Origin of the sequence: Sorangium sp. So ce321, from assembly GCF_051530195.1 — a bacterium.
GTDB lineage: Bacteria > Myxococcota_A > Polyangia > Polyangiales > Polyangiaceae > Sorangium.
Genome location: NZ_CP150329.1, coordinates 3,392,845 through 3,445,000, shown reverse-complemented (window position 1 = coordinate 3,445,000; position 52,156 = coordinate 3,392,845). Strand labels below are relative to the sequence as shown.

Annotated in this window: 36 protein-coding genes (1 of these 36 cut by a window edge); 22 read left to right on the top strand and 14 right to left on the bottom strand. The window is 70.8% G+C overall.

Features of this window, described 5'->3' with window-relative positions; all coding sequences use genetic code 11:
• Positions 1–314: 314 nt before the first annotated feature.
• Both WME89_RS13395 and WME89_RS13390 read right to left on the bottom strand, forming a co-directional pair.
• Positions 315–1,247, bottom strand: coding sequence for a hypothetical protein (locus WME89_RS13395; protein WP_438009568.1), 933 nt, complete (start codon positions 1,245–1,247; stop codon positions 315–317).
• Positions 1,248–1,395: 148 nt separating this feature from the next.
• Positions 1,396–2,553: a Dyp-type peroxidase gene (locus WME89_RS13390; protein ID WP_438009567.1), complete on the bottom strand. Its 1,158-nt coding sequence runs from the start codon at positions 2,551–2,553 to the stop codon at positions 1,396–1,398.
• Positions 2,554–2,847: 294 nt separating this feature from the next.
• Between WME89_RS13390 and WME89_RS13385 the strand changes: the two genes are divergently transcribed.
• The 4 genes from WME89_RS13385 to WME89_RS13370 all read left to right on the top strand — a co-directional run bounded on the left by WME89_RS13385 (position 2,848) and on the right by WME89_RS13370 (position 8,006).
• Complete coding sequence (locus WME89_RS13385; protein WP_438009566.1) at positions 2,848–3,399, top strand: hypothetical protein; 552 nt, start codon at positions 2,848–2,850, stop codon at positions 3,397–3,399.
• Between the two features lie 109 nt (positions 3,400–3,508).
• Positions 3,509–4,840: a Dyp-type peroxidase gene (locus WME89_RS13380; RefSeq protein WP_438009565.1), complete on the top strand. Its 1,332-nt coding sequence runs from the start codon at positions 3,509–3,511 to the stop codon at positions 4,838–4,840.
• 238 nt (positions 4,841–5,078) lie between these two features.
• Positions 5,079–6,326, top strand: a complete 1,248-nt coding sequence (locus WME89_RS13375; RefSeq protein ID WP_438009564.1) for a tetratricopeptide repeat protein — start codon at positions 5,079–5,081, stop codon at positions 6,324–6,326.
• A 99-nt stretch (positions 6,327–6,425) separates the two neighbouring features.
• Entirely contained in the window at positions 6,426–8,006 is a 1,581-nt protein-coding gene (locus tag WME89_RS13370; RefSeq protein WP_438009563.1) for a DUF4331 family protein, read from the top strand.
• Positions 8,007–8,299: 293 nt separating this feature from the next.
• Here the strand turns inward: WME89_RS13370 and WME89_RS13365 are convergent, their stop codons facing one another.
• The 4 genes from WME89_RS13365 to WME89_RS13350 all read right to left on the bottom strand — a co-directional run bounded on the left by WME89_RS13365 (position 8,300) and on the right by WME89_RS13350 (position 14,111).
• On the bottom strand, positions 8,300–9,208 hold the full coding sequence (locus WME89_RS13365; RefSeq protein WP_438009562.1) for a sterol desaturase family protein: 909 nt from the start codon (positions 9,206–9,208) through the stop codon (positions 8,300–8,302).
• Positions 9,190–10,344 carry a 2Fe-2S iron-sulfur cluster-binding protein gene (locus WME89_RS13360; protein ID WP_438009561.1) on the bottom strand — a complete coding sequence of 385 codons (1,155 nt, stop codon included), beginning with the start codon at positions 10,342–10,344 and terminating at the stop codon, positions 9,190–9,192. Before WME89_RS13360 ends, WME89_RS13365 begins: the two co-directional genes overlap by 19 nt.
• A gap of 236 nt (positions 10,345–10,580) precedes the next feature.
• Entirely contained in the window at positions 10,581–11,621 is a 1,041-nt protein-coding gene (locus WME89_RS13355) for a LysR family transcriptional regulator (RefSeq protein ID WP_438009560.1), read from the bottom strand.
• A 117-nt stretch (positions 11,622–11,738) separates the two neighbouring features.
• Complete coding sequence (locus WME89_RS13350) at positions 11,739–14,111, bottom strand: glycoside hydrolase family 9 protein (RefSeq protein ID WP_438009559.1); 2,373 nt, start codon at positions 14,109–14,111, stop codon at positions 11,739–11,741.
• Between the two features lie 428 nt (positions 14,112–14,539).
• Here WME89_RS13350 and WME89_RS13345 point away from each other — a divergent pair, with 428 nt between their 5' ends.
• The 4 genes from WME89_RS13345 (at position 14,540) to WME89_RS13330 (ending at position 20,722) form a co-directional block, all read left to right on the top strand.
• On the top strand, positions 14,540–14,806 hold the full coding sequence (locus WME89_RS13345) for a hypothetical protein (protein ID WP_437512607.1): 267 nt from the start codon (positions 14,540–14,542) through the stop codon (positions 14,804–14,806).
• Positions 14,807–15,265: 459 nt separating this feature from the next.
• Complete coding sequence (gene ptsP, locus WME89_RS13340; protein WP_438009558.1) at positions 15,266–17,791, top strand: phosphoenolpyruvate--protein phosphotransferase; 2,526 nt, start codon at positions 15,266–15,268, stop codon at positions 17,789–17,791.
• The gene (pfkB, locus tag WME89_RS13335; RefSeq protein WP_438009557.1) at positions 17,788–18,792 is read left to right on the top strand and encodes a 1-phosphofructokinase; all 1,005 of its coding nucleotides are present in this window, start codon (positions 17,788–17,790) and stop codon (positions 18,790–18,792) included. The genes ptsP and pfkB overlap by 4 nt, the downstream gene beginning before the upstream one ends.
• A 25-nt stretch (positions 18,793–18,817) precedes the next feature.
• Complete coding sequence (locus WME89_RS13330) at positions 18,818–20,722, top strand: PTS fructose-like transporter subunit IIB (RefSeq protein WP_438009556.1); 1,905 nt, start codon at positions 18,818–18,820, stop codon at positions 20,720–20,722.
• 84 nt (positions 20,723–20,806) lie between these two features.
• Here WME89_RS13330 and WME89_RS13325 read toward each other — a convergent pair whose 3' ends face one another.
• Together WME89_RS13325 and WME89_RS13320 are read right to left on the bottom strand one after the other, a co-directional pair.
• Positions 20,807–22,366, bottom strand: coding sequence for a hypothetical protein (locus WME89_RS13325; protein WP_438009555.1), 1,560 nt, complete (start codon positions 22,364–22,366; stop codon positions 20,807–20,809).
• A gap of 54 nt (positions 22,367–22,420) precedes the next feature.
• A complete protein-coding gene (locus WME89_RS13320; protein ID WP_438009554.1) occupies positions 22,421–23,635 on the bottom strand; it encodes a metallophosphoesterase in 1,215 nt (404 codons plus the stop codon).
• A gap of 307 nt (positions 23,636–23,942) precedes the next feature.
• Between WME89_RS13320 and WME89_RS13315 the strand changes: the two genes are divergently transcribed.
• From WME89_RS13315 to WME89_RS13290, 6 genes are all read left to right on the top strand, one after another.
• A complete protein-coding gene (locus tag WME89_RS13315) occupies positions 23,943–24,845 on the top strand; it encodes a bestrophin family protein (RefSeq protein WP_438009553.1) in 903 nt (300 codons plus the stop codon).
• 273 nt (positions 24,846–25,118) lie between these two features.
• Complete coding sequence (locus tag WME89_RS13310) at positions 25,119–26,162, top strand: hypothetical protein (protein ID WP_438009552.1); 1,044 nt, start codon at positions 25,119–25,121, stop codon at positions 26,160–26,162.
• A gap of 413 nt (positions 26,163–26,575) precedes the next feature.
• Positions 26,576–27,058 (top strand): hypothetical protein, encoded by a 483-nt coding sequence (locus tag WME89_RS13305; RefSeq protein ID WP_438009551.1) that lies wholly within the window; start codon positions 26,576–26,578, stop codon positions 27,056–27,058.
• 665 nt (positions 27,059–27,723) lie between these two features.
• Positions 27,724–28,857: a sugar ABC transporter substrate-binding protein gene (locus WME89_RS13300; RefSeq protein ID WP_438009550.1), complete on the top strand. Its 1,134-nt coding sequence runs from the start codon at positions 27,724–27,726 to the stop codon at positions 28,855–28,857.
• Positions 28,858–29,349: 492 nt separating this feature from the next.
• Positions 29,350–29,670 carry an ArsR/SmtB family transcription factor gene (locus WME89_RS13295; protein WP_438009549.1) on the top strand — a complete coding sequence of 107 codons (321 nt, stop codon included), beginning with the start codon at positions 29,350–29,352 and terminating at the stop codon, positions 29,668–29,670.
• Positions 29,667–30,461 (top strand): SRPBCC domain-containing protein, encoded by a 795-nt coding sequence (locus WME89_RS13290; RefSeq protein WP_438009548.1) that lies wholly within the window; start codon positions 29,667–29,669, stop codon positions 30,459–30,461. Before WME89_RS13295 ends, WME89_RS13290 begins: the two co-directional genes overlap by 4 nt.
• Positions 30,462–30,543: 82 nt before the next feature.
• On the opposite strand, the gene WME89_RS13285 is transcribed toward WME89_RS13290, so the two are convergent.
• Positions 30,544–33,075: a DUF3656 domain-containing U32 family peptidase gene (locus tag WME89_RS13285; RefSeq protein WP_438009547.1), complete on the bottom strand. Its 2,532-nt coding sequence runs from the start codon at positions 33,073–33,075 to the stop codon at positions 30,544–30,546.
• Positions 33,076–33,639: 564 nt separating this feature from the next.
• Here WME89_RS13285 and WME89_RS13280 point away from each other — a divergent pair.
• The 3 genes from WME89_RS13280 to WME89_RS13270 all read left to right on the top strand — a co-directional run bounded on the left by WME89_RS13280 (position 33,640) and on the right by WME89_RS13270 (position 41,403).
• Entirely contained in the window at positions 33,640–36,408 is a 2,769-nt protein-coding gene (locus WME89_RS13280) for an MXAN_6577-like cysteine-rich protein (RefSeq protein ID WP_438009546.1), read from the top strand.
• A complete protein-coding gene (locus tag WME89_RS13275; RefSeq protein WP_438009545.1) occupies positions 36,405–39,923 on the top strand; it encodes a DNA methyltransferase in 3,519 nt (1,172 codons plus the stop codon). The genes WME89_RS13280 and WME89_RS13275 overlap by 4 nt, the downstream gene beginning before the upstream one ends.
• A 343-nt stretch (positions 39,924–40,266) precedes the next feature.
• Positions 40,267–41,403 (top strand): PAS domain-containing protein, encoded by a 1,137-nt coding sequence (locus WME89_RS13270; protein WP_438009544.1) that lies wholly within the window; start codon positions 40,267–40,269, stop codon positions 41,401–41,403.
• A 33-nt stretch (positions 41,404–41,436) separates the two neighbouring features.
• Here the strand turns inward: WME89_RS13270 and WME89_RS13265 are convergent, their stop codons facing one another.
• Together WME89_RS13265 and WME89_RS13260 are read right to left on the bottom strand one after the other, a co-directional pair.
• Positions 41,437–42,258: a hypothetical protein gene (locus WME89_RS13265; protein WP_438009543.1), complete on the bottom strand. Its 822-nt coding sequence runs from the start codon at positions 42,256–42,258 to the stop codon at positions 41,437–41,439.
• A gap of 109 nt (positions 42,259–42,367) precedes the next feature.
• Positions 42,368–42,895: an MGMT family protein gene (locus tag WME89_RS13260; protein ID WP_438009542.1), complete on the bottom strand. Its 528-nt coding sequence runs from the start codon at positions 42,893–42,895 to the stop codon at positions 42,368–42,370.
• A 296-nt stretch (positions 42,896–43,191) separates the two neighbouring features.
• Here WME89_RS13260 and WME89_RS13255 point away from each other — a divergent pair, with 296 nt between their 5' ends.
• The 3 genes from WME89_RS13255 (at position 43,192) to WME89_RS13245 (ending at position 47,244) form a co-directional block, all read left to right on the top strand.
• Positions 43,192–43,899, top strand: coding sequence for a glutathione S-transferase N-terminal domain-containing protein (locus WME89_RS13255; RefSeq protein WP_438009541.1), 708 nt, complete (start codon positions 43,192–43,194; stop codon positions 43,897–43,899).
• Between the two features lie 511 nt (positions 43,900–44,410).
• Positions 44,411–45,298 (top strand): glycoside hydrolase family 11 protein, encoded by an 888-nt coding sequence (locus tag WME89_RS13250; protein WP_438009540.1) that lies wholly within the window; start codon positions 44,411–44,413, stop codon positions 45,296–45,298.
• 551 nt (positions 45,299–45,849) lie between these two features.
• Positions 45,850–47,244 carry a hypothetical protein gene (locus tag WME89_RS13245; protein ID WP_438009539.1) on the top strand — a complete coding sequence of 465 codons (1,395 nt, stop codon included), beginning with the start codon at positions 45,850–45,852 and terminating at the stop codon, positions 47,242–47,244.
• 135 nt (positions 47,245–47,379) lie between these two features.
• Here the strand turns inward: WME89_RS13245 and WME89_RS13240 are convergent, their stop codons facing one another.
• Positions 47,380–47,772: a hypothetical protein gene (locus WME89_RS13240; protein ID WP_438009538.1), complete on the bottom strand. Its 393-nt coding sequence runs from the start codon at positions 47,770–47,772 to the stop codon at positions 47,380–47,382.
• Positions 47,773–48,365: 593 nt separating this feature from the next.
• Here WME89_RS13240 and WME89_RS13235 point away from each other — a divergent pair.
• Entirely contained in the window at positions 48,366–49,709 is a 1,344-nt protein-coding gene (locus tag WME89_RS13235) for a S1 family peptidase (RefSeq protein WP_438009537.1), read from the top strand.
• A gap of 64 nt (positions 49,710–49,773) precedes the next feature.
• Here the strand turns inward: WME89_RS13235 and rnk are convergent, their stop codons facing one another.
• Positions 49,774–50,196 carry a nucleoside diphosphate kinase regulator gene (rnk, locus tag WME89_RS13230; RefSeq protein ID WP_438009536.1) on the bottom strand — a complete coding sequence of 141 codons (423 nt, stop codon included), beginning with the start codon at positions 50,194–50,196 and terminating at the stop codon, positions 49,774–49,776.
• Between the two features lie 863 nt (positions 50,197–51,059).
• Here rnk and WME89_RS13225 point away from each other — a divergent pair.
• Positions 51,060–51,419 (top strand): hypothetical protein, encoded by a 360-nt coding sequence (locus tag WME89_RS13225; RefSeq protein ID WP_438009535.1) that lies wholly within the window; start codon positions 51,060–51,062, stop codon positions 51,417–51,419.
• Positions 51,420–51,522: 103 nt separating this feature from the next.
• Here WME89_RS13225 and WME89_RS13220 read toward each other — a convergent pair whose 3' ends face one another.
• Positions 51,523–52,156 carry the 3' portion of an FG-GAP repeat domain-containing protein gene (locus tag WME89_RS13220; protein WP_438009534.1) on the bottom strand. The gene runs 590 nt beyond the window's last position, so only the last 634 of its 1,224 coding nucleotides appear in the window; the start codon falls outside the window, past its right edge — the gene reads right to left on this strand; it ends in the stop codon at positions 51,523–51,525.

Below are 52,156 nucleotides of genomic sequence, written 5' to 3'. Positions count from 1 at the left end.
CGTTCCGCAGCAAGCAGTGTATACCCCCGCCGCGAAAGTGTCAACGCCCTCGTTCGAGAGGGCCGACGGCGGAGGAGGAACCGAGCGACCTGAAGAAGAGGAGGCTTGTTCTGTTCACCGCCCCCTCCAGGTTCTCCGCACCGCAGCGCGGTAGCACCGCAGCGCGCCAGCTCCAGCGGCTGTCCCTAGTTAATGCTTGACACCGGCGTGTCAACCATGGTGCCCCAGCCCACCCGCCGAGCATGCTCGGCTCGGTGAGGAAGCGGATCGACGTGCGGCGTCCCCGAGCCAGACGCCGGGCGGCCACAGCCGACTCAAAACTTGGCCCCCAGCGCGACACGGACCGTCGCGAGCTTGCCCTGCTCCAGACCGAACCCGAGCGGCTCGTCCAGCGCCACGAGCAGCCCGGCCCGGAAGTACACGCCCGACGTGGGCGGCTCCACCCCGACGAAGGGCTCGGCCGCGAGCTGCAGCTTGTCGGTCTCCGTGAGCGGGAACGCGGCCTGGAGCCGCGCGCCGACCCCAAACCCGCCCAGGCTGCGCACTTCCGCCTCGTTGCCCTGCTCGATGAAGAGCTCCGTTTCGCCGCCGTCCGTGGGGATGGCGAATACCGCGACGAGATCGCTCCGCACATGGAACGCCTCGATCAGGCGCAGCTCGATGCCGCCGCGGGCCCGCAGGGGGACGTGCTCGAGGAGCGCCCGCTGCGAGTCGAAGTACCCGCGCACGGCCAGCGCCGCCGCGGCGGCCGCCTTCGTGTCGTCGGACGGATCCTGCGTGATGGGGATGGAGGCCGCGAGGCCGCCGATGAGCATCATCATGGGGAGGACGCTCGCGGAGTAGTGGAGCCCTATCGAGGGGTTGCCGAAGAAGAACCCCTCGAGCTCCGGCGCGACGGTCGCCGCGTCGCCCTCCGCCGGGCCCGAAGCGCTCGCGTGGCTGCTCCCGTAGGCAAAAGGCAGCTCGGCGTCGAGGTGGAGCCCCGCGACGAGCTTGATCTGGGCGACCACCGCGAAGGACGCCGCGAAGGAGCTCCCCTCCGCGCCGCCGCTCGTCAGGTCGCCGCTCACGATTTCTCGTGGGAGATTCGCCTCGATGGTGCGGGTGAGCACGTCCGCCTCCAGGCCGAGACGGAAGCCCTGGGACTTCGCCCACTCGTCTCCCTTGACGGTCTCCGCAGCGAGCGCCGGCGCGGCGAACGAGAGCAGGAGACAGAGGGCGGCGAGGGACGATGCAGGCTGGCGCATGCGGACAGGGTATCGCGTAAGAGCCTGTGGCAACAGTACTCGAGCTGCAACGCCCCGCCGCCTACCACCTCGGGACCAGAGGCGCGGAAGACACTCCTTGGTCGCGAAGCAATCCGCGGTCTCGGTGGGGATCGTCGCGCGCGCCTGGTCACGTGCCGAGCGCGGCGAGCCAGCGCAGGGCGCGCAGCCCAGGCATGAAGCAGTATTCGCCGCCGCGCGTGACCACGAACCGGGAGAGACCCTGGACGCGGCGGCGGACCGGCCAGCGCGGGATGGTGAAGCCGCCGCCCCCCTCGCCGGTGCTGGCGATGGGATCTCGGTCGGCGCCGGCTCCGATGAACTCGCTGTCGTTTATCCAGACCGACTGCACGAACTCGAACTGCCGGCGCAGGTGCGCGCCGATGAACAGGAACACCTGGCCCCGGTCGGCGCCGTCGTCCTCCAGGGCCCCCTCCGGCAGCGGCGGGCCGTAGGTCGTGCGGCGCCGGAGCACGCGGTGGATCCGCACCGTGTCTCCGCCCCCCAGCGCGTCGCGCGGGTTCGCGCGCCGGATGTGCGAGCCCGGAGGGGTCTTGTACCCCTTCGGATCGTCACGATGGAGGAAGGCGTTGTTGCGCGTCGGGTCGGCGCCCAGACCGGGATCGTCCTTTGCCGGGCAGAGCGCCAGCGGCGCGCCGCTCCGCCGGCGCCCCATCATCTTGGCGGCGAGCCACTCCTCCTCCTCGGGGGTCACCGAGCTCGCCTTCAGGAACTGGCGGAGCGCCGCGACGCGCTGGTGCACCTTGCGCAGGACCGCGTAGGTGCCGTTCCTGCCCAGCACCTCGGGCGTGGGCATGGCCGGGAGGCCGCCCAGCTCGTCGGGATAGCCGAGGAGGAACTCACCCGCCTTCAAGGGGGGCTCGTCGGGGTTCGTGCCCGGGATGCCGCTCCCCTCGATCGCGGGTTGGCTGATACCATCCATGAACCCGAAGGGCTCCTGCCCGCTGGGCAGCACGTGGCAGTCCTCGCGCCAGATCGCCGCGAGCCCCGGCAGCGCGCCGATCGCCTTGAGCGCGCGCTCGATCCGCGCCGCGAGGCGCTCGGCGTCCGGCGCGATGGCGGCGAACACCACGTGGACGTCCGGCGTGCCGAGGGGCGCCTCCCAGAGTGCCCAGGCGCGTGGGTCATCCGTCTTGTTCTCGTCGAGCACCACGGCGCCGTGCTCGAGATCGAGATCGGACGGCTCTAGCCTTCCAGCCTCGTCTGCCCGCATTCCCTCGCGAATCAGGAAGCCATAGTAAATCCGATAGGACAGTGGAATATCCACCGCCGCGATAAGGCTCCAACGTGAAGTTTCAGTCCGTAGCTCCACATGACATCCTACTCACCCAGGCTTCCCCTGGCGCCCCCACCCAAGTCGAGACAAGAGGACCGCCTGCTCTTGCGCTTCTCGTCCGTGAGCTGCAGATCATCCAGAGGACGCCCCATGCATGGGGTTGTATGCCATGAGATGCCTCCCGAACCAGCCGTTCGGCCACGACGGATAGCCGAACAGAAATGATATCTACCCTGGAGAAGCATTCTAGTACAAAACAGCCGCCGGACACGAAAGTGAGATGACATGAACCGGACACGGAATTGCGCAGATATTCGACCGCTTGCAGAAGCGTTACCGAGAGCGGACGAAGAGATAGAGACAGGGAGATTTGGTACGGCGCTCCCCAGATCACGTGGGTTCACGCTCATCGCCAAGGTCATCCCAGGGCGGGAGGATGTGGTCCGCGCACACGGGAAAACCGTCGAAAGTCTGATAAAGGAGCAACCCCAGGCGTTCGCTCCGCTCGCGCTCCATTATCTTCGCTGGGCCCTTTACAAAGAAGGTGACACCACGTGGTTCATTTATATCGGCTTCTTCGACACGGACTTCGACAAGTATATAGAGGACGCGGTGCTGCTGTTCAAACAGGCAGGCATCAACACGATATTCGAGCAACTCGAAGGTTTTCCGGCAGACTGGAAGGAAAATCCTGCCTCCTTCGCCAAGTTCGCTCGTGAGCACGCAGCCCAGCCATTCATGGAATACGCGGAGTATCCGGACGCCACCGGAGTGGAGGTGGTCAAGGCGCTCAAAGTCAAGTGCGCCCTCTCCGCGGTGCTCGACCAAATGCAGTGAGCTGATCCTCTGGTTGCGAGACAGGGAGCAGAATTCCCGCTCCTGTCGCGATTCACCAGCGCAGATCCAGTTCTGGTGAATTCAAAGGGAAGAAACATGGAGAAGATCGATGCCCGAGTCAGTCAGCGACCTGCTCGAACTGGATGACATACAGAGCGGGGTCTTGCGCCCACGGCCTTCGCCGTACGTGGCGACGTACCTCTTGCTCCGCATCGACGACCGCAAGGCAGGGCGGGAGTTGATGAGGCGGCTCAGCAATGTGGTGGCCTCGGCCGCCCACCGCGAGAGTCCGGCAGCCGACACCTGGGTGAGCGTCTCGCTCACCTTCCAGGGTCTCAAGGCGCTCGGCGTGCCGCAGGAGTCGCTCGATAGCTTCGCGTGGGAGTTCCAGCAGGGGATGGCCGCGCGTGCGCGTCAACTTGGAGACACCGGCGATAGCAGCCCTGAGCACTGGGAAGCACCGCTCGGAGCTCCGGATGTCCACGTCGTGATCACTGCTCTGTCGCCGGACGCGCGCGGCCTCGAGTCGGCGCTTGAGCGCGCTCGAGATGCCATCCAGGCGTTGCCAGGAGTTGCGTTGATCTGGCGCCAGGATTGCTATGCGCTGCCCGGTCCGAGGGAACATTTCGGGTTTCGGGACGGAATGAGCCATCCCGCGATCGAGGGCAGCGGCATTCCGGGAACCAACCCGGCGCAGCGTCCCTACAAGGCAGGTGAATTCGTCCTGGGGTACCCGGACGAGCTGGGCGGCACCCTGACGCCCCAGCCCGAGGCGCTGGGCCGCAACGGTACCTACGTGGCTTTTCGTAAGCTGTACCAACGCGTGGCGCTGTTCCGCCGATACGTGAAGGAGAACTCTTTCAGCCCGGAGGACGAGGAGCTTCTAGCGGCAAAGATGATGGGGCGCTGGCGGAGCGGTGCGCCCTTGGCGCTCAGCCCATCCAGCGACAATCCCGGGCTGGGAGACGATCCGCTACGCAACAACGCATTCCTCTATGGAGACGACCCGACAGGCTTCAAGACGCCTCTCCAATCACACATTCGCCGGGTGAACCCACGAGACTCGACTGTGGCGGGTATAGTCAGCCTGCACCGGATGATCCGGCGTGGAACCGTCTATGGTCCTCCGCTCGCGGAGGGTGTTCTGGAGGACGATGGTGTCGATCGGGGGCTCATTTTTGCCTTCGTTGGAGCGCACCTGGGGCGGCAGTTCGAATTCGTGCAAACGGAGTGGGTCAACAGCGGCGTTTTCATCGGGGCGGGCAACGCCAAGGACCCCATCGCCGGATCGAATGAGGGGGACGGCGACTTTACGACTCCACGACGGCCGGTCCCGCGGCGCCTCCACGGATTGCCGCGGTTCGTCGTGACAAGGGGCGGTGAGTACGCGTTCATGCCAGGGCTGCGAGCCCTGCGCTGGCTCGCTGATCTCCAGACATGAGCTGCGCTTTCACCCGAAGATGGTACCAGACGGGGCGGCCCCGCGCTTGCGCCGAGAACTGAGGACTGTGCTTCCAGAGGCACCACGTCGACAGCCTGAACTCGTTTAGGACGGCATCGTCGATGTGCGTCGCCGTACCAATGATGCTGGCGTGCGTTTTGCGGATGTTTGCGGATGGATGAGCCCACGAGGTGGCAAGGCCACGTTCGCCGTCGGAACGTGCACGAGGAGGCAGACGATGTCAGCCCACGCTACCAAGCCAATGGGGCTTTTTTTCGGGTTGATCTTCTTGGCGATCGGGATCGCGCCGGGCGTACGCGCTTCGACCCTCCAAACCACGTCCGGAGACATCGCCGTCTCCAATCTGGACAGCTCGCTCCGCGCGGCCTGGAGCGACTATCTCCGATTCGCCCGAAAAAACGGCGCGCCGGATCGCATCGTCCGACTCGAGCAGTTGAGGGCACAGTTCCTGGGCGACATAGAGTCACCGGATCGCCTCGAGCACCTTGCCGCAGAGCTCCGTCGTCATGAGCCCGAAGCCGGCGAGACCTACCTGTTGTCGGCGAGGATCGCGGCGTACTTGCATCGATTCGAGGAGGCCGAAGCCGATCTCCACCAAGCCGGGCGCCGCGGCGTCCTGGCGGCCATGACCGAGCCGGTGCGCCTCTCGATCCAGCAAGCGACCGGCAAGCGTTTGGCGGAGATATTGGCTGTACGTCGCAGAAGGGCGCAGACCATCTCCGGCATCGACGAGCTCCTCCCCCTTGCGGCCTTGCTCGCCGACCTCGGCGAGTACGAGGAGGCGGACCGCGTGTATGCACGGGCGCTCGCCCAGCACCGGGATGTTTCGCCGTTTACGCCGGCGTGGGTCTGCTTCCAGCGCGGGGTGCTCTGGGGCGAGCGCATGCCCTCGCCGCAGCCCGAGAGAGCTCGGCGTTATTACGAAATGGCGCTGGCGTACTTGCCAACTTACGTTCCGGCGCGCGTCCACCTCGCCGAGCTCTACGCCAGGCGCGGCGGTCTCGCCAAGGCGGAGGCCCTCCTCACCCCCGGGGCACGCCGCGGCGACCCGGAGTCCAGGTGGCGCCTTTCCCAGGTCCTGAAGGAGCAGGGCCGCGCCCAGGAAGCGCAGGAACAGTTGCTGGGGGCCAGGGCCTCCTACGATCGGCTCCTCGCGCGGCACGAGCTCGCCTTCGCCGATCACGCCGCCGAATTCTACCTCGGTGATGGCAATGACGTGCTCAAGGCGCTGTCGCTGGCTCGCCGCAACCTGGCCAACCGGCCGACGCTCCGCGCGTTCGAGTTGGCCCACGAGGCCGCCGTCCGCGTCGGTGAACGACGACTCGCCGCCAATCTGCTCGCCGAGGCCCGGGCGCGCCTGGGGAACACGAAGGCCTTTCAGGTGTCTCCTCTCTCGCGTGCAAGAATCGGGCACCCGACCGCGGCGCCGAGTGAAAGCATGACTCGTCCGAGGAGAGCTCCATGACACGGTTGGACGACGCCGCGTTTTCGGCGGAGAAGAACCCCCATGTGCCATAGGCCCACATCGAGTGAAGCGGTCGCCCGCCGCCGGCGGAATACGGTCATGCCGCTCCTCCGTCTCCTGGTCGGGAGCCTTGTTCTCGGGCCCCTCGGCGGTCTTCCGGCCGTCGCGTCGGATCACATCGACGGGCCGCGATCCATCGGCGATCCGGCGGCGGACCTGAATGATCTGTACGCCTTTCAGAGCCCGGAGCGAACCGACCGCACGGTGCTCATCGCCGACGTGTTCCCGTTCGCGGGCGACTCCGCGTTCTTTTCCGACGCCGTGAACTACATCATCGCGATGCGCCGCGCCCAGGTCGCCGGATTGGGGAACGAAGCCCGCTTTCAGGCCGCCAAGGAGGAGCTGCGGTTCACCTGCAAGTTCGAACCGCTCGAAGCCTCAACGAGCGGCGGCAAACCGCGCCAAAGGGGGGCGTGCACGTTGCCTGGCGGCAGGACCTTGCCGCTGGTCGTCGGCGACGAGCGAGGCGCTTCCACGCCCGATAGCGTCTTCCGTATCTTCGCCGGGCTGAGGTCGGACCCCTTCTTTTCCGGTTGGGGGCCGCCGCCCCGCAACGCGATACCGAAGGCCATCCCCAACGCCCTCCAGGACAACAACGTGCTGAGCATCGTCATCGAGCTCGACACGACCAAGGTGCTCGATCCGCGCAAGGGATCGCTGTTCGGGGTCATCGCAGAGACAACGCCCGGCGCCGCAAGGGGGGGGTTCACGGGGGACATCCCGCGGATCGACCGGGTCGGACGGCCCGAGGTGACCAACCTCCACATGTTCGTCGATGGCGAGATCGACCTGCGGGACCTGTGGAATCAGGAGGATCCGTTCGCGGTCGACCCGAAGCGCCTGCCGCTATACAGAGATCGCCTGCTCCTCTCACTCGATCTCTGGGACAGGCGAGACGGCAAGGTCGATTGGACAGAGGCCGGGCGCAGGGCCCTCGCGAACGTGCTCCTGGACGATTTCCTCCTGATTGATGTGACCAAGCCGACCACCGACGACAGCCACCGAGAGATCGAGCACAGCACGCTCGATGGCAAGAAGTACGCCACGGGCGGGGGCAGGACCCTCGACGCCCATATCATGAACATCTTCATCTCGTACGAGGTCAACCGTGGCAGAGGGCCTATGCTCCACGGCGGGGCCAAGGGCGCCACGCAGCCGGGGGGGAAGGCGTTCCCCTACGTGCAGCCCCCCAACGTGACGCCGATCGAGATCACCCGCGCAGTCAACCTCGCCGCCGGCAGCAAGGAAGTCTGGAAGGTGATCGGGCGTTTCGACGGGCTGATGGACTGGCACCCGATGGTCGTGCGGTTGGAGACGGTCGGGAGAGGGGTCGGCCAGTTGCGGAGGAGCTTCATGACGGACAGATCTGAAGTCGTCGAACGGCTAGAGGAGCTCGACGACGCCCGGCGGCTCATGCGGTACACGATGGTGAGCGGGTTGCCATCCGCGGATTACACGGGGGTCATACAGGTCAGGGACAAGGGCGCGGGTTGCACGGTCGAGTGGCGGGTGAGCTACCGGCTCAAGGGCGCGGCTGCTCCGGTCATAGATGCAACGGTCGATACCATTATCTCCAAGGGCCTCGAAGGCTTGAGGACGCGTTTCGGCGTGCTCCAATAAAGCGATTTATCGTCTCCCGAGATGAGCGAACCAATCGGCCGGAGCGACGGGCCGCCCACAAGCTGCGCACCATGAACTGAACTGAGATGTTGGACGCCCAGCCACGCAACAACCTGCGCATCTGTTGGGGGCAGCGCTCTTTCAGGCGATTCGGAGCACGGCGGGAGGGGGCACGCGGCCAGACGAGCTCCTCCCGTTGTCTATTCTGTGGCGGGCGCCGCGCCGATGCTCCGCTCCTGCCGCTGACCTGCTCCGTTGGTTCCGCGGGCGGGTGAGGAGTCGTGTAACACGGCTCAGCTCACCACCACAGCGCGGCCATCTGCGGTGTAAATCACCGCCTCTGCCGCAGCGAGCGCGGCCGCCGACGGCGCTGGCTCTATCGACGGGCGACGAGCCGCCACCTTCTTCGTCGAGCTCGTCGAGCGCACGAAGGGCCAGAAGAGCTGCTCGGCCCAGGGCTCGACCGGTGCGTCGTCGGGCAGCCCGAAGCCCTCCTGCCGCGCGTGGGGGATCATGAGCGTGCCATGGATCACATCGAAGCAGATGAGGGCGACGCCATAGTTCTTCATGGCATTGCCGTGGCGGCCGACGCCGTGGTGGACATGGTGGGTGTCGGGCAGCGAGATGACGCGCTCGATCCCCCACATGAAAGGACGCGTGAAGCGATTGCGCTGGAGCGGCAGATCCCAGCGGAGATCGCAGTGCTCCATCAACACCATCAGAGTCCTAAAGGCCAATCCAGCCGCGTAGGCACCAGGCTGGCCGAGCCAGATGACGGCCGGGCCCAACCACGCGCCCGGCACCAGCACATGCCACAGCCAGTTTTGCCGGTAACCGACGCCGATATTCATGTTGCGCGGGACGTGGTGCGGTTTGTGGATACGCCACAGCCACGGCCATTCATGGCTCTTGCGGTGGAACCAGTATACCGCGTACTCGTCGACGAGCACGTAGATCGGGAAGGCGAGCCAGAAGCTCACGCCCGCGAGCGCCCCCTCGGAGCGCGGCCAGAGCGCCTTGAACGCCCAGATCAACGCGGCGAAGGACGCGCCGCGTACCAGCAGGAAGTTACCGAGACTCACGAGGCTCGCGCCGAGCTCCCGCATGGTGAGCACGCCGGGGCGCCGGTACAGGCCGAACGCGATCTCCAAGGCGGCGAAGACCGCGATGAGAGCGATGGCGATCAGAGCACTTCCGAGCATGATGCCTCTCCTTCCGCGCGTCGTGTCCGGGCTCGAGCGCCCGCCGAGGTGGCGAGGGCGATCGAGCCACGGTCCAGGAACTTGTCGCAATGCAAGTGGTCCGGCGGGATCGTGCCGCGCAGCACGTCGAGCGCGCCGTCGATCATCCCGGGCGGACCGCACAGGTAGGCCGCGCGATCGGCGTGGGCCACGGCGACCTCACGGAGGTAGTCGGTGACGTGCCCCTTCCGCCCTGTCCAGCTCGAGCCCGCGGGCTCTCGCGAGAGCACGGGCACGAAGGTGAACCGCCCTCGCCATCGCTCCTCGATCGAGGCGATGGCGTCGAGCGCGTAGAGGTCCTGCCGGGTGCGCGCGCCGACGACCAGCGTCACGTCGCGCGCAAGCCCGTCCGAGATCCCTTGCTCGAGGATCGCGCTGATCGGCGAAAGGCCAGTGCCTCCTGCCACACACAGGAGCGGCCGCTCGGCCTCGTGGTAACGGAAGCCGCCGTGTGGCCCCGAGAAGCCGAGGCGCGAGCCCGTGCGATCGGCGGCGAAGAGCCAGTCGGTGAAGGCGCCGCCCGGGACGTGGCGGATGTGAAAGAGCGCCCTTCGCGGCGAGGCCCGAGCCGGCGCCTCGGCGAACGAGTAGCAGCGCGGCTCACCGAGGCCCGGGACGCCGGGCAACGTGAGCTGCGCATACTGCCCGGCCACATAGCGGATCTCCGCGGCGAGGCCGACCTCGACCGCGAGGATGTCGGGCGCGAGCGGCCTCACGCCCGTGATGCTCGCGTCAGTCTGCACCGGCTGCACCGGCGCCGGACCCGCCGAGCGCTCGCGGCCGATGCCCGGGACCTCGACCGCCACGTCCTCCGACTCGGCCAGGCTCTGGCAGGCGAGGACGAAGCCGGCAGAGAGCTCCTCGGGCGTGACGTGGCGAGAGATATCCTTCTTGAGGCGGACATGCCCCCTGGTGAGTCGGCACTTGCAAGTACCGCACTCGCCCACGTTACAGATCCGGGGGAACGGGATATTCGCGCGCGCGGCTGCGCTGAGCAGCGTCTCTCCGGGCTCGATGGTCGCCGCGCGCTCGCTGCCCAGGACATGAAGCGTTCCGCCTCGGCCGCGCTTTCGGCGGACAGATGAAAATCCGAACATGATGTGTTCTCTCTCTGTGGATGGCCACCCAGGTCCGCGGCGCCTGGCCGCGAGCTCGGGTCGCTCTTCGCTGGGCCGCCCCTTCCTCGTGCAGCCCTGAGCGCGCGGATTTCATGGGCGGCGACCCACGAAAAGCCCAATCAAGAAACGGTATGAGTCAGATGGCCAGCGCGAATATTCCGCTGAATCCGGGGTCGCGCGCCTCCTCCTGAACCAGCCCGCCCGCCGAGGACAGGTCAGACGCGGCTGCAGAGATCGATGAGCGATCGCCGGAGCCACTGATGGGCCGGGTCGGCCTCCTGACATACGTGCCACATCATGAACAGCGGGATCGGGCGGATGGGCAGGGGACAGCTCACCACCCGGACGGGGAAGTGCTGCTCGAACAGCCGTGCCAGGGGGAGCGGCAGCGTGCAGACGAGGTTCGACTGCGAGACGATGAACGGCATCGATAGATAATGGGGGACCTGCACCTGCACGCGCCGCGATCGCCCCACGACGGCCTGGGTATGCTCTGCCAGGTCGGTCTGGCCCTCGCGCGGCTCGAGGATGACGTGCTCGAGCGCCATGTACGCGTCGACGGTCAAAGAGGGCCCCACGGTCGGATGATCCTGGCGCACCAGCGGGACGAGCTCGATGTCGAGCACGCGCTCTCGCCGGAACCCCTCGCCCGGGATGACGACGTGATCCAGGACGAGCTCGACCTTGCCGAGCCGCATTTCATTCTGCAGCAAGGCCCCAGGCTCGCGGCGGATCTCGATCCGGACGCGAGCGCCGAGCTGCTCGAGCCACCGCAGAAACCGGGGCAAGAGGACGGCCTCTCCGAGGTCGCCGAGCCCCAGCTTGAAGGTGTGGCTCGCCGTGTAGTCGAAGGCGTCAGGCTGAGCGAGCGAGGCCTGGATCAGGTCGAGCGCCCTCCGGATCGGGCCGGCGAGCGAGAGAGCGCGCGGCGTCGGAGCCATCTCCTTGCCGCAACGCACGAAGAGATCGTCGTCGAGCAGGAGCCGCAGCCGGGCCAGCGCGCTGCTCACGGCTGGCTGGGTCATGCCGAGGCGCTCGGCTGCGCGCGTCACGTTGCGCTCGAGGATCATGACGTCGAGCACGGTCAGCAGGTTCAGGTCCACGGCGCGCAGGCGAGGAAGCGGCGGTGCGCTCATGCGGAGAAGGTAGCGCAGCCCCGCCACGCGCCGCGGTCGGCCCGCGGGGGCGAGCTCCTCCGCGCGCGCCGCCTCGAGGTCGACGGCGCGGCCCAGGGCGCTGGCCAGCGAGCCAGCCACGACGGCCGGAGTCGAAGGGTCGGTCGCCGCGATCTCTCCGGCCTCTGGGCCGGCCGGCGGGGCCGCGCCCCGGAGCCCCCCCGCGCTCCGGAGCGCCCGCCGCTGCGGTCGCCGCCCCTACTTCTTCGCCTTCTCGTCGAGGAAGCCGGTCACCCACGCGAACGGAGCGTTCCAGTTGATCGTGATCTCGTTCACGCTCCAGGCCTCGATGTGGTCAACGAAGCACCGCTGCGCGACGCACCCCTTGAGGCCGGCGCTCTGGACGTGGGGATCCTGGAGCGAGGAGTTCGGGCCGCCGGACACGGCGCCGGGCGGCGCGCTCGGATACTTGCTGTTCGCCTGGTGGGCCCAGAAGCGGTGGTGCGGGTTCTGGAGCGGCCTGTCGCCGTAGCCGGTCACGTACGACTGCCCGAGCGGGTTGCGCCCGAGGAGGTAGTCCATGCCGAGCACCACGCCGTCGAGGTACTTCTGCTGCTTCGTGAAGTCGTGGGCGAGCGCCACCACGACCATGTTGTTCAGCACGAAGGAGTTCGAGCCCCACTCGTACTTGCCCGCGGGCGTCCGCTGGACGAGCGTCCGGTAGCCCTCCTTCTCGGCGATGGCGAGGTACTGGTCGGCGGCCTTCACGATGCGGGCCCTGAGCTGCTGCTGCCACGCCGCGTCGACGTTGCCGGGCACGATCGCCAGCGAGATCTGGCCGAGCGCGTCCGTGACCTTCCAGCTCATCGACGAGGCCACCCCGTCGACCTCCGCCGGGAACCGCGCGTTGAGCGGCGAGGCCTGGAGGTACTGCTTGTACTCCGGCTTCCCCGTCGTCACGAAGAGCTCCGCCGCGGCCCAGTAGAAGTCGTCCTTGACGTCCGTGTCGTCGTAGGGCCCGCCGCCCTTGTCGCCGCCGGGGGGCGCAACCAGGGCCGGGTTCTGCTTGGCCGCCGCCCAGGCGCGCTCGGCGGACTTCAGGCACCTCGCCGAGAACGCCGCGTCCACCGTCTTCCAGACGCGCGCGCACTGCGCGGCCGCGGCGGCGACGTTGAGCGTCGCCGCCGTGCTCGGCTTGTGGAGCGAGCGCGTCATCTTGTCCTCGTGCGGCGCGGTGCCGAGCCCGGTCCACGCGTCGTCGTGCATCTTGTGGTGGACCATGCCGGCGAGCGGCTTGCCTTCCGGCACCTGCATCCCCAGCAGGAACTCGAGCTCCCAGCGCGCCTCGTCGAGGATGTCGGGCACGCCGTTCTTGCCCTCGGGGATATTGAGCTTGCCGTCCGCGAAGTCGGCGCTCGAGGCGCCGAGGTGCTTCGTGCGCTCGTACCAGTCGAGCAGCGTCCACACCGAGATGCCGCCGTTGACGACGTACTTGCCGTGGTCGCCGGCGTCGTACCAGCCGCGGGACGCGTCGAGCGCATAGTCGCAGCCGCTGCCCTGCAGGCAGCGCGTGCTCTTGTCCTGGGGGTGACCGGCCGGGCGCGCCAGCTCGGGCTTGCCCGCATACGGCATCTTGATCTCGATGCCGCTCCGGTTGTGGTAGAAATACGCGAGCGCGTCGTACTTGAGCTTGCTGTAGATGCCGGCGCCGATGTCGAAGGGGAAGCTCTTCTCGTCTCCCACCTTGAGCACGTAGCCCTCACCCGCCGCGTTGAAGGCGGTGAAGTCGATCAGGTGGACGTTGTCGCCGGACGCGCCGTCCTTGCCGAAGACCTTTGTCTGGCCGCGCGAGACCGACTTGCCGGAGCCGTCGAGCAGCTCCCAGGCGAGCGGCGCGGTCGCCGCGTTGCTCACGGTGGCGATCTTGACCGCGCCCGGCAGATACCCGACCTGATTCACGGCGATCTTCGGCGCCGCCGCCGCCGTCTCGGCCGCGGCGCCCCGGAACTCCGGATCATCCAGGCGGATGTCGTCGATGCAGACCTCGAACGGCTCCTTGGCCGACGCCATCTCGCCGCCGATGTGGAAGGCGAGCTCCGCCGTGGGATCGTCGGCCTTCGCCATCGAGAACTTGCCCGTGTAGGTCTTGGGCGAGGTCCCGAGCACCACGGTGTCCGACCAGTATTCCTCGTACGGCGGGCCCGACATGCCGACCTTCGGGCGCGCCTTCGTGGGCGAGGAAGCCCAGGCCTTGTACTGGACCGTGTAGCTGTGGCCCTTCTGGATCACCATCTCCCGGTGGCGGAACTGGGCGTCCCAGTTGTTCGCCCCCTTGTTCGTCACCGTCACGCAATAGGCGCCGTTCTTCACCTCGGCGCCGCCAGCGCCCGGCGCCGTGAACGAGGTGGTCCAGGGAAGGCTCTTGTTGTCGTCGAAGTCGGAGGCCTTGAGGAGGTTGGTCCGCGCGGGGTCGGCGCCCGGGCTCGCGCCCTCGCCGGGGGTGGGGGCGGCCTCGGCCCCGGGGCCCTGCGACGTCGCGCATCCAGCGCTCAGCGCCAGCGCGCCGAGCACGAGCGCGGAGGCCCGGCCCGTTCGGCTGAGGATCGACTGCTTGAGAAGGGGGTCGTTCATGAGTCCTCGGTTCACGACTGGGGGCAATCGACGCATGAAAGCGCGACTTCCGTCCAGGTTGTCAAGCGCAATCCTCGCCGGCGCGCGAAATCCGCGTCTGTCGCGGCGCCGCGGGCGGCGCCAGGCCGCCTGCGGCGCGCGGAGGCGCCGGCAGACGCAATGGCCTGCGTTCGCTGGCCGCGCGGGCGAGGGCGCGCCGCGGCCCCGAGGCCACGGGCGCCGGGCGCGCGAGGTCCCGGCGCGGCCCTGAGACGATTCGCCTCACTTGCCTTCGGCGCGCCGCAGGCCGTCATGATGTCTCCACAGAGGACCACGCGAGCGCGCCGCCGTCGGGGTCGATTCGCGCTGGTGTTGGTGGCGGAGTCGCACTAGGCTCTGCTCGGCCTCGCGTCGCACCAGGATCGCGGCGGAGCACACCAGGAGACGACATGGCAAAGCACAGCTTCTCAGTCCCCTTCAGCGGTTCCTCTCAAGACATCGTCGCGAAGGCCAAGACAGCGATCGAGAAAGCCGGCGGCCAGTTCAGCGGCAGCGAGGGCACGGGCGACTTCTCGGTGCCCACGCCGGCCGGGACCGTGAAGGGGACCTATGCCGTCGAGGCGCAGAGCTTCTCCGTGAAGATCACGGACAAGCCGTTCATCGTCCCCGGGAGCGCGATCGAGTCCCAGGTGCGCAAGTTCCTCGAGAAGGCCTGAGCGCCCCCGCCGAGACACGCCGGCCCGCCCGCCCGTCTCGGCGCATTCCCCCCACGATCCCGCCCTCATGGCCCGCTCGCGCCTCGCCGCGAGAGCCCCGTTCCACGACTCGCATCGAATGCCGCTCGCCGCGAGAGCGCCGCCCCACGCACCGCCAGTGCCGCGCGCGGCAGGCTCATCCATCGGTTCCGGAGGGGGCATATCGGCTCGAGCGCGGCGCGTCACGCGCACGACGCGCGCTCAGCCGTTGGCGGGAACGGGAAACGGGAAGAGGAAGAGAAGAGCAGAATCGACCGCTGCCGCACCTTGCGGATCGGAGCGCCGCCAGTAAAGAACCAATCTGGAACGAGAGGAAAACGCGCTTTGTTCGCAGCAGCCCGCGCAGAGCGTCGGTGTCGGCGGTATGAAGGGCGGTGTTGTGCGGGGGGACACCTCCCCTCGATGACGGGGAGGTACGCGTTGCTGAAGCTCCGAGAGCGGAATGTGTGGCTTGGACGGGCCGCGGCGGACAAGGCGGAGGCGATACGGACCGTCGGCCGCGCCATGGTCGAGTCCGGCTTCATCGAGCCTGGCTACATCGACAGCATGCTCCAGCGCGAGCAGGTCGCGGCGACCTACCTCGGCAGCGGGATCGCCATCCCCCACGGGCTGCCGGCCGCGCGGCACCTCGTGCGCGCCACGGGCATCGTCGTCGTGCAGTTCCCCGACGGCGTGGCGTGGGCGGACGGCGAGCGGGCGCGGGTCGCCGTCGGCATCGCCGCCCGGTCCGACGAGCACCTCCAGGTGCTGGCCAACCTCACCGGCGTGCTCGGCGACGCGAGCGCCGCCGACCGGCTAGCGCGGACCAGCGACCCCGGCGAGGTGATCGCGGCCCTCAACGGCGAGGCGAGCTCCCCCGCGGCGCCCCAGGCGGTCGCCCCGGCCGGCGGCAGCTCCATCGAGGTGAGCTCGCCATCGCCCCACGGCCTGCACGCGCGCCCCGCGACAGCGCTCGTCGAGGTCGCCAAGCGCTTCCGCGCCGAGATCGCGGTCCGCCACGGCGAGAAGACGGCCAACGGCAAGAGCCTCGTCGCCCTGCTCGGCCTCGGCGCTGTCGGCGGGGCCCGGCTCACCGTCTCCGCCGCTGGCGACGACGCGGCCGCCGCCCTGGAGGCGCTCGGCGCGGCCTTCGCCGGCGGGCTCGGCGAGGCCGCGGCGCCGCAGGCCCCCCAGGCGGCGCCCGCGCGCCCCGACCGCGCGCCGGCAGCTCACGACCGCGCCCCGGCCGCAGCGCCGCTCGACTACGAGGGGCGCGTCGTCGCGGGCATCTCCGCCTCGCCCGGCCTCGTCGAGGGACCGGCGTGGGCCTTCCAGCGCGAGCGCATCGCCGTCACCGAGACGGCGGCCGACCCCGCCGTGCAGCACCGCCGGCTCGACCAGGCGCTGGCGGGCGCCGCCGTGGACCTGCAACAGCTCCACGACGAGCTCAGCAAGAAGGCAGGCGCGGCGAAGGCCGCCATCTTCAAGGCGCACCTCGAGCTCCTGGAGGACCCGGACCTCGTGGCCGTAGCCCACGCCCGGATCGACGCCGGGCAAAGCGCCGGGTGGGCCTGGCGCAAGGTCTACGAGGAGGGCGCGCACAGCCTCTCGCGGCTCGACGACCCGCTGCTCGCCGCCCGCTCCGCCGATCTGCGCGACGTCGGCCGGCGGGTGCTCCGGTTCCTGGCCGACTCGATCGAGAGCGCCGCGTCGCTGCCGAGCCACCCGGTCGTGCTGCTCGCGGATGACCTGTCGCCGTCGGACACCGCGAAGCTCGATCCGAAGCAGGTGCTCGGCCTGTGCACCTCGGTGGGCGGGGCGACCTCGCACACGGCGATCATCGCCCGCTCGCTCGACATCCCGGCCGTCGTCGCCGCCGGCCCCGCGGCGCTCGACGTGGAGGACGGGGAGGCGTGCATCCTCGACGGCGACGCGGGCGTGCTGGTGGTGCGCCCGACCGCGCGCGATCGCGCGCGCGCCGAGGTCAGGCGGGAGCAGGTGCTCGAGCGGCGCGAGGCCGAGCGGCTCGACCGCTTCAAGCCGGCGATCACGCGCGACGGCCGGCGGGTCGAGGTGGTCGCCAACATCGGCGCGCCCGGCGAGGCGCAGCAGGCGGTCGACGCCGGCGGCGAGGGCGTCGGGCTGATGCGCACCGAGTTCCTGTTCCTGAAGCGCGAGTCCCCGCCGAGCGAGGACGAGCAGGCCGAGGCCTACACGACGATGGTGCGCGCGCTGAACGGGCTGCCGATCATCCTGCGCACGCTCGACATCGGCGGCGACAAGCACGTGCCCTACCTGTCGATGCCGGCCGAGGGCAACCCGTTCCTCGGCGTGCGCGGCGTCCGGCTGTGCCTCGCGCGCGAGGACCTGTTCCGCACGCAGCTCCGCGCGATCTTTCGCGCCTCGCGCGAAGGGCCGGTGCGGCTCATGTACCCGATGATCTCCATGGTGGAGGAGCTCGCGAAGGCCATGGAGATCACCGAGGAGGTGCGGCGCGAGATCGGCGCCGACCCGATCGAGATCGGCATCATGATCGAGGTGCCGTCGGCGGTGATGATCGCCGACCGGCTGGCCCGCGAGGTCTCGTTCTTCTCGATCGGCACGAACGATCTCACCCAGTACGTCCTGGCGATGGACCGCCAGCACCCGACGCTGGCGTCGCAGGCCGACGGGCTGCACCCGGCGGTGCTGCGCATGATCGAGCTCACCGCGGCGGCGGCGCGCGAGGCGGGCATCTGGGTCGGGGCGTGCGGCGGCATCGCCGGCGACCCGGCGGGCACGGTGGTGCTGGCGGGGCTCGGCCTCGTCGAGCTCAGCGTCAGCATCCCGAGCATCGCCGCGACCAAGGCGCTCCTGCGCAGCATCACGATGGCCGGCGCCGAGGACATCGCCCGCCGCGCGCTCGCCTGCGGCACCGCCGCCGAGGTGCGCGCGCTCGTGCAGGGAGCCCAGGGGGCCGCGGCGTGAGCGGGGCGGGCGGCGGAGCGGGCGGCGGGACGTCGCGCCGCGACGGGCTGGTGACGGTGACGCTCAACGCGGCGCTGGACCAGACGCTGGAGTGCCCGGGCTTCGCGGCCGGCGCGGTGAACCGGGTCGCGGCCCAGGCGCTCACCGCGGGCGGCAAGGGCATCAACGTGGCCGCGCTCCTCGCGGGGCGCGCCGCGGGCCCGGTGACGGCGGCGGGGTTCCTCGGCCGCGACAACGCGGCCCCTTTCGAGGCGCTGTTCCGCGAGCGCGGCATCCAGGACCGCTGCCTGCGGCTGCCCGGCGGGAGCCGGGTGAACATCAAGGTGGTCGACCGGCTCGGCCCGGGCGGCCCGAAGGTCACCGACATCAACCTGCCGGGCCTCACCGTGCCGCCGGAGGCGCTCTCGCGGCTCGTGGGCGAGCTCGACGCGCTGGCCCGGGAGAACCGCTGGTTCGTGCTGGCCGGCAGCGTCCCGGCCGGGGTGCCCGACGACTTCTACGCGGAGATGGTGCGGCGGCTCAAGGCGCGGGGCTGCTCCGTCGCTGTCGACGCCAGCGGCGCGCCGCTGCGCCACGCGGTGGCGGCGCGGCCCGACATGATCAAGCCGAACCAGCACGAGCTGGGGGAGCTGCTCGGCGCGCCGCTGTCGGGGGGGCGCGCGGAGGTCCTCCGGGCGGCGCGCGAGCTCCAGCGGTCCGGCGTCGGGCTGGTGGTCGTCTCGCTCGGGGCCGACGGCGCCCTCCTCGTCGACGCGGGGCGGGCGCTCCTGGCGGTGCCGCCGCCGATCGAGGTCGCGAGCACTGTCGGCGCCGGCGACGCCATGGTGGCTGGCGTGCTTTCGGCGCGGCTCGGCGAGGGCGGCGACCTCGAGGCGTGCGCGCGCCTCGGCACCGCGTTCGCGGCCGGCAAGCTGGCCCAGGTCGGGCCGGTGCTGCCGCCCGACGAGCGCATCCAGGAGCTCCGCGCCGCCACGCGCATCGAGCGTCTCGACCCTGCCTGACCCAGTCCGGAAAGAGAGCCTGTCCATGGAGAAGCTGGTTGCGATCACGGCCTGTCCCACGGGAATCGCCCACACGATCATGGCCGCGGAGGCGCTGCGGCGGGTGGCCGCCATGAAGGGGCACGACCTCCGGGTCGAGACGCAGGGCTCCGAGGGCGTGAAGACGCCGCTGTCGGACGACGACATCGCCGCCGCGGGCGCGGTGATCCTGGCGGCCGACATCCAGGTCGACGAGTCGCGCTTCGAGGGCAAGCCGGTCACGCGCGTGTCGACCGCGAGGGCCATCCGCGACACCGAGGCGGTGCTCGACGCAGCGGTCGCCGCCGCGAGCGGCTCGGCCCGCGCGGCGAGCGGCTCGGCCCACGCGGCGAGCGGCTCGGCCCACGCGGCGAGCGCCTCGGCCCACGCGGCGAGCGCCTCGGCCCACGCGGCGAGCGCCTCGGCCCGCGCCGCGACGCCGGTCGCGAGCGCGCCGGCCCCGGCGGCCAGCGCGGCCGCGCCCGAGCTGGCCGCGTCGCCCGCCAGAAAGGGCCTGCTCGTCGCGGTGACCGCGTGTCCGACCGGGATCGCGCACACGTTCATGGCGGCCGAGGCGCTGACCCGCGCAGCGCGGGCGGCCGGCTACGAGATCCGGGTCGAGACCCAGGGCTCTGTCGGGGCGAAGAACGCCCTGACGGCGGAGGAGATCCAGAAGGCCGACGCCGTGATCGTCGGCGCCGACACGCACGTGGCGCTCGATCGCTTCGCGGGCAAGCGGCTGCTGCAGACGTCGGTCGGCGAGGCGCTGAAGAAGGCGGATCAGGTGGTCACGAGGGCGCTCTCGCTGCCCGAGCCAGAGGTCGCGCCCGATCTCGGCCACCAGGTGGCGCAGGCCAAGGCGCAGCTGAAGGAGAAGCAGTCGGGCCCCTACAAGCACCTGCTCACCGGCGTGTCGTTCATGCTGCCGCTCGTCGTGGCCGGCGGCCTGATCATCGCGCTTTCCTTCGTCTTCGGCATCGAGGCCTTCAAGGAGCCGGGCACGCTGCCGGCGGCGCTGATGCAGATCGGCGGTCAGGGCGCGTTCACGCTGATGGTGCCGGTGCTGGCGGGCTACATCGCCTACTCGATCGCCGACCGGCCCGGCCTCACGCCGGGCCTCGTCGGCGGCCTCCTGGCCTCGCAGCTCAACGCCGGCTTCCTCGGCGGCATCGTCGCCGGCTTCCTCGGCGGCTATGTCGCGCGGTGGATCCGCGACACGGTGCGGCTGCCGGCCAACCTGGAGGGACTGAAGCCGGTCCTGGTCATCCCGCTCCTGTCGACGCTGGTGGTCGGTCTCCTGATGATCTACGTCGTCGGCAAGCCGGTCAGCGCCATCATGACCGGATTGACCGACTTCCTGAGGGGGATGGGCGGCACCAACGCGGTGGCGCTCGGCGCGCTGCTCGGCGCCATGATGGCGATCGACATGGGCGGGCCCGTCAACAAGGCGGCCTACACCTTCTCGGTCGGCCTGCTCGCCTCGAGCACCTTCACCCCGATGGCCGCGACGATGGCCGCTGGCATGGTGCCGCCGCTCGGGCTGGCGCTGGCGACCGTCATCGCCAGGAACCGCTTCACCGCGCAGGAGCGGGAGGCGGGCAAGGCCGCGGCCGTGCTCGGCGCCGCCTTCATCACCGAGGGCGCCATCCCGTTCGCCGCCCAGGACCCGGTGCGCGTCATCCCCGCGGCGGTGCTCGGGTCCGCCGTCACCGGCGCGCTGTCCATGGGGCTCGGCTGCGGCCTCCGGGCGCCGCACGGCGGCGTCTTCGTGCTGGCGATCCCGAACGCCGTGTCGCCGCTCGGCGTCTACCTGCTGTCGATCGTGGCGGGGACGGTGGTGACCGCGCTGGCCCTCATGGTCCTGAAGAGGCCGGTCGCGCAGCCCGTCGCGCCCCCGCCCGCGCAGCCGTAGCCGCGCGCCCTGGTCCGAGCCGTAGCCGCGCGCCCTGGTCCGGCCCGCGGCGGCCCTTGGTCCTCGACGCGCGCCGCGCGGCGGTCACCGCTCGACCAGCAGCACCGGGCTGCCCGAGAGGGCGAGCGTCACCTTGCCGCCGCTCACGTACAGGGGGGGTGTCACCACGCCGTCCCACACGTGGACGTCGAACCCCCTCTCGGTCGCGAGCTCGGCGCTCGCGCTCGCCTCCTCCGCGCCGGCCGGCGTCACGGCCCAGAGGGCGATCAGGCGCTTGCCGTCCTTCCGGAAGGCGGCGCCCCGCGCGCCCGCCGGCAGCGCGAGCGCCTTCGTCGCGCCGTCATCGTACGACGCGCCGGCGAGCACCTCGGTGAGGGTCGTGTACGCCATGCCGAGCTCGGTCTTGGTCGCCTCATCCATGCTCGTGAGGGCGCCTATGTCGTTGTAGAGCCCCATGAGCTCGAACACGTCCTCGCTCCTCACGTCGCCGTTCGAGAGGATGAACCAGTCGACGCCGCCGATGCCATGCGCCTGCGCCATGGTCATCACCTTGAGGAGGTAGTTGCGCGCGTACGTCGGGTTCCCCAGGTCCGGGTACTCCGGCGTCGACGCGAGGGGCGCGCCGGTCTCCGACACGTTCCACCCCTGCACCTCCACGCCGGCGTCGGCGAGCACCGCGGCAAAGGCTTCCTTCGTTGCAAGGAACTCGTCGACGGACGCGTCCGAGCTCTTCCGGCTGAAGATGGGATAATAGTGGAAGTCGACGACGTCGATGTAGGCGCCGCCCTTCTCCGGGTAATCCGGCGTGACGGCGCCGCCGTCGGGGTTGTCGGTGTAACGCAGGATCGCGGAGAGGAACGACGGATAGCCGATGCCCCCCGTCGCGATCCGCGCGTCCGGGTCGGCCCGGCGCGCGGCCTCCTTCGTGACGCGCAGCATCCGTATGTAATCGAAGATCGACCCGTTGAAGCGGGGGAGATCGGCGGCCCTGGGCGGCTCGGTCTCCCACGTCTGGGTGACGCTCCAGTCGGCCACCCAGTCGGGCTCGTTCCACACGTGCCACAGGTGGATCCAGGGCTTGTAGGTGTCGACGGTCCGGTACACGTACGACGCCCACGCGTTGGCCGGGTTCACCGAGCCGTCGGGCAGGAAGATCGGCTCGTGGAGGCTCTTCGGGATGTAGTGCTCGTTTTCCCATTCGGCCGCGCCGGGCGGCGCCACGGTCATGTCCAACGACTCGGAGCCGATGAGGAACCCGATGTGATCGGCCATGCCCAGGGACGCGTACGTCTCGATATCGCCGACCTCGATCTCGTATCCCCACGTCGCGAGGTGGGCCGCCGGGAGCTTGACGCGGATGCTGCGGGCGCCCGCGCGCGCCGCGAGGGTCGCCTCCTCAGCGTCGCCCCAGGCCGCGTTGCGGTGGCCGAGGTTCACGCCGTGGCGAAACGCGAGAGGGAGCCCCGCGCCGCTCCCGCCGCCGCCGGCGCCGCTCCCGCCGCTGCCGGGGCCGCCCGTGCCGCTCCCGCCTCTACCGGGGCCGCTCCCCCCTCCGCCGGGCCCGTCATCGACGCCCGGCGTGCCGTCCCCCGAACCACACGCGATGAGCGCGGAAGCGCACAGCAGAACGAACTCTCGGCGCATTGACGATCCTCCTCCCGGCGGGAGCCGGGCGGCCAGTATAAAGGGTTCCGTCCCTCACGCGCCGTCCGCGGCGAGGTGGACCTTGAGGACGCTCTCCTCGGCGGGCACGCCGAGCCGGAGGGGGAAGCCGTAGTGGCCGGTCCCGCGGTGCACGTAGAGCCGGTCCGGGCCGCGGGCCCACAGGCCGTGATCGGGCATCGTCACGAAGAGCCGCATGGCGGTCCAGGTGCCGCCGAGGCTGACGATGCCGACCTGCCCGCCGTGGGTGTGACCTGACAGCACGAGGTCTCCCTCCCCCTCCCCGAGGTGGCGGAACGCGCCCGGATCGTGGAGCAGGATGAGCCGGAGCGCGCCGGGGACGCGCGGGTGCTGGGCGCAGACCTCGGCCATGCGCAGCGCGCGGTCGCGGTAGTGGAAGTCCATCCCGAGGATCTGCACCGGCCCCGCGGCGGTCTCGACGAGCGCCGCGTCGTCCACGAGCAGGCGCGCGCCCGCCCGGGCGAGCGCTGTCGCGACGTGCCGGGGCGCCTCGTGATCATGGTTGCCGTGGCACGCGAACACGCGGCCCTCGAGGGCGCGGAGCGGGGACAGCGCCTCGGCGAGGTGCTCCGCTGTGCCCTGCGACTCCATGGTCAGGTAATCGCCGGTGAGCACGACCAGATCGGGATCGCGCTCGACCGCGCGCTCGCAGATGCCGCGGAGCCGCGCGACGGACATGAACGGACCGAGGTGCGGGTCGGTGATCTGGACGATGCGCAGGGGGCGGCGCGCGCCGGGCGCCTGGTCGCGCGGCAGTGGGTGGCGGCGCAGCCCCTCGACGCGAGCGCGGTCGACGACGAGCTCGACCTCCTCGCGGCGGGTGGTGAGCGACTGGAGGATGCCGATCCCCGCGAGGGCGAACGGCGCCCAGAGGCCGTACGGCGTCGCGCCGAGCCCGCCCGCGATGGCCCACGGGAACGACAGGAAGATCGCCGCGACGAAGTACGACGCGGGGATGCTCACCAGCGCGCGGTAGGCGACCGGGCGCATCCGCGGGCGCGAGAGCAGGAAGAAGTGCAGGTACACGGCGGCCTGGAGGTACGCGAACACCGGCGCGAGCGGGCCGACGTGCCGGAAGAGCGCGCAGGAGATCAGGGTGTGGAGGCCGACGAGGACGCCGACGAACCGCGCGTAGAACCGACCTCGGCGGCGCCTCGCCGCCGCGAAGACGACGATCCAGGCGAGGACCGAGGCCACCCAGAACAGGACGATGGGGGACGGGACCTTCAAGCGACAGCTCCAGGCGACTCAGGCGTACAGCGCCACCGCGGCCTGTCCCGCCTGGTCGGAGCCCGAGTCTCGCGCGTCCAGCGTGCCCGCGCCAGGCGCCGGCGCGGCGACGCCTCCTGCGAGGCGCGCGAGGCGCCCGAGCCGCGCCGTCGGGCGGCGTTGCGGCACAGGGACCTTGCTGGTAGGCAGGCGCGATGCTCCTCCTGGTGAGGCACGCGCTGCGCGCGCTCGATCCCGGCGATGAAGGCGGCGATCCTGGCAAGGCCTTCCGGTGCTCCGAGGGGCATCGCCGCGAGGGTTGCTCCCGATGATCCCGTACACGACACGCGATTGGCTTCATCTGCTGGTCTCCCCGCGCGGCTCCTTCTCGCCGGGCGTCATGCGCCGCGTGCTGGCCTTCGGCGTCATCGCCGCGGCGCTCTGGCTCGCGGACAGGTACGTCCCCCGCGTCGGCCTCTCGATTGGCTTTTACGAGGTCGCGGGCGCGGTGATCGCGCTCATCCTCGCGTTCCGCACGAACACTTCCTATAACCGCTTCTGGGAGGGCCGCACCCTCTGGGGCTCGATCGTGAATGCGAGCCGCAACATCACGCGCATCGTCAGCGCGCACGCCGCGGTGGAGCCAGCCGTAGCGCGCGAGTTCGCCGTCTGGGTGGTGGTGTTCGTCCACGCGACGCGGCGCTCGCTCCGCGGGCAGTCCGAGCGCCCGGAGATCGAGCGGCTCCTCCCCGCGGCGCAGCTCGAGGCCCTGAAGGCGCATGCCCACCCGCCGCTCTACGCCGCGCAGCAGCTCTCCGAGCGCCTCGCGGCCTTCGGGCGGGCCGGGAGCCTCGAGCGCAACATGGCGGCGTGCGCGGAGGAGGAGCTGAACGTCCTGGTCAATTGCCTCGGGGGCTGCGAGCGCATCCTGAAGACACCGACGCCGCTCGGCTACGTGCTGATCTTGCGGCGCGGCGTGGCGCTCTACCTGGCCACGCTGCCCCTCGCCCTGGTCAACGCGCTCGGGTTCATCACGCCGATCGTGACGATGATGGTCGCCTATCCCGTCCTGATGATCGAGGCGCTCGGCGAGGAGCTCGACGACCCCTTCGGCCACGAGCCGAACGATCTGCCGCTCACGCGGGTCTGCGACACGATCGAGCGCAACCTCCTGGGCTCATCGCCGCTCGAGCTGGTGATGGCCTCGAAGGCCGAGAACTACGAGGACTGAGCGCCGCGCGGCGCGTGTGGGGACGCGCGCTCCGGGCCGCTCTCATCCGGCCCCGGCCGCTCTGGCCGGGCGTACAGGCGGGAAGGAGTATTTACATACTCTCCCTCATCTCCCGCCCCTCATCCTCTTGAACGATTCTCCTGCCTTCATCCTCTTGAACGATTCTCCTGCCTTCATCCTCTTGAAGGTCTGCATTCAAGGCGAGCTCGCCCGGTCTGCATTATCGCCAGACGCACCGTTGCCACGGCGCGGCGCGGGTACCAGCTTCAGCGCATGGCGCAGCCCGCAGTGCTCGGCAGCGAACCCGCCCACTACCGGCGTTTGAACCTCGACCCCGACCGCATTCAGGCCTGGGAGGACGGCCTGCGCACCGACCCGGGCGCACGCAGCTTCGAGTGGTGGTACCACGACTGCCGCCTTGACGACGGCACCCGCATCACGATCGAGCTGCACACGAAGCCGCCGGTGGTCTCGCCCTCCACGCCGCTCATGCCGTTTGTCTCGCTGGTGATGCTCCGCCCCGACGGCTCGCTGCTGGTGAAGAGCACCGTCGCCGCGCCGGAAGCGTTCTCGGCGTCGCGCGAGGGCTGCGACGTACGCATCGGCGAGCACTGGTGCCGCGGCGACCTGCGACGCCAGGAGGTCCACGTGGAGCTGGAGGGCACCGCGATCGACCTGGAGATGATCTCCGAGCTTGCGCCCTGGCGCCCTGCCACCGGCCACATGCTCCTCGGAGAGGATGAGTCGCGCTACATCGCCTGGCTCCCGGTGATGCCCCGCGCGCGGGTGACCGCGGAGATCACCGCCGGCGGCCGGCGCGAGCGGCTCGGCGGGGTCGGATACCACGATCACAACTGGGGTAACGTCGCTCCCGCGTCGGCCATCGATCACTGGTACTGGGGGCATGCCCACATCGGCGAGTACACCGTGGTCACGCTGCGCGCGGTCAGCCACGCCAGGTACGGCAAGGCGGTGCTTGTCGCGTTCCTGCTCGCGCGCGGCGGCGAGGTGCTCGCCAAGGGCACCGAGGGGCTGGAGCTCTCGGCCATCGACGAGGCGCGCGACCCGGGCACCGGGGTCCCGGTGGCCAGCCGGCTAATCTACCAGATCCCGGCCGGCGATGCGCGCTACCGGGTCGAGTTCGCGCGGCGCCGGGATGTGCTGGCGCTCGGCTTCGGCGACGCCGGCGGCTACCTGCGCTTCGTGGGTGACGCGCGCATCGAGCGCGTCGGAGACGCAGGGACGCACGAGGAAGCCAGCGGAGACGGCCTGTGGGAGGTCCTGTCGTTCGACCCGCGCCCGCGCCAGGCCGCTTGAGCGCTGGCGCCGCAGTCCCCGGGTTGAAGGCTGACGACCGCGGGCCGCCTGGCACCGTCGAGCTCCCGACATCGAGAGCTCGGAAAGTCGGGACCGAGGAAGAAGGCGCCAGCATCGAGATCTTGCTCGAATGCGCAACTCGAATGCGCAAAAGGACGCGTCATGCTCGCGCCGACCAGCAAAACGGCACGCAAACGTGCCTCTGCTCGCGACCTCCACCCGCGGGAACGGCGTCGGAGCGCCAGCCCTGCGGCGCGGCACGAGACGTGCTGGATGTGCTAACTAACGTGTGACCAGCGTGCTACCTGCCAATACTCGACGGCTGAACGAGCTCGGTCGCGTGGTTGGCGGCGTCGTTCGGTGGTCGCTCGTGCACTGAACGCTCTCCCTGTTCGCACGACGAGAGACGACCCATGAGACTGCTCGCAACGGCGCTATCTACCTGGAGTGCTTCCCTGCTGTTCAACATCACCCCCGCGAGCGGATCGCCTTCGGCCGACGGCGGCCCTGCCGAGGGCAGCTGCGGCGACGTCAGCGGTGCGCGCGGCGACGCTACCCGGAAGCGCGAGCCGAGCTTCATCGATTGTCGTGGGGCGATCGCCTATACGTTCAGCACCGCATTGCCGGACACGCGCTGCGAGGGCCCAGGACTCGTGATCTTCGCGGACTCGAACTTGGAGGCGCTGGGATGCGCCGCCGCGAGCGCCGCACTCCAGGGCGTTCAGCTCGCCACGGCGGGGGCGGCACGAACGTACGCGATATGCGTCACCAGTCCCTTCGGGAGGTCGACCCAGCACGTCGCGGCGTACTCTCAGAGTGACGCCAAGACGTGCGCGCGCTCCTATGTGTGCGGGGCCCTCGGCGACTGCACCGCCGCCCCGAACGCATGTCGGTGACGTCTTCATTGCGGTACCGTGGTCGCAGGTCCGGCCCCGGGGTCGGCGCTGGCAGCCTGGTGCCCGCCGTGGAGTTACGTGGAGTTACGTGGAGCGCTGTACCTGGCGTCACCTGCTGCGCCGGCTCGCGGTGGTCCCGCTCACGCCGGGCCCACCGAGATCCACTCGGTTCCACAGCAGCTTGGCGTCGTTGCCCGATCCAGATCTGAAGCTTCTTCCTTGGACGCCGCTTGACAGGCCGCTCCTTGCTGTGATGCCGTGTCCCTCAGGTCGCGCATGTACTCGACGTCATCTGTCGTGTCGCATCGCTCCGGTGGACGCGGCACGTGGTGCGCTCGTCAGAGCCGGTGCATGCGTTGTACTCAGATCGTGCTGCTTGTGGGACTCGCATCCCTCCTCTCGTCCCGCTGCTGCATGGCTCCTCAGCCCTGCGCTGCGCGCCGAGGAGCTCCTCGTCGACATCCCCGCAGGCACCCTCGACGGACACCTGGGGGTCTCGCCGCCGCTCAGCCTGCGGAGCGAGTCCGTCGTCGATCTCGGCCCGGTTTCTGCCCCATGCACGCCGCGGCCATGATCTCGCTACAGGTCTGATCTGCGCGCAAGGGCACCGAGCGCGACCGCACGAACCACATACGAACGAGCGACAGCGTACCAGGAGGGGTCTCATGACGATGATTGGGCGAAATTGGGCAGCGGCCATCGGGCTCATGCTGATGACGGCGGCATGCGGAGAGAGCGATACGGACGAGGCGAGGGCAGCCACGCCCATCAAGCGAACACCGCTTCCTCAGAACGAGTTCGTCCCGGTGAAGATCGAGGCCACGATCGACGAGCTCGTCGCCGAGATCAACAAGAGCTCGATCCAGACCATGCAGGTCGCGGTGTTGCTGAAGTCCCTCAACGACTTCTTTGCGCCGATCGCCACGGGCGCGAACCGGGCCATGGGTGAGCTCGGGGTCTCCGGGAGGGTCACGGGGAACGTGCTCGGGTCCACCAGTGCTTCGGCAGATCAAGAGCAATTGATGAAGCTCCAGACCGAACAGATAAAGCAGGCGGTGGAGGAAGGCGCCGAGGGGATGGCCATCACGCCCTTCGGCGAAGGCAACGCGGCCGCGATCGACGAGGCCATCGCGAAGGGGATCCCCGTGGTGGCGCTCGACACCGACCTGGCGAGCTCGAAGCGCGCGTTCTACATCGGGATACTCAGCAGGTCTGCCGGGGCCACGGCAGGGAATACCCTGCTCGAGATGCTGCCCGAGGGGCGGCCGGGCACGGTGCTCATCCACGGCTGGGCCGACCCGAGCTGGGCCGACGGCGTCAACCGGACCCAGGGCGCCAAGGAGGCGCTCGAGGAAGCCGGTTACGACGTTCTGGTACATCAGTCCATCTATGATGACGAAGCCAGGGACGTCGAGGTGATGAAAGGCGAGATCGAGGACGCGGACCCGCCCGTCGTGGGCCTGATGGGGATGTTCAGCGACTCGTATCGATGCGTGCTGGCCGCGGACGCCGTGGACGCGCCGGAGCTCCCCATCGTCGCCTTCGACTTCGCGCCGCAGACCGCCGACTACATGCGCCAGGGTCGCATCAAGGCCACGCACGTCCAGCGTCAGTACTACGAGGGGTACCTCGGGCCCTATATCGTCTACGGCATCAAGAGCATCGGCCTCGACGCGACCAAGAAGATCCTCGCGCCTCAGCTCCTGGGAGATCAGTTCGACCTCGGCGTCGACGTGGTCCCGTCGGGCAAGGTCAACGCCTACATCGACTTCCTCGACGAGATCGGCGCAGAGCAGTAGCGGTGTCGCAGATCGAGGAGGACCTCGCGCGGCTCCAGCGCGTGCTCGGGCGCGGCGACGCGGCCTACCTCGTCGTGGCGGGCCTCGGCGGCGTGCCGCGCCGATAGCCCGGCGAGCACGGCGCCGCGCGCGGTCGCCGCTGCGCGCCTTGACCCGTCCTGCGTGCGCCCGCTGGCTGGCGCCCCGGGTGATGGGCATACGGATGCCGCCGGCGGGGGTTCCAGGCTCCGGATGGCCATCAAGGCGTCGGCTCACAGAGCGACCCGAGAGGCGCATCTGCCGGGCGCGATGACAAGGCGCACCGTCCTTCGGGCCGTCATGAAGGAATAGAGGCCCAGCGTCCTCCCTACCCGCGCACGCTCCTTCTCTTCAACGAACGCGCGTCCGGAGCGCCCGTCGGCAGCCGCGAGAGGCCCCCTCGCCACGCCCTCGCCACGCGGACGTTGACAGACGAGAGGGATCGGCATATCAGTAACCTATTGGTTACCTGACATGCACCGAGCCCGCGCTGACGCCGACGTCTTCCGAGCCATCGCCGACCCGACCCGGCGTGCGATCCTGGATCGCCTGCGCGCCGGGCCCGCGCCGGTGAACGCGCTCGCCGCCGACTTCGCGCTGAGCCGACCCGCGATTTCCAAGCATCTCCGCGTGCTCCGCGAGGCGCGCCTCGTCACCGAGCAGCGCGCGGGGCGCGAGCGGCTGTACCAGCTCCATCCGGCTCCGCTCCAGCGTGCTGCCGGGTGGCTCGAAGGCTACCGATCGTTCTGGCAGAGAAACCTCGACAGCTTGAAGCGTTACCTGGAGGAAACATGACGACCGCCACGAAGAAGCGCGCCGCCCGAGCCATCGCCGACGTCACCCAGGGCACCATCCTGGCGACCGTGGACATCGCCGCGACGCCGGAGCGCGTGTTCCGCGCCCTCACCTCACCGGAAGAGGTGAAGCGCTGGTGGGGCTCGGAAGAGACGTATCGCACCACCGGCTGGGCGGTGGATCTTCGCGTCGGCGGCAAGTGGCGCGCGGATGGGCGCGGCTCGGACGGCAATCCGTTCTCGGTCGAGGGCGAGTTCCTCGAGATCGACCCGCCTCACAAGCTGGTGCAGACGTGGAAGCCGGAGTGGGACGGCGGGCACGTGACCACGCTCACGTACAGTCTGGAGCCCATCGCCGAGGGGACGCGCGTCACCGTTCGTCACGAAGGCTTCGCCGGACGTTCCGAGTCATGCCGCATGCACGCCGAGGGCTGGGAGAGCGTGCTGGGGTGGCTCGACGAGCATGCCGGGAGCGAAGAGGCCAGCGCGCCGCCTCGTTTCTTTGTCTGCCGGCTGCTGCCGCCGCGACCGACGTTCCCGATGGACATGACCGCCGAGGAAAGGGCGGTGATGCAAGAGCACGTCGCGTACTGGACGGGACACCTGCACGCGGGGACGGCCATCGTGTTCGGACCGGTGGCCGATCCCGGCGGGCCGTGGGGGCTCGGCGTGGTGCGCGTCGCGGACGAGGCCGCGGTGCGGGCGCTGGAGGCGGGCGATCCGGCGATCCGGTCGGAGCGCGGGTTCCGCTACGAGGTGCTGCCGATGCTGCAGGCGGTGACGCGCGGTTGACACCGCTGCGCCGGTGACAGGTGCGGCCGAAGCCGCGCCGCTGGGCAGCTCGAAGCGCTCCGCGGCCATGTTGCCCCCCGCGTCACGCCTGCAGCACCCGCAGCGACCCCCTCACCACGCCGTAGCTCCCCTCGGTCCGCAGCCCGCGCGCGACCTCCGCGGGCGCGACGTCCCCGGCGAGCAGCCGCCGGTACGCCTCCACCGCCCGCCGCGCCCCCTCGGCGTCCTCGCGCACGAGCTCGATCCGGAACCGCCGCACCCCGCTCTTCGCGAGCTTCGGCACGAGGTGCGCCGCGCTCTGCGGCGCCGCATGAAATACGGTGTTCCGACACCCCACGTCCGCCTCGAGCGGGTGATCCATCCCCGCCCGATCCCGCAGCGACAGCGCGTGCTCCTCGCACGGCCGGCCGCAGGTGCGGTGATCCTTGCCCTCCGAGAGCGTCGCCGCGATCACGCAGTGTTCCATGTGGAAGAGCGGCATCGGGTGGTGCACCACCACCTCGGCGAACGGCGCGAACGGCGAGTCGAGCAGCGCCACGAGCTGCGCGGCGTCGAGGTCGAACGACGGCGTGAACGCGGCGAGCCCCCGCGAGAGGACCTCGCGCGCGGCCAGCTTGTTCGTCACGTTCAGCGAGAAATCGCCGATCCGGGGCACGCCCGGCGACGCGTCGAGCAGCGCGCCGAGGCTGCGGACCAGGATCGCCGCCGGCCCGAGCGACAGCAGGTACCTGTCGATCTTCTCCTCGCCCGGTTTGCGGATCCGCGGCGGCGCGACCGCCACCGAGGCCCCGGCCGCGATGAGCTCGCGCGCCGCCGCGCCGAGGCCGACCATCTCCAGGAAATCGAGGTACACGCCGCTCGCGCCGGCGTCGAGGGCCGCGCGCGCCTGGACCACGTTGCGGCACAGCACGAAGAGGCCCGGCGCCGGCGGCTCGACCGCCGGGGGAACGGCCCCGGCGATGATGTCCTCGGCCGGCTCGGACGCGCACGCATGAGGCCGGTGCGACGCCGCCAGCAGCGCCGCGACGAGCGCCCGGCGGGCGCGGTTGAGCGCCGACGGCGGCACGAGCGCCGGCCCGTCGAGCGACAGCCCGACGCCGCGCAGGGCGAAGGGCGTGTCCCCGAGGCGATCGAGCTGCTTCCGCAGCGTGGCCTCGTCGAGCGGCGACCGGTCGGCGCGGCCGAGCGGCGCGTCCACCTCGACCGCCGCCGACGCGCCGCCCTCGGCCACCGCCGACAGCCGCGGGCGCTCGCCGAGGCGGCCCTCCAGGTGGACGTCGATCGCGACGCGGCGCTGGGCGCGGTCGAGCGCGTCACGGACCTCGCGCGCAGCAGCCGGGTCGCTCGTGCGGAAGACGCGGCGCCCACGGAGCGACCGCGCCCCGCGCAGCACGTCGTCCGGCAGGCGCCGGTCAGGGCCGAGCCAGACCTCGACGTCGCCGCCCGCCGGCGCGCGCTCGACCTCGCGGCCGTCCGCCCACAGGCCCCAGATGCGGCCGCCGATCTCGCCCTCGCCGGCGAAGCCGCCCTCCACGAGGATCCCCTCGCCGCGCGCGAGCGGCCGGGCCGCGCGCACGACGACGACCTCGTGCCCGCGCCGGCGGCCGGCGCCGCGCGCCTCGCCCACCTCGATGCCGCGGTGGTCGCACGTGCGGCCGTCGACGAGGCGCTGGTGGTCGACGCCGCGCAGGAAGCCAGGCCCCGAGCCGCGCGAGAACGCCTGGAGCGCCGCCTCCCGCTCCGCTCCCCGGGGGCCCGCTCCCTCCCCCAGCGCGGCGTCGATCGCGGCGCGGTAGAGCCGCGCGGTGGCGCCGACGTACTCGGGGCCCTTGAGGCGCCCCTCGATCTTCACCGAGGCGACCCCGAGGGCGACGAGGTCGGGGATGACGTCCGTGGCGTCGAGGTCCTCCGGCGAGAGGAGGTAGGCCGCGTCGCCGAGCTCGCGGAGCGCGCCGTCGACGACGAGCCGGTACGGCAGGCGGCACGCCTGGGCGCACGCGCCGCGGTTGGCGCTGCGGCCGCCGATGGCCTCGCTCGTCAGGCACTGCCCCGAGTACGCGATGCAGAGCGCCCCGTGCACGAAGACCTCGAGCTCGACGTCGGTCGCCCGGCGGATGGCCGCGATGTCGTCGAGCGAGAGCTCCCGGGCGAGGATGACGCGCGCCGCGCCGAGCGACCGGGCGAGCTCGACGCCGGCCGCGTCGGTGCAGGTCATCTGCGTGGAGGCGTGGATCGGGAGCTCGGGCGCGAGCGCCCGCGCGAGGCGCATGACCCCGAGGTCCTGCACGATGATCGCGTCGGCCCCGGCCGAGGCGCAGGCCTCGACCGCGGCGCGCACCGCCGGGAGCTCGTCGTCGAACACGAGCGTGTTCAGGGTCACGTAGCCCTTCACGCCGTGGGCGTGGAGGAAGCGCATCGTCTCCGCGAGCTCCGCCGCGTCGAAGTTCGCGGCCCGGGCGCGGGCGTTGAACGGCGAGGGCGCCGCCGCGCCGCTGCCCGCGGCGCCGCCCCGGAGCCCGAAGTAGACGGCATCCGCCCCGCCGCGCACGGCGGCTTCGAGGGCGGCGCGGTCGCCGGCCGGGGCGAGGACTTCAGGGCGTGCGGGCCGCATCATGCGGGCGGTTCTAGCAAGGGGCGCGGCGGTTGTCCCCCCTGGCACGCGCGGCGTCCTGATGAGCCGGCCGGACCGCAGCCGCGCGCTCGCCGCGCTCGCCACGCCGCGCTCGCCACGCCGCGCTCGCCACGCCGCGCGCCGTGCGCCGCGCTCCCCACGCCGTGCGCCGTGCTCTGCATTGCGCACACCGCGCCCTGCGTGCCGCGATCGCCTGCGATTCGAGCAGCGCGAGCGCACCTCTCTGCGCCTCGGCTCGGCGCGCCTACACCGCGGCGCATCCCGCGGCGGAAACGAGCAAGAAAACGCCTCGCCTCACACACCGCGGCGCGCCCGTGCGCCTTGACCTGGCTTCCCGACGTGGGGCACGATCCCGCAAGAGCCCACCCGACCAAAACGCCATCGGGTCCTCGCCCGCCGGCGCGGCCTCGGTGGCCGGGTCGGAGGAGCGGAGCGACGACTTTCCCACAACAACCAGCGCGGAATTCGGGAGCTGAACGTCGGAGAGGCGCTTGCATTTCCCGCCCGCCCATGCGTCGCGACGGCGCATGCCGCAAAGGGATGGCGATGAAGAGAGACGGATTTCGCTTCAGGTACGCGCCCTCACGGGCCGTCGCCTGGCTGCCCGCCGCGATCCTCGCGGCGACGTCCGCGTGCGGCAGCGACGGGGCGCCGGCGCAGATCTGCGACGTTCCCTATTTCGACTGCGATGGCGTGTGCATGGCGCTGGGGTCCGATCCCGATAACTGCGGCGCGTGCGGCAACGAATGTCCGGCCGGGGCGTCGTGCGTCAACGGCGCGTGCGAGGAGCCGGCGCAGGGCGGCGGCGGCGCCGGCGGCACCGACGGCACCGACGGCACCCCCGCCGCCGGCAGCGGCGGCGGCGCCCCGGACTGCGGCGGCGAGCGCTACATGAAGCGCTGCGACGACGTCTGCGTCGACACGCGCACCGACCCGGACCATTGCGGCAAGTGCGACAAGCAGTGCGACCCGGGCCGCGCGTGCGCCGGCTCGCTCTGCCAGCGGACCTGCCTGGAGGGCTTCACGGACTGCGCCGGCAGCTGCGTCGACCTCAGCGCCGATCCGCTGCACTGCGGCGGCTGCGACAGCGCCTGCGATCCCGGGCGCCCGTGCGAGGAGGGCACCTGCGGGTGCAGCGTGGCGCCTTCCGAGGACATCGGCACCGTCGCCCCCCAGCAGGTGACCGGCACCACCCGCGACGCCGCCGACACCCGCGCGCTGAGCTGCTCGGGGCCGAACGCGCCCGATCAGACGTTCCTGTTCACCGCGCCCTCCGCGGGGACGTACATCTTCGACACCTTCGAGGCCCCGTTCGACACGGCGCTCGGGGCGCTCTCGGCGGACACCTGCGCCGAGCTCGCCTGCAACGACGACGCCGAGGGCATCCAGTCGCAGATCTTCGTCGATCTCGCCGAGGGCGAGCGCATCCTCGTGGTGGTGAGCGGCGCGAGCGGCGCGGAGGACGACTTCACCCTTCGCCTCACCCAGCCGGGCCCGGTCATGTGCACGCCGACCGCCCTGGAGCCCGTCGTCCCGCAGACGGTCACGGGCACGACCGTCGGGCTCGAAGACTCGGTGTCCTCTGAGTGCGACTACACGTCGAGCGCCGACGCCACCTACACCTTCACCGCCCCCGAGGCGGGCGCCTACGTCTTCACCGCGCGCGCCCCGGGGGAGGTGATCCTCGAGGTCCTCGAGGACGGCACCTGCACCGGCGAGTCGCTCGCCTGCGAGAACGCCTTCAGCGAGTCGACCATCACGGCGGAGCTCGAGGCCGAGGAGACGGTGCTCGTCGCCGTGTCGAGCCCGGGCCGCTCGCTCCGCAGCTTCACGCTGGACGTCTTCGAGGCCCCCCCGTGCCCGGGCCAGGACCTCGGCTCGACGGTCCCGCAGACGGTGACCGGGAGCAACGAGGGCCTCCCCGACGTGCTCTCGGCCTGCTTCGTCTCCACGACCGGCGGCGAGGCGACCTACAGCTTCACCGCGCCGAACGACGGCGTGTACCTGTTCGACACGCAGGGATCGAGCTTCCCCGTCCTGATGGATGTGCGCACCGGCGCCTGCGACGGCGAGTTCGTCACGTGCGCCGACGGCGAGGCCACCCCTGCTCGGGCGACGGTCCCCCTCTCGACCGGCGAGACAGTGGTCATCGTGCTGGACACCTACGGCGAGACGGGCACCTACGAGCTCGAGATCAGCGAGGTGCCGTGCCCCCTCATCGATCTCGGCTCGACGGCGCCTCAGACGGTCACGGGCACGACCGCCGAGTTCCTCGACCTGCTCGAGCCGTCCTGCGGCTACAGCGGGGGCCCCGAGGCGACCTATAGCTTCACCGCCCCGGCCGACGGAATCTACACCTTCGACACGGAGGGCTCGACGTTCGACACGATCCTGGACGTGCGGAGCGGCTCGTGCGCCGGCCCCTCGCTCCGGTGCAACGACGACGTGGACCCCTCCGGGGAGGTCACCACCTCGAGGGTGAGCGTGCTCCTCTCCGCCGATCAGACCGTGATCGTCTCGCTGGACAGCAACTCCACGAGCGGCGAGTACATGCTCACCGTCACCCAGCAGGAGGCGCCGCCGTGCCCCCTCATCGAGCTCGACAGCACGGTCCCGCAGACGGTCACGGGCAGCAACGTGGACTATCCCGATCTCCTGACCCCGGAGTGCGGCTCGGGCTCCGGCGGCGAGGCGACCTATGGCTTCACCGCGCCCGCCGACGGGTACTACACCTTCGACACGGCAGGCTCCTCCATCGCGACGATCCTGTCCGTGCGCGAGGGCGGGTGCGGCGAGGTCGAGACGGACTGCGTCGCCGGCGGCACGGCCTCGCGGCTGCTCGTGTGGCTCGACGCCGGCGCGACCATCGTGATCAGCATCGACACCGACGGCGCGGAGGGCGAGTACACGCTCAACGTGGGCCAGTTCGACGGCACCGGCACGTGCGACGCGCCCGTCGAGCTGGAGCCCGTCCTCCCGCTGACCGCGACGGGGACGACCCTGGGGAGCCTCGACGCGAAGAGCGCGAGCTGCGGCGGCTCGCTGGCGACCGAGGTCATTCATTCGTTCACCGCGCCCGAGGCGGGGACGTACATCATCGACACGTACGGCTCCGAGTACGACACGGTCCTCGCGGTGTTCGACGGCGATTGCTCCGGCGAGGAGCTCGAGTGCAACGACGACTCGGCCTGGGACGGCGGGGTCACGTCGGAGCTCTCGGTGGCGCTCGAGGCGGGGCAGACGATCACCATCGTGGTCGACGGCTACGAGCGAAGCTCGGGCCCCTACGAGCTCCACGTCGATATCGACCCGTGATCGTCGACGAGCGCCGCGCCCCCTCCCCGGACAGAACCGGAGCGGACCGCGCGGCGCTCGCGTACACTCCGGGGCTCGGCATGGATCAGCCCGTCCCCCGGGACAGCAGGGCGCGGCAGGCGGACGTCGCGGGCGCGCTCGCGGGTCAGGTCTTCGACGCGCTCGGCGCCCTGCTCCGCGGCTTCGAGGACGCGGCCCGGCGCGACGGGGCGGAAGCGCTCGAGGAAGCCTTCGCGCGCGGCCCGGAGCACCTCCACGGCGGGCTCCTCACCGCGCTCCTCCGGCTCGTGTTCCTGCTCCACGCGGAGGACCGCGGGCTCCTGCCGGTCGATGACCCGCACTACGCGGCGCACCTCGGCGTGCTCTCGCTCTTCCGGGAGCTCGCGGCGGAGCGCGCCGCCCGCCCGGCCGCGCTGCAGCGGCGCTTCGGGGCGTGGGCGCGCCTCGTCGCGCTGTTCCGCGCCGTCTTCCACGGCGTGCGCCGCCCCGAGCTCACCCTGCCGGCGCGGCGAGGCCAGCTCTTCGACCCGGAGCGCTACCCGTTCCTGGAGCGCGCGGGCACCGGCGCGCCCGGCCGCGCCGCGCCCCTTCCGCGCGCGGGCACCGGCGCGCTGGGCCACCCCGGGCGCGCCACGCTCCGGGCGCGCGCGGGCCCGCCAGCCGAGGGCCGCGAGGCGCCGCGGGCGGTGGACCGCGAGGCGACGCGGGCGCCGTCGGTGGACGACGGCACGGTGCTCGCGGTGCTCGAGAAGCTCCTCGTGCTCGACGGGCGGCCGCTGTCGTACCGGACGATCGAGATCGAGCAGCTCGGCGGGCTCTACGAGGCGCTCATGGGCTACCGGGTCGAGCGCGCCGCCGGGCCGACGGTGTGCCTCAGGCCGGACAGGGTGTGGGTGAGCGCGGCCGAGGCGCTCGCGCAGCCCGCGGCGCGGCGGGCGGCGTGGCTCGCCGAGCGGGCGGGGCTCTCGCGGCGCGAGGCGGGCCACCTCGGGCCGGCGCTCGCCGCCGCGCGGACCGAGGCCGACCTCCTCGATGCGCTCGGGCCGCTGCGCGCGAGGGACGCCGAGGTGCTCGGCGCGGGGCGGCTGTTCCTCCAGCCGGTCGCCGAGCGGCGGCGGACGAGCTCTCATTACACCCCGAGGGGCCTCTCGGCCCCGATCGTCGCGCGGACGCTCGAGCCGCTCCTCCGGCAGCTCGGCGACGATCCGCCCTCGGAGGCGCTCCTCGGGCTGACGGTCTGCGATCCCGCCATGGGGTCCGGCGCCTTTCTCATGGAGGCGTGCCGCTACCTTGCCGACCAGGTGGTGGCCGCCTGGACCCGCGAGGCGGCGCGCGGGGACGCCGAGGCGGCCGGGCGGCTCGCCGGCGAGGGCGAGGGCGCGGTGAGCCTGGCGCGGCGGCTCGTGGCGCAGCGCTGCCTGTACGGCGCCGACAAGAACCCGTTCGCGGTGAGCCTGGCGCGGCTGTCGCTCTGGCTCGTGACGCTCGCGCGCGACGAGCCGTTCACGTTCGTCGATCACGCCCTCCGCCACGGCGACTCCCTGGTGGGGCTCGATCTCGCCCAGCTGCGCGCCTTCCACTGGGAGCCCGCCGCGCCTGTGTCGCCGTTCCGCGAGGCGATCGACGCCGCGGTCGAGGCGGCGCTCCGGCTGCGGCGGCAGCTCGCGCCGGCCGTGGGCGCGGACGCGGGCCACGATGACGCATTGCGTCACGACACCATCCTGATGCAGGAGGCCGAGGCGGCGCAGGAAGCCGAGGCGGCGATCGGCCGGGGGCGGCTCCTCGGCGACCTCGTGGTGGGAGCGTTCTTCGCGCACGAGAAGGACAGGGACCGGCAGCGGGAGCGCGATCGCCGGGCGGAGCTCGCGGCCGCGTGGCTCCGCGGCGGGCGGCCGCCGCCGGAGGAGCTCCTGGCCATGCAGCGGGCGCTCCGGGGGGAGGGCGCGCCGGGCGGCTCGCCGCCGCTGCCGGCGTTCCACTGGGCGCTGGAGTTCCCGGAGGTGTTCCAGGAGGCGCAGGCGGCGGACCCCCTGTCCGAAGGCGCGAGGGAGCCCGGCGCGGCGCGCGCGTCCGACCGCCTGTCCGAGGGCGCCCGGGAGCCCCGCGCGGCGCGGCTCGACGCGTTCGTGGGCAACCCGCCGTTCCTCGGGGGCAAGCGGATCTCGACGGATCACGGGGACATCTACGCTGCGTGGCTCGAGCGGCTGCACGGCGCGACGAAGAACACCGACCTGGCGGCCCACTTCTTCCGCCGCGCGGCCGCGCTGCTCGGGCGCCGCGGGACGGTGGGGCTCATCGCCACGAACACCATCGCGCAGGGCGACACCCGGAGATCGGGGCTCCAGCCGCTCGTCGAGGGCGGGCGGGCGGTCATCTACCATGCGGTCCGCAGCGCCCCGTGGCCCGGGGACGCCGCGGTCCACGTCGCCGTCGTCCACCTCGCGGTGGGCATGTCGCCGGGCGACGGCGCGCCGCCGCCCCTGCTCGACGGCCGCCCTGTGCGCCACATCAACTCCCACCTGCGCGCGATGCCCGAGCGCCCCGACCCGCGCCCGCTGCGGGCGAGCCGGGATCTGTGCTTCATCGGCTGCTTCCTCCGCGGCGGGGGCTTCGTCCTCACCGAGGGCGAGGAGCGCGCCCTGCGCGCGGGCGATCCGGCGGCGGGCGAGGTGCTCCGCCCGTTCCTCGGCGGCGAGGAGGTCAACTCCTCCCCTTCGCACAGCCCGCACCGCTACGTGATCGACTTCGGCGAGCGCGGGCTCGACGAGGCCGGCCGCTGGCCCGAGCTCCTCGCGATCGTCCGGAGCCGGGTCAAGCCGGAGCGGGATCGCCTGAGGAGCACGGGGGTCGACGCGGGCCACAGGGCGCGGTGGTGGCAGTTCGCGAACCCGCGCCCGGAGCTCCGGCGCCGGATCGCGCCGCTCCGGCGGTGCCTTGTCGCGGCGCGGGTGACGAAGCACCTCTGCTTCGCGTTCCAGCCGGTCGACCGGACGTTCTCGGACCAGCTGTGCGTCTTCGCGATCGACGATTGCGCGCGCTTCGCGGTGCTCCAGTCGCGGGCGCACGAGGCGTGGGCGCGCCTGCTCTCCTCGACGATGGGAGAGGGCCTCCGGTACGCGCCGTCGGACTGCGTGGAGACGTTCCCCTTCCCTCGCCCGGAGCACCTCGACCCGGGCGGCCTCCTCGACGCCGCCGGCGAGCGCCTCTACGCGGCGCGCGCCCGGCTGATGGTCGAGCTCGGAGAGGGCCTGACCGCGATGTACAACCTCCTCAAGGACCCTGCCTGCGCGCGCCCGGGCGTCGTCGAGCTCCGCCGCCTCCACGAGGAGCTGGACCGCGCCGTCCTCGCGGCGTACGGGTTCGACGACATCGAGGTTCCGCCGTACACCGCGCCTTCCTCGCCCGGCGAGGGGCGGGCGGCGGGCGCGTTCGAGGACCGGGTGATCGACCGGCTGTTCGCGCTCAACGAGGCGCGCGCCGCCGAGGAAGCGCGGGAGCGCGGAGGGGGCGAGTAACCACTCCACAGCTGCGGGATCTCTCGAGGTCGCAGCCGCCGTGGGCCGAGAGCGGGTCGCCGTGGTCGGGATGGCCCGGAGTCCGTTCGTGAAGAACGGCGCGGCAGCTCCTCGATGAGGGAGTGGGTATGGCCACCTCGATCACGGCAGGTAGTAGCCCATGAGGCGCGCCGCGTGGAATGGCGGGCCCAGCGCGAGCGCGCAGCGCAGGCCGCCTCGGCGGCGAGCCCGGGCCACGCCGCGCGAATCGAGCCCGGGTCACGCCGCGCGAATCGCCGGGGCGCGGCGCGCGCTTCCATGGTATGCGGGAATACACGGCAGCGCCGTCTCCCTGGATATACCGATGAAGCTTAACGAACGCCTCGCCGCGCTCGCCGAGTCCGGCATCGTCACTCTGGTGCTCGATCCGGAGCGCCTGCGCTTCCTCTGGGCCAACGCCTCCGCGCTGAAGCTCTGGAAGGTCGAGAGTCTCGAGGAGCTCTCGTCGCGCGACCTCTCGGACATGTCCGCTGCCGCCCGCGCCCGCCTCGCCGGGTACGTCGCGCGGCTTCGAGAAGGGCAGACAGCCGAGGAGACGTGGACCGTCTACCCGGGCGGGGAGCCGGTGCCCCTCCGCGCTTTCTTCTCGGGCGTCGAGCTCGACGACGGACGCCTCGGCCTGTTGATCCAGGCGCTGCGCGTCGAGGACACGGCGCAGGTGGCGCTCGCCCGGAGCGTCGAGGCGCTGCGCCACGCGTCCTCGATGGTGACCCTGCTCGACGCCGCGGGGAACGCGCTGCTCCACAACCCGGCGGCCCTGCGCGCGTTCGGCGAGGGCGCGCCGTTCGCCGGGCGCTTCCTCGATTCGGCGGTGGCGGAGGCGCTGCTCGAGGCGGCTTCCCGGGGCGAGGTGGCCTCGCGCGAGGCCGCGGTGCGGACGGCCCAGGGCGAGCGATGGCACCTCGTCGAGGCCCGGCAGGTGCCCGATCCGGTGACCGGCGAGCCCGCGGTCCTGGTGCAGCACGTGGACGAGACGGAGCGGCGGACGGCGGAGCAGACGGCCGAGGCGCAGGCCCGGTTCGCCGCGGAGCTCGCGGACGCGCTCGAGACGGTGCAGCGACAGAAGCAGGAGATCCTGATGCTGTCGGCGCCCATCCTCGAGGTGGCGACGGGCACGCTGGCGCTGCCGGTGATCGGCGCGCTCGACGGCCCGCGCAGCGAGGAGATCGCGGCGCGCCTCCTCCACGCCGTCGTGGAGCGGGCCGCGCGGTGCATCATCCTCGACCTGACCGGCGCCGCGACGGCGACGGCGGGGGCGGCCGAGTACATCGCGCAGCTCGTCCGCTCGCTCCGCCTGCTCGGCACGAGGCCGATCGTCACCGGCGTCCCTCCGGCGCTGGCGCAGGCCTTCGCCGAGATCGGCGCCGACCTGTCCGGGGTCATGATGCTGCGGAGCCTCCGCGACGGGATCAGGGCGTCGGCGCGGCGGGCCTTCAACTGAACGATCGTTCGGCGCGAGGCGCGCCTGGGCGGATCAGAAGGCGTCGGTCTCGACCGTCACCACCGCTTCCTCGAAGGTCTCGGGGCTCGAGAAGAACGGGAAGGTCAGCGTCGGGCCGCCGAGGATCGCCTCGAGATCGTCGCCAACGGCCGTGAGCGTCACGCCGCTCCCCTCGCCCAGGCGGATGCCGGTGACGGCGTTCTCCTGGAGGATGTTGCCGTGCCACGCCGACTGATGCCAGTAGTTGAACGTGGTGAGCGGGCTCGACGGCGCCGACGGCTCAGGCAGGGTGACGGGGCCGTCGAGATCGAACGCGAGGCCCAGCGGGCGAGGCACGGAGATGGCCAGGTCGGCCTGGGAGCCCGAGGTGTTCGTGATCTCGTACGACATGAAAGGGGTGTAGCGCGCGTTCACGCCGAGGAGGCGAAGGCGAGCAGCGAGGATCGGGTGGGTGGTGGCGAATGCGATCTGGTAGAAGTTGCGATCTCCAGTGCCGGTCGGGGGGACGACGCCGACCCCGAGCTGCGCGAAGATGCCTGGCCGGGCGAGCCCGCCATTCACGCTGATCCCGGCGCAGTCCGCCGCCTGCGCGACAACGATGGCCATCCCGGGGACAGCCTCGATCACGATGTAGTCGTCCGGCACGAGGGGCGCGACGGAGGCCAAGGGGGCGAGCCCCACACCGGCGAACTCGTCGCAGTCGAGGTACCGAGCGGCGAAGTCGGGCGAGAGGGAGCTCGCCTCCTGCGCAGCGGCGAGCTCCGCGGCGGCCGCCTGGTCGTCCTGCCCCCCTGTCGCCCCGCAGGCTGTCGCGAGCATCAGCGGAACTGCCATGATGAACTTGCTCTTCTTCATCGATCCAGTCGACTCCAGTCCGGGACTGCTCCCGGGCGGATGCTTCCATCGCTCCGCCGCCGCGTCGATGGCCATCGACGGGCGGGATCATGCCCGGTCCGCAGCGTCCTCACGAACGCCGCTTCCGGGGCGCGGCGACGCGGGCCTTCTTCGCAGGCGCGGCGACGCGGGCCTTCTTCGCAGGCGCGGCGACGGGCGTGCTCCACGACCACCCGAAGCGCTCGAGAGAGATGTTGCCGCGATCGTCGAACTCGACGCCTTCGGCCTCGAGCAGCTTGCGCTGGAGCGCGCCGCCCACCGGATCCTTGATGGTGACGGCCGCCCGATGGCGCGGGCGGCTCCCGAGCACGCGTTGCCAGGGCACGCCCGCGCCCTCGCCCGTCTCCTTGAGGGCGGCGAGCGCATAGCCGACGTGACGCGCCGCGCGCGGGTGTCCAGCCATCGCGGCGACGGCGCCGTACGTGCATACCCGCCCCGCCGGGATCCGGCGGATGACCCGGTAGAACGCGTCCCACCAGGAGATCGTCTCGGGGAGCGCCGCAGGCTCCCGGCGCCCACGGCGTGGCCCGGGGATCACCGTGAGGCGGCGGCCGCCCTCCGGAGCTTGCTTGCGCGCGCGGCGGTCCTTGGTGGTCACCCGGCGGGCCTACCACGGATGGGCCGCGTCCGGGACTGCGGGCGCGCCTCGCCGTCGCCCCGCTGCCGTGCACGGCGGATCGGGCCAGCGCGCGGGCCGATGAGCGGCCATGCTGCCCGAGGAGGATCGCGTGGCCAAGATCACGCACAACAACTACTTCGATACGGTGGATGAGGTGCTTGACGTCACCGACACATTTGGATTTGCTGCTCCCCTGGGCGCGGGAATGCCTTGCATCCCCGCCCCGCGCCCCTCGGATGGTTCAAACCGACGGTCCCAACAACAAGAGATCCAGCATGATCGATCTGTCTGCCTTCCCCATCACGCGCAAGTGGCCCGCGCAGCATCCCGACCGCATCCAGCTCTACTCGCTGCCCACGCCGAACGGCGTGAAGGTGTCGATCGCGCTGGAGGAGACCGGCGTGCCCTACGAGGTCCACCGTGTCGCCTTCGACACCAACGACCAGCTCTCGCCCGAGTTCCTCTCGCTCAACCCGAACAACAAGATCCCGGCGATCCTCGACCCGCAGGGGCCGGGCGGCAAGCCGCTCGCGCTGTTCGAGTCCGGCGCGATCCTGCTCTACCTCGCGGAGAAGAGCGGCCAGCTGCTGCCGCAGGACGCGGCGCGCCGCTACGAGACGATCCAGTGGGTGATGTTCCAGATGGGCGGCGTCGGCCCCATGTTCGGCCAGCTCGGCTTCTTCCACAAGTTCGCCGGCAAGGACTACGAGGACAAGCGCCCGCGCGACCGCTACGTGGCGGAGTCGAAGCGGCTGCTGGGCGTCCTCGACGGCCACCTGCGCGGGCGCGCGTGGATGATGGGCGACGACTACACCATCGCCGACATCGCGATCTTCCCGTGGGTGCGCACGGTCGTGGACTTCTACGGCGCGGGGGAGCTGGTGGGGTTCGACGACTTCACCGAGGTGAAGCGCGTGCTCGGCGCCTTCGCCGCGCGGCCGGCCGTGGTGCGCGGGCTGGACATTCCGCCGCGCAACCCCTGACCGCCAGCCTGCGGGAGCGCCGGGGCACGACGCCCTGGTCCTGGCCGCGATGGGCGGCGGACGACGACGATCACTCTCCCGCTCGACTCCGCTTCACAGGATCCAGAGGGACTGATAGTTTCTGCCTTCGATGCGGCGAGGTACTTGGCTATCGAGCCCCGCTGGCCGTGGAGCGAAGGCGACCCCTTTAATGCCTGGATAGTCGGCGAGCTCAGCATCGCCGCGGTCGGGTCCGTCCGCCACGGCTCCTCGATATTTATGCTGGCAGCTGTCCGCAAGCTCACCTCCTCCGGGGCCGGTCGGGCGAGCTCGTCCACAGCTTCGTAGGGTCGAGCCTGATGGCCGGCCCTGGATCGGCACATGGAACGCCCCTCGGGTCGTTGTGATCACGAGTTCCGGTGCGAGCCGTGATCACAAGGTCGGCTTCCGGGAATAGGTAATGAATAGCCAAGGAGGATACGTGCGTCCAACTTCACTTCAAACTTTCGCTCTCATCATCGGATTCGTTGCCGTGGGCTGCTCGGGATCGGACGACTCCCCCGGAGAGGCCGGGTCGGGCGGCGGCTCGGCTGGGACGGGCGGCTCGACCACGACCAGCACGACCACGGGCAGCGGCACCGGCGGTGCGGGTGTCACGAGCGGGTCGACCGGCGTGACCACGGGCAGCACGACCACGACCACGAGCAGCACGGCCACGGGCGGACCGGCAACGACCGGGACCGGGGGCTCGGAAGGCCCCGCCACCTCGAGCTCAACCGGGGGCTCGGAAGGCCCCGCTACCTCGAGCTCAACCGGCACACCTGCCGCGTGCACGGAAGCCGACAAGGAGGTCTGCAGCGATGACATCGGCACGCACTGCGGACTCACCTACGAGTACTGGAAGGACCGGGGGGAAGGATGCCTGGTCAACAAGGCTGACGGCTTCAGCGTAGAATGGCGCAACATCAACAACCTGTTGGGCCGTAAAGGCGTGAGGCCGGGTGGGAAGGACCACGTCGTCACCTACGAGGCCGACTACCGGCCAAACGGCAATTCATACCTGGGCGTCTACGGGTGGACGACAAGCCCGCTCATCGAGTATTATATCATCGATAGCTGGGGCAACTGGCGTCCGCCGGGCGGAGAAGGGCTCGTGGGCACCGTCGAGAGCGACGGAGGCACCTACGACATCTACAAGACGCAGCGAGTCAACCAGCCTTCCATCGAAGGCAACGCGACCTTCTATCAGTTCTGGAGCGTCCGGAAGGAGAAGCGCACGAGCGGAACCATCACGGTCGCCAACCACTTCAACGCATGGGAGCGCCAGGGACTGACCCTGGGGACCTTCTATGAGGTCTCGTTGGTCGTGGAAGGGTATCAGAGCAGCGGGAGCGCTGACGTGAAGGTCTCCATCGAATAGGCGTTGATGCTCGAGCATCGTCTCGTTCATTAACTGGAAGACGTGAACATTCACGGGCTGGGAGGGGCTCTGAATCGCCGGCGCCAGGACATATGATCGGCGCTTTCCCGTGATGTGAGGTGGCAGGTCGCGGTGTCAAGCGGCGCGTGGCGAGCAGCGGCGCGACCGCCGGCATCGGCGACCTGCAGGTTCTGGAGTGGACGCTTTTCCTTTCCCCTCGGCTCATCCGCAGTCGGCGACGAGCTTTTCGCAACGAATTTTTGACCCGCTTATCTGCTCGGAAGCCACTCGTCATGCAGTGCACCCAGCCGCTGGCTGACGCCCCGACCGGGGCTCGCCGCGCGGCTGCGGGAGCATGCCCTCGGCATCCAGCGGTCACCAGGAGCACCATGCGAATCAACGATCAGGCAGGCCTGTCCACCGTGTCATTCGGCAAGATTTCGCAACGCACGTTCGGTTTCCTCTCATGCGCTACGGCCCTCCTGCTGGGAGCCTGCAGCAGCGGCGATCCCGACGCCGGGGGCACCGGCGGAGCCGCAGACGTGGGCACCGTGGGATCAGGGGGAGCGGGCGCCACCCCCTCCGTCACCAGCGGCGGCGACGCGTCCACCTCCACCGCGACCGGCGCCTCCTCGTCCACCGGACAGGCCGCCGTCGGCAGCGGCGGCGGCGCCTCGAGCGGAACGGGCAGCACACACCCGAAGGATCATTGCGTCGACGGCTTCGATCCCCACCCCAGCGACGCGACGATCAAAGACGGTCCGGCGGAGTTCTCCAAGAACGGCCAGATCGACCTCACGGTTCAGCCGGAAGTCATCGCCTGGATGGAGCAGAACGAATGGCAAGCCGCCCACTTCGAGTGGCACAGCATCCGGCGCTGTGGCGGCGGTGGGTTCGGCGGCGGGCAGAGCAGGGTCGATATCTGCAACTCGTCGGTCCCGGTTCCGTCGGACCAGGAGTGCAAGACCACGGGCGACGGCTTCCAGTTCCTCGCCATGCATCGGCACATGATCCAGTCGCTGAAGCAGCTCTGGCCGAACCACTCGGAGCAGTTCGATGGGTTCGAGAAGTTCCCCACGACGGCGGAGGAGCTGCCCCAGCAGTGGAGAGCGGACTTCAGGCCCTGGAGCGCCACGACGCTCGCCAACGCGAAGATCGCCGACGAGATCGACAAGCCGGAGAACCTGAGCCGCTTCCCGGACGAAGGCGCGTTCGGTATGTGGCTCCAGTGCTTCGCCGGGCAAGCCATCCCCGGCGCGAGCGTGTCGGCCAGCGGCCTGCACGGGGATCTCCATTTCAAGTGGGTGCGCAGCAACAACACCGACCACGGCCTCGGCAACCAGTTCACGAACATCGACAACTACATGTTCTGGAAGCTGCACGGCTGGATCGACAACGTCTGGGAGAAGTACCGCATCGCCAAGGGGCTGTCGCCCACCGACGAGGCGCTGAAGGACGCAGTAGCGGCCCAGTGCTACGAGATGGACGCGATCGCTCGTGTCATCAATCCTGAGCTGAACCCGGAGCCGGAAGAGCCCCTCCCCACCGAGTCCGGCGTGTTCCACACCACCATCCGTCCGATCTTCGAGAGCGAGGTCCACAAGTGCAGCGGTTGCCACGCTGCGCCGTCGACCGGTCCACAAGCAGGTCTGTCGCTCGGCGGCGACATCAGCTCGACGGACATCGTCGCGGGCCTCGTCAACAAGCCCTCCACGCACGGCGGGCAGTTCAAGCTCGTGGTGCCGGGAAATCCGGACCAGAGCTGGCTCTACCTCAAGGTCGCCGGGACGGCTGGGAGCGCAGGATGCAGGCCTTCCGGCGCTGCCACCTGCAACACGGGCGTCATGCCGCAGGCCGCGGACGGGAGGCCGACCGTGACGAGCGCCCAGCTTGCGGCCCTCCGCCAGTGGATCCAGGACGGCGCGCCCGCGCCGACGAAGATGTAGACTCGCCCCGATCCGCCTCACCCACGGCCCGCTTGCCCCTCGTGAGCGGTCCGTGGGTGGCAGCTCGCGCGAAAGCTCGCGATCGAGCTCGTCATCGCTGGGAATGGCCGCTCTCCGCGCCCTGGCCGGCGCTGCTCATCGCGCCGTCGTGTCCTCCGCCGACCCGCGTCCCTCGGCGCGGTGCTCGCCGATCACCTCGATCGCGCCCACGATGGCGTCGTTGAACGCCTCCAGCTCCTCGGCGGGGATCCAGTACTCCGCGTGAAGGCGCGAGCCGACGATCTGCACGTCGTACTTCGCAAGGAAGTCCGATCGCACGGCGAACCGCGTCACGTAGCCGACCTTGCCGTCGGCGGTGTTCCATCGGCTCGCGATCTGCGTCGCGTACTCCTCGTTGCAGACCGGGTAGAAGATGGGCTGTTCCGGGAGGCGCGGCGGGAAGCGGCGGTGGCCGCTCGCCGCGATGAGGTCGAGCTCGGCCTGGCCCACGGGGCGGTAGAGCGTCGTGGTGGGGGTAACGGGCGTCATGACCGGCAGCATACAGCCAGGATCAACGCGCGTCTGTGATTCGATCCCGAGCCCATGCTCCCCCCGGCTTCATGTCGGAGGCTGTGGCCTGAAGGCCCCGGCCTTCAGGCGTGGAGGCTCGCCCCTCCAGCGAGACGCCCCGGGTCGAGCAGCGCTATCGGCCGCTCGGCGGGGAAGGTCGACACCCTCGAGAGGAGCCCGCGGGTGCTCTCCTGGACCGCGAGGAGAGCGACCGCGCTCTCGCCCGGCCCCCGGAAGCGCGCGTGATCGTCGATCTTTTCCGCCGACGCACATGCGCGAAAGCAACGCCACGCGAGCCCGAGGCTCACGGCGGCCGACGAAGCCGGGGCGGCCGGTCCTCGTCCGCCGCGAGATCGTCGGCACGCCCATTGCTAAATCCAAGAATGCGAATCAGCGGCTCGCGGCGCGCTGCCTCGGACTGGCGCCGCAGGATGGTCGATGCTTCAGGCGGCCGACGCGTCGGGGGACGCGCGTGCCGCGCGGCGCGCATCGATCGCGACCATGGGCATGGCTCATCGGCCGAGGCACGCCGCGCCTCCCCGAGAGAGCCTTTGATCAAGAAGGGAATGAACATGTACGACCACGCTCGGAAGACCACGCTGTCCCTCCAATGGCTCGCCTTGCCCGTCATGACGGCGCTGCTGGCGGGATGTCTGACGGTCGATGAGGACACGGAGCCTTCACACGAAGACTCCGCCTTGGAAGGACGCCTGTCTCCCAGCGGATTTTCCTCTCCGTCGTTTGCCCCCCTGGCCGAGACCGACTGGGAAGTGGAGGGGTTCGCCCGCGAGCGCGGCATCTCGTACGCCGAAGCGCAGCAGCGGCTCGGCTGGCAGACGCTCGCGCCGCAGCTCGACGAACAGCTCCGCGCCGATCTGGGTGACCGGCTCGGCGGCGTCTGGGTCGACGTCGCCGGCGGCGACCGGATCCTGGTCGGCGTCGTGCGCGAGGCCGTCACCGACGCAGCCGCTGTCGTGCGGGACGCGGCCCGGAAGATCGGCCTGACCGAAGGCTACGACATCGTCCCGGTCCGCCGCTCTCTGGCGGAGATCGAGCGCGTCAACGAATGGCTCGGCGCCGAGATCGAGAGGGTCAACGACGGCGCGGCCGCGACCCTGACCGCCGGCCTGCGCACGGACCTCAACGCGGTCGAGCTGCAGGTACCGGCCGAGGGCCGGCTGACCGATGCCCAGCGCGACCTGGTCGCCACCGCGAGGGCGCGGCTCGGCGACATGATCGTGGCCGGTTCGTACGCCGGCCGCCCCGCGGCGCGCGCCTGCGTCTATCCTTATTGTGACTCGCCGCTGCGCGGCGGTATCCGGATCACCAACTCCGGCACGGGCTGCACCGGGGCGTTCATCGCCAGGAGCAAGGTGGACGACGTGCTCTACCAGTTCACCGCCGGGCACTGCGCGTACGACAACTACGACGACTGGTCGACCCGCTTCACGGACGCCTCCAGCCATGTGGTCGGCCCCGTGCATCACTGGGAGTGGCACAAGGGGGGTGACATGGCGATCTTGCGGATCAAGAACGTGGCCGGGTGGGATCCGGAGCCGTGGGTCTACGTCACGAGCGGGCCGGATACTACGACCAACACGGCGTACAAGATCACCTCCGACCACGTGAGCGTGCTGGGCATGCGCATCTGCACCACCGGCGCGTACTACGGGCGCAGCGACTGCGGGTACGTCACCCAGCTCGGGGTCACTGCCACGTACGACGGCGTGACGGTGCGCAAGCTGGGTCGGGGGTCGTTCTGCGGGATGGGCGGCGACAGCGGCTCGCCGATGTACGCCTCGCACGTCGCCTACGGGCTCCAGGTCGCTGGCTACAGCGAGTGCGACAGCCTCTATCAGGGCATCCGAGCCGCCGAGTCGGTGCTGAACGTCAATGTCTTGCACGCCGCGCCATAGCAGACCGCTCGTTCGCCAGCATGACGCGACGCGCTCCTTGCGCCGGCTCGGGCTGCGACCGGGCTCAGAGGGCGAAGCTACCTGACGCCTCGGGCTGGTAGACGATGCGCTCGATCCGGAGGCGTCGCGTGCGGCTCGGCGTGGGCCACTCCACCTCGTCGGCCGCTCGACAGCCGAGCAGCGCCAGCCCCACCGGCGCGAGCACCGAGATCCGGCCGCTCTTCACGTCGGCCGTCCCGGGGAACACGACGGTCACGCAGAGCCGCTCCTCCGTATCGAGGTCGACGAGATCGACCTTGGAGTTCATGGTGACCACGTTTGGCGGGATGTCTCCCGGCTTCACGACGTCCGCGCGCTCGATCTCGATCTCGAGCGCCTCCAGGTCCGGGGAATCGCCCCCGGGCCGCGCGCGGAGCGCTTCGAGCAGCCGCGCGAGCCGGTCGCGGTCGAATTCGGTGATGACAATGGGGTTCGAGTGAGGTGCCATGAGCTGGGATCTCCTTGTATCGTCGACGCGATGCGGGCTCGGCCGGAGGTCTGCGCCGGGCGGGCTGGCCGGCGCGAGCGCTCGTCCAGATCACTCGTGCAGGCGCCCTCGACGCCAGCCCGCTTCATCCCGGGAGCGGCCGGCGAAGGGCGCCGGAGGACCGCTCCCCTACGAGCGTGCGGGCGACCTCGGGCAGAGCAGCCGGGTCCGCAGGGGGACGAGCGCGCCACGCGCGGCGTGGCAAGGCCACGAACGCGACGCGACGAGGTGCAGGCAGGCGTTCATCCCGTGAAGACCGTAACACGACGGTCCCCCGCGGGCCACGACAAGGGGGGTAGCGCGTCCGGTCACGAACGAGCTCAGGGGAACGGCGCCCGCAGCGAAAGGCCGGGCTCACGGCGCAGCGCTTCGCGAGCCGGAGCCCGCCGTACTTGCCGCGTCTGGGAGCGCTGCGCGCCGTCCACAAGCGAGACGCGGCTGGCTCCGATGGATGCTGAGCGGCGCACGTCGCCTGCCGGAGCATCGAGGCGCGGACCGCGCCGACGGACGTGGCGCGGCGCCGCAAACGGGCGTCTCGCCCGGGGGCGCCGTGCGGTGGACACTCTGGTTCCTCGCCCACTGTTCATGTACCCTCGCCTACGTAGGGCAACCAACGGGCGGAGACGCCGGCTCCCGAGGCGCGCCTCGCGCCGTCAGCAGCGACGAACGCGCCGCCCAGCGCTCCCCCGGACACGAGCACCGGCGAAGAGCGCAAGCCGACGGTGCAGGCGCAGGATGGCCGGAGGACATCGCAGCCCCGTCCAGTCGAGTCGGGCAGGGCCGCTGATGGGCACAAGGCGACCGGTCCCGAGCCTGCGCCCCACGTGCCGAGCGCACCGGAAGCAGCGCAGGAACCAGTCTACCCCCTTCCGGGCGTACCCGTATCCAGGGATGGGGCCGGGGTCGCGCCGGAGAGGCCCTTCCACGATCTGTTCGCCCGTCGGGTCCTGGTCGAGGCCTCGGCGAAGGCGAAGAGCTGCGCGACACCCACGGGCCCCACCGGGAGCGGCGTCGTGCAGGTGACGTTCGCGCCGAATGGCCAGGTCGGTTACGCGATCGTCGTTGGTCAGCCGTTCGCGGCCACCGACGTCGCTTCCTGTGTCGCCTCGATCTTCCGAGGCGCGGCGATCCCGTCGTTCTCCGGGGGCCCCGTCACCCGGTCACAGTCGTTCTCGATTCCATAGCGCCCGCCGCGCAGGTCGTGGCTCTGTGGTCGCAGCGCAACGACGAACGGCAGATCTCTGTGGACGTGGAAGCCGGCGTGGGCCCCGGGAGCCGCCCCGGCCCTCAGGGATCCGAAGCGAGGAGGTACGCCCCATTCCATCCGCTGAACACGATGTCGGGGAGGCCGTCGCTGTTGAAGTCCCCGACGCCGAGATCGAGGACCGCGTCCGGCGTGGCGATCACCTCCGGGGGGGAGAAGTTGCCGTTCCCCTGGCCGAGGTAGATGGAGATCTCCGCGGTGCTGTGGTGGGCGATCACGAGGTCGCGGTTGCCGTCGAGGTTCATGTCGGCGTTCTGGATCTCCACGGGGTTGAGCCCCGTCGCCGCGGTGGCCTTGCTCCCGAAGGTGCAGCCGCCAGCGCCCAGCAGGCGCACCATCTTGTGCTCGCTCAGGGCCACCACCACGTCCTGGATCCCGTCCTCGTTCCAGTCTCCCACCGTCAGCGAGTGCGCGAATCCGCTGGACCCGACCCCCAGATTCAGCGCGATCGGGGCGCCGAACGCGCCGGCCCCGTTGTTCTTGCGCGCCTTGAACGTGAGATCGGTGTCCACGCCGTCAGCGTAGAGCAGGTCGAGGTCCCCGTCGGCGTCGCAGTCCGCGAGGCGGAGGTTGATGTTGAACCCGCTGGAGGCATGGCTCTGCGGCGCGCCGAAGCCGCCGGCGGCGCCGAGCCGCACCGTGTAGCTGTTCGCGCCA

Bases quoted from the DNA above. Each gene is read 5' to 3' on its own strand.
- WME89_RS13395 (WP_438009568.1), bottom strand. From the start codon at position 1,247: ATGCGCCAGCCTGCATCGTCCCTCGCCGCCCTCTGTCTCCTGCTCTCG.
- WME89_RS13385 (WP_438009566.1), top strand. From the start codon at position 2,848: ATGAACCGGACACGGAATTGCGCAGATATTCGACCGCTTGCAGAAGCG.
- WME89_RS13380 (WP_438009565.1), top strand. From the start codon at position 3,509: ATGCCCGAGTCAGTCAGCGACCTGCTCGAACTGGATGACATACAGAGC.
- WME89_RS13375 (WP_438009564.1), top strand. From the start codon at position 5,079: ATGTCAGCCCACGCTACCAAGCCAATGGGGCTTTTTTTCGGGTTGATC.
- WME89_RS13370 (WP_438009563.1), top strand. From the start codon at position 6,426: ATGCCGCTCCTCCGTCTCCTGGTCGGGAGCCTTGTTCTCGGGCCCCTC.
- WME89_RS13365 (WP_438009562.1), bottom strand. From the start codon at position 9,208: ATGCTCGGAAGTGCTCTGATCGCCATCGCTCTCATCGCGGTCTTCGCC.
- WME89_RS13360 (WP_438009561.1), bottom strand. From the start codon at position 10,344: ATGTTCGGATTTTCATCTGTCCGCCGAAAGCGCGGCCGAGGCGGAACG.
- WME89_RS13350 (WP_438009559.1), bottom strand. From the start codon at position 14,111: ATGAACGACCCCCTTCTCAAGCAGTCGATCCTCAGCCGAACGGGCCGG.
- WME89_RS13345 (WP_437512607.1), top strand. From the start codon at position 14,540: ATGGCAAAGCACAGCTTCTCAGTCCCCTTCAGCGGTTCCTCTCAAGAC.
- WME89_RS13330 (WP_438009556.1), top strand. From the start codon at position 18,818: ATGGAGAAGCTGGTTGCGATCACGGCCTGTCCCACGGGAATCGCCCAC.
- WME89_RS13325 (WP_438009555.1), bottom strand. From the start codon at position 22,366: ATGCGCCGAGAGTTCGTTCTGCTGTGCGCTTCCGCGCTCATCGCGTGT.
- WME89_RS13315 (WP_438009553.1), top strand. From the start codon at position 23,943: ATGATCCCGTACACGACACGCGATTGGCTTCATCTGCTGGTCTCCCCG.
- WME89_RS13310 (WP_438009552.1), top strand. From the start codon at position 25,119: ATGGCGCAGCCCGCAGTGCTCGGCAGCGAACCCGCCCACTACCGGCGT.
- WME89_RS13305 (WP_438009551.1), top strand. From the start codon at position 26,576: ATGAGACTGCTCGCAACGGCGCTATCTACCTGGAGTGCTTCCCTGCTG.
- WME89_RS13300 (WP_438009550.1), top strand. From the start codon at position 27,724: ATGACGATGATTGGGCGAAATTGGGCAGCGGCCATCGGGCTCATGCTG.
- WME89_RS13295 (WP_438009549.1), top strand. From the start codon at position 29,350: ATGCACCGAGCCCGCGCTGACGCCGACGTCTTCCGAGCCATCGCCGAC.
- WME89_RS13290 (WP_438009548.1), top strand. From the start codon at position 29,667: ATGACGACCGCCACGAAGAAGCGCGCCGCCCGAGCCATCGCCGACGTC.
- WME89_RS13285 (WP_438009547.1), bottom strand. From the start codon at position 33,075: ATGATGCGGCCCGCACGCCCTGAAGTCCTCGCCCCGGCCGGCGACCGC.
- WME89_RS13280 (WP_438009546.1), top strand. From the start codon at position 33,640: ATGAAGAGAGACGGATTTCGCTTCAGGTACGCGCCCTCACGGGCCGTC.
- WME89_RS13270 (WP_438009544.1), top strand. From the start codon at position 40,267: ATGAAGCTTAACGAACGCCTCGCCGCGCTCGCCGAGTCCGGCATCGTC.
- WME89_RS13265 (WP_438009543.1), bottom strand. From the start codon at position 42,258: ATGAAGAAGAGCAAGTTCATCATGGCAGTTCCGCTGATGCTCGCGACA.
- WME89_RS13255 (WP_438009541.1), top strand. From the start codon at position 43,192: ATGATCGATCTGTCTGCCTTCCCCATCACGCGCAAGTGGCCCGCGCAG.
- WME89_RS13240 (WP_438009538.1), bottom strand. From the start codon at position 47,772: ATGACGCCCGTTACCCCCACCACGACGCTCTACCGCCCCGTGGGCCAG.
- WME89_RS13235 (WP_438009537.1), top strand. From the start codon at position 48,366: ATGTACGACCACGCTCGGAAGACCACGCTGTCCCTCCAATGGCTCGCC.
- rnk (WP_438009536.1), bottom strand. From the start codon at position 50,196: ATGGCACCTCACTCGAACCCCATTGTCATCACCGAATTCGACCGCGAC.